General features: G+C 71.2%; 47 protein-coding genes and 1 pseudogene (2 of these 48 cut by a window edge). 29 read left to right on the top strand and 19 right to left on the bottom strand.

Annotated elements, in window-relative coordinates:
- Positions 1-229: 229 nt before the first annotated feature.
- Complete coding sequence (gene ku / locus PUR53_RS13650; RefSeq protein WP_443078176.1) at positions 230-1,303, bottom strand: non-homologous end joining protein Ku; 1,074 nt, start codon at positions 1,301-1,303, stop codon at positions 230-232.
- Positions 1,304-1,458: 155 nt separating this feature from the next.
- Between ku and PUR53_RS13645 the strand changes: the two genes are divergently transcribed.
- The 3 genes from PUR53_RS13645 (at position 1,459) to ligD (ending at position 5,642) form a co-directional block, all read left to right on the top strand.
- Positions 1,459-1,866, top strand: a complete 408-nt coding sequence (locus PUR53_RS13645; protein WP_329908437.1) for a VOC family protein — start codon at positions 1,459-1,461, stop codon at positions 1,864-1,866.
- A 122-nt stretch (positions 1,867-1,988) separates the two neighbouring features.
- A complete protein-coding gene (locus PUR53_RS13640; protein WP_329898376.1) occupies positions 1,989-4,394 on the top strand; it encodes an excinuclease ABC subunit UvrA in 2,406 nt (801 codons plus the stop codon).
- 366 nt (positions 4,395-4,760) lie between these two features.
- The gene (gene ligD, locus PUR53_RS13635; protein WP_329898375.1) at positions 4,761-5,642 is read left to right on the top strand and encodes a non-homologous end-joining DNA ligase; all 882 of its coding nucleotides are present in this window, start codon (positions 4,761-4,763) and stop codon (positions 5,640-5,642) included.
- Positions 5,643-5,686: 44 nt separating this feature from the next.
- Here the strand turns inward: ligD and PUR53_RS13630 are convergent, their stop codons facing one another.
- On the bottom strand, positions 5,687-6,490 hold the full coding sequence (locus tag PUR53_RS13630; RefSeq protein ID WP_329908436.1) for a nuclease-related domain-containing protein: 804 nt from the start codon (positions 6,488-6,490) through the stop codon (positions 5,687-5,689).
- Between the two features lie 140 nt (positions 6,491-6,630).
- Here PUR53_RS13630 and PUR53_RS13625 point away from each other — a divergent pair, with 140 nt between their 5' ends.
- The 7 genes and pseudogenes from PUR53_RS13625 (at position 6,631) to PUR53_RS13595 (ending at position 13,400) form a co-directional block, all read left to right on the top strand.
- The gene (locus PUR53_RS13625; protein WP_329898373.1) at positions 6,631-7,149 is read left to right on the top strand and encodes a protein-tyrosine phosphatase family protein; all 519 of its coding nucleotides are present in this window, start codon (positions 6,631-6,633) and stop codon (positions 7,147-7,149) included.
- Between the two features lie 95 nt (positions 7,150-7,244).
- The gene (locus PUR53_RS13620) at positions 7,245-8,081 is read left to right on the top strand and encodes a hypothetical protein (RefSeq protein ID WP_329908435.1); all 837 of its coding nucleotides are present in this window, start codon (positions 7,245-7,247) and stop codon (positions 8,079-8,081) included.
- Between the two features lie 122 nt (positions 8,082-8,203).
- Positions 8,204-9,383, top strand: a pseudogene (locus tag PUR53_RS13615) (ATP-binding protein).
- A 156-nt stretch (positions 9,384-9,539) separates the two neighbouring features.
- Positions 9,540-9,899: an SH3 domain-containing protein gene (locus PUR53_RS13610; RefSeq protein ID WP_329898371.1), complete on the top strand. Its 360-nt coding sequence runs from the start codon at positions 9,540-9,542 to the stop codon at positions 9,897-9,899.
- A 54-nt stretch (positions 9,900-9,953) separates the two neighbouring features.
- Entirely contained in the window at positions 9,954-11,381 is a 1,428-nt protein-coding gene (locus PUR53_RS13605; RefSeq protein WP_329898370.1) for an FtsW/RodA/SpoVE family cell cycle protein, read from the top strand.
- Complete coding sequence (locus PUR53_RS13600; protein ID WP_329908434.1) at positions 11,378-12,841, top strand: penicillin-binding protein 2; 1,464 nt, start codon at positions 11,378-11,380, stop codon at positions 12,839-12,841. Before PUR53_RS13605 ends, PUR53_RS13600 begins: the two co-directional genes overlap by 4 nt.
- Before the next feature lie 61 nt (positions 12,842-12,902).
- Positions 12,903-13,400 carry a DUF3291 domain-containing protein gene (locus PUR53_RS13595; protein ID WP_329898368.1) on the top strand — a complete coding sequence of 166 codons (498 nt, stop codon included), beginning with the start codon at positions 12,903-12,905 and terminating at the stop codon, positions 13,398-13,400.
- On the opposite strand, the gene PUR53_RS13590 is transcribed toward PUR53_RS13595, so the two are convergent.
- Positions 13,393-14,022, bottom strand: a complete 630-nt coding sequence (locus PUR53_RS13590; protein ID WP_329898367.1) for a hypothetical protein — start codon at positions 14,020-14,022, stop codon at positions 13,393-13,395. The two genes, PUR53_RS13595 and PUR53_RS13590, sit on opposite strands and share 8 nt — an antisense overlap.
- Before the next feature lie 39 nt (positions 14,023-14,061).
- On the opposite strand from PUR53_RS13590, the gene PUR53_RS13585 reads away from it, so the two are divergent.
- The 5 genes from PUR53_RS13585 to PUR53_RS13565 all read left to right on the top strand — a co-directional run bounded on the left by PUR53_RS13585 (position 14,062) and on the right by PUR53_RS13565 (position 17,603).
- Positions 14,062-14,304, top strand: a complete 243-nt coding sequence (locus PUR53_RS13585; protein WP_329908433.1) for a hypothetical protein — start codon at positions 14,062-14,064, stop codon at positions 14,302-14,304.
- A 92-nt stretch (positions 14,305-14,396) separates the two neighbouring features.
- Positions 14,397-15,353, top strand: a complete 957-nt coding sequence (locus tag PUR53_RS13580; RefSeq protein WP_329898365.1) for an AurF N-oxygenase family protein — start codon at positions 14,397-14,399, stop codon at positions 15,351-15,353.
- A gap of 270 nt (positions 15,354-15,623) precedes the next feature.
- Complete coding sequence (locus PUR53_RS13575; protein WP_329908432.1) at positions 15,624-16,349, top strand: TetR/AcrR family transcriptional regulator; 726 nt, start codon at positions 15,624-15,626, stop codon at positions 16,347-16,349.
- A 24-nt stretch (positions 16,350-16,373) separates the two neighbouring features.
- Positions 16,374-16,715 (top strand): hypothetical protein, encoded by a 342-nt coding sequence (locus PUR53_RS13570; protein WP_329908431.1) that lies wholly within the window; start codon positions 16,374-16,376, stop codon positions 16,713-16,715.
- 102 nt (positions 16,716-16,817) lie between these two features.
- A complete protein-coding gene (locus tag PUR53_RS13565; protein WP_329908430.1) occupies positions 16,818-17,603 on the top strand; it encodes a coiled-coil domain-containing protein in 786 nt (261 codons plus the stop codon).
- A gap of 10 nt (positions 17,604-17,613) precedes the next feature.
- Here the strand turns inward: PUR53_RS13565 and PUR53_RS13560 are convergent, their stop codons facing one another.
- From PUR53_RS13560 to PUR53_RS13540, 5 genes are read right to left on the bottom strand one after another with little or no spacing between them, the layout of a single operon-like run.
- On the bottom strand, positions 17,614-18,849 hold the full coding sequence (locus tag PUR53_RS13560) for a styrene monooxygenase/indole monooxygenase family protein (protein WP_329908429.1): 1,236 nt from the start codon (positions 18,847-18,849) through the stop codon (positions 17,614-17,616).
- Between the two features lie 51 nt (positions 18,850-18,900).
- Positions 18,901-19,662 carry a GTP-binding protein gene (locus tag PUR53_RS13555; protein ID WP_443080300.1) on the bottom strand — a complete coding sequence of 254 codons (762 nt, stop codon included), beginning with the start codon at positions 19,660-19,662 and terminating at the stop codon, positions 18,901-18,903.
- Positions 19,643-20,167: a DUF742 domain-containing protein gene (locus tag PUR53_RS13550; RefSeq protein ID WP_329898360.1), complete on the bottom strand. Its 525-nt coding sequence runs from the start codon at positions 20,165-20,167 to the stop codon at positions 19,643-19,645. Before PUR53_RS13550 ends, PUR53_RS13555 begins: the two co-directional genes overlap by 20 nt.
- A complete protein-coding gene (locus tag PUR53_RS13545; RefSeq protein ID WP_329898359.1) occupies positions 20,164-20,685 on the bottom strand; it encodes a roadblock/LC7 domain-containing protein in 522 nt (173 codons plus the stop codon). The genes PUR53_RS13550 and PUR53_RS13545 overlap by 4 nt, the downstream gene beginning before the upstream one ends.
- Entirely contained in the window at positions 20,682-23,612 is a 2,931-nt protein-coding gene (locus tag PUR53_RS13540; protein WP_443080299.1) for a sensor histidine kinase, read from the bottom strand. Before PUR53_RS13540 ends, PUR53_RS13545 begins: the two co-directional genes overlap by 4 nt.
- A gap of 365 nt (positions 23,613-23,977) precedes the next feature.
- On the opposite strand from PUR53_RS13540, the gene PUR53_RS13535 reads away from it, so the two are divergent.
- On the top strand, positions 23,978-24,763 hold the full coding sequence (locus PUR53_RS13535) for a protein phosphatase 2C domain-containing protein (protein ID WP_329908427.1): 786 nt from the start codon (positions 23,978-23,980) through the stop codon (positions 24,761-24,763).
- 16 nt (positions 24,764-24,779) lie between these two features.
- Here PUR53_RS13535 and PUR53_RS13530 read toward each other — a convergent pair whose 3' ends face one another.
- Positions 24,780-25,259, bottom strand: coding sequence for a MarR family winged helix-turn-helix transcriptional regulator (locus PUR53_RS13530; RefSeq protein ID WP_329898356.1), 480 nt, complete (start codon positions 25,257-25,259; stop codon positions 24,780-24,782).
- A gap of 335 nt (positions 25,260-25,594) precedes the next feature.
- Positions 25,595-27,997, bottom strand: a complete 2,403-nt coding sequence (lon, locus tag PUR53_RS13525) for an endopeptidase La (RefSeq protein ID WP_329908426.1) — start codon at positions 27,995-27,997, stop codon at positions 25,595-25,597.
- 202 nt (positions 27,998-28,199) lie between these two features.
- Here lon and PUR53_RS13520 point away from each other — a divergent pair, with 202 nt between their 5' ends.
- Positions 28,200-28,877, top strand: a complete 678-nt coding sequence (locus PUR53_RS13520; protein WP_329908425.1) for a GNAT family N-acetyltransferase — start codon at positions 28,200-28,202, stop codon at positions 28,875-28,877.
- Here the strand turns inward: PUR53_RS13520 and PUR53_RS13515 are convergent.
- Entirely contained in the window at positions 28,818-29,849 is a 1,032-nt protein-coding gene (locus PUR53_RS13515) for a rhomboid-like protein (protein ID WP_329908424.1), read from the bottom strand. The genes PUR53_RS13520 and PUR53_RS13515 overlap by 60 nt on opposite strands.
- Before the next feature lie 129 nt (positions 29,850-29,978).
- Positions 29,979-30,647, bottom strand: coding sequence for a TetR/AcrR family transcriptional regulator (locus PUR53_RS13510; protein ID WP_329898352.1), 669 nt, complete (start codon positions 30,645-30,647; stop codon positions 29,979-29,981).
- Between the two features lie 225 nt (positions 30,648-30,872).
- Here PUR53_RS13510 and PUR53_RS13505 point away from each other — a divergent pair, with 225 nt between their 5' ends.
- The 6 genes from PUR53_RS13505 (at position 30,873) to PUR53_RS13480 (ending at position 39,864) form a co-directional block, all read left to right on the top strand.
- A complete protein-coding gene (locus tag PUR53_RS13505; protein ID WP_329908423.1) occupies positions 30,873-32,447 on the top strand; it encodes a glycoside hydrolase family 3 protein in 1,575 nt (524 codons plus the stop codon).
- A gap of 81 nt (positions 32,448-32,528) precedes the next feature.
- Positions 32,529-33,224 carry a spermidine synthase gene (locus PUR53_RS13500; RefSeq protein ID WP_329898350.1) on the top strand — a complete coding sequence of 232 codons (696 nt, stop codon included), beginning with the start codon at positions 32,529-32,531 and terminating at the stop codon, positions 33,222-33,224.
- A 131-nt stretch (positions 33,225-33,355) separates the two neighbouring features.
- A complete protein-coding gene (locus PUR53_RS13495; protein WP_239757232.1) occupies positions 33,356-34,093 on the top strand; it encodes a response regulator transcription factor in 738 nt (245 codons plus the stop codon).
- An 84-nt stretch (positions 34,094-34,177) separates the two neighbouring features.
- A complete protein-coding gene (locus PUR53_RS13490; RefSeq protein ID WP_329908422.1) occupies positions 34,178-35,332 on the top strand; it encodes a HAMP domain-containing sensor histidine kinase in 1,155 nt (384 codons plus the stop codon).
- A gap of 469 nt (positions 35,333-35,801) precedes the next feature.
- The gene (locus PUR53_RS13485; RefSeq protein ID WP_329898348.1) at positions 35,802-39,596 is read left to right on the top strand and encodes a multifunctional oxoglutarate decarboxylase/oxoglutarate dehydrogenase thiamine pyrophosphate-binding subunit/dihydrolipoyllysine-residue succinyltransferase subunit; all 3,795 of its coding nucleotides are present in this window, start codon (positions 35,802-35,804) and stop codon (positions 39,594-39,596) included.
- Positions 39,597-39,681: 85 nt separating this feature from the next.
- Positions 39,682-39,864, top strand: coding sequence for a DUF6104 family protein (locus PUR53_RS13480; protein WP_329878323.1), 183 nt, complete (start codon positions 39,682-39,684; stop codon positions 39,862-39,864).
- A 44-nt stretch (positions 39,865-39,908) separates the two neighbouring features.
- Here PUR53_RS13480 and PUR53_RS13475 read toward each other — a convergent pair whose 3' ends face one another.
- Positions 39,909-40,760, bottom strand: a complete 852-nt coding sequence (locus PUR53_RS13475) for a hypothetical protein (RefSeq protein ID WP_329898347.1) — start codon at positions 40,758-40,760, stop codon at positions 39,909-39,911.
- A gap of 170 nt (positions 40,761-40,930) precedes the next feature.
- Here PUR53_RS13475 and PUR53_RS13470 point away from each other — a divergent pair, with 170 nt between their 5' ends.
- Both PUR53_RS13470 and PUR53_RS13465 read left to right on the top strand, forming a co-directional pair.
- The gene (locus PUR53_RS13470; RefSeq protein ID WP_329908421.1) at positions 40,931-41,902 is read left to right on the top strand and encodes a DUF4097 family beta strand repeat-containing protein; all 972 of its coding nucleotides are present in this window, start codon (positions 40,931-40,933) and stop codon (positions 41,900-41,902) included.
- The gene (locus PUR53_RS13465) at positions 41,902-43,014 is read left to right on the top strand and encodes a helix-turn-helix transcriptional regulator (RefSeq protein ID WP_329908420.1); all 1,113 of its coding nucleotides are present in this window, start codon (positions 41,902-41,904) and stop codon (positions 43,012-43,014) included. The genes PUR53_RS13470 and PUR53_RS13465 overlap by 1 nt, the downstream gene beginning before the upstream one ends.
- 30 nt (positions 43,015-43,044) lie before the next feature.
- On the opposite strand, the gene PUR53_RS13460 is transcribed toward PUR53_RS13465, so the two are convergent.
- The 4 genes from PUR53_RS13460 to PUR53_RS13445 all read right to left on the bottom strand — a co-directional run bounded on the left by PUR53_RS13460 (position 43,045) and on the right by PUR53_RS13445 (position 46,433).
- Positions 43,045-43,617, bottom strand: a complete 573-nt coding sequence (locus PUR53_RS13460; protein ID WP_329908419.1) for a Clp protease N-terminal domain-containing protein — start codon at positions 43,615-43,617, stop codon at positions 43,045-43,047.
- Entirely contained in the window at positions 43,617-43,826 is a 210-nt protein-coding gene (locus PUR53_RS13455; protein ID WP_239757221.1) for a helix-turn-helix domain-containing protein, read from the bottom strand. The genes PUR53_RS13460 and PUR53_RS13455 overlap by 1 nt, the downstream gene beginning before the upstream one ends.
- 108 nt (positions 43,827-43,934) lie before the next feature.
- Entirely contained in the window at positions 43,935-44,900 is a 966-nt protein-coding gene (locus tag PUR53_RS13450) for a zinc-binding dehydrogenase (RefSeq protein WP_329898343.1), read from the bottom strand.
- Between the two features lie 291 nt (positions 44,901-45,191).
- Positions 45,192-46,433, bottom strand: a complete 1,242-nt coding sequence (locus PUR53_RS13445) for an NAD(P)-dependent malic enzyme (protein WP_184899317.1) — start codon at positions 46,431-46,433, stop codon at positions 45,192-45,194.
- A 610-nt stretch (positions 46,434-47,043) separates the two neighbouring features.
- On the opposite strand from PUR53_RS13445, the gene PUR53_RS13440 reads away from it, so the two are divergent.
- Genes PUR53_RS13440 through PUR53_RS13430 form a run of 3 tightly spaced genes read left to right on the top strand, consistent with a single transcriptional unit; the run spans position 47,044 to position 49,752 of the window.
- The gene (locus PUR53_RS13440; RefSeq protein WP_329908418.1) at positions 47,044-48,006 is read left to right on the top strand and encodes an ABC transporter substrate-binding protein; all 963 of its coding nucleotides are present in this window, start codon (positions 47,044-47,046) and stop codon (positions 48,004-48,006) included.
- 46 nt (positions 48,007-48,052) lie between these two features.
- Positions 48,053-48,994 carry an amino acid ABC transporter permease gene (locus PUR53_RS13435; RefSeq protein WP_033525405.1) on the top strand — a complete coding sequence of 314 codons (942 nt, stop codon included), beginning with the start codon at positions 48,053-48,055 and terminating at the stop codon, positions 48,992-48,994.
- Positions 48,991-49,752: an amino acid ABC transporter ATP-binding protein gene (locus PUR53_RS13430; RefSeq protein WP_329908417.1), complete on the top strand. Its 762-nt coding sequence runs from the start codon at positions 48,991-48,993 to the stop codon at positions 49,750-49,752. Before PUR53_RS13435 ends, PUR53_RS13430 begins: the two co-directional genes overlap by 4 nt.
- Positions 49,753-49,861: 109 nt before the next feature.
- Here PUR53_RS13430 and PUR53_RS13425 read toward each other — a convergent pair whose 3' ends face one another.
- Entirely contained in the window at positions 49,862-50,620 is a 759-nt protein-coding gene (locus PUR53_RS13425; RefSeq protein ID WP_329908416.1) for a class I SAM-dependent methyltransferase, read from the bottom strand.
- A 125-nt stretch (positions 50,621-50,745) separates the two neighbouring features.
- On the opposite strand from PUR53_RS13425, the gene PUR53_RS13420 reads away from it, so the two are divergent.
- On the top strand, positions 50,746-51,374 hold the 5' portion of the coding sequence (locus PUR53_RS13420) for a CGNR zinc finger domain-containing protein (protein WP_329898339.1). The gene runs 1 nt beyond the window's last position; 629 of the gene's 630 nt are visible here — the first part of the coding sequence; its start codon is at positions 50,746-50,748; its stop codon straddles the right edge of the window (only 2 of its three bases are visible, at positions 51,373-51,374).
- Positions 51,279-51,374, bottom strand: the end of a protein-coding gene (gene sodX / locus PUR53_RS13415; protein WP_329898338.1) for a nickel-type superoxide dismutase maturation protease. The gene runs 339 nt beyond the window's last position; only the last 96 of its 435 coding nucleotides appear in the window; its start codon lies beyond the right edge, outside the window — the gene reads right to left on this strand; it ends in the stop codon at positions 51,279-51,281. The two genes, PUR53_RS13420 and sodX, sit on opposite strands and share 97 nt — an antisense overlap.

The raw sequence follows: 51,374 nt of genomic DNA, 5'->3' as shown, positions 1-51,374 counted from the left end.
GAGGGCCGGAGCCAAGGGCCGGAGTCAAGGGCGGAGCCGAGGGCCGGAGCCAAGGGCCGGAGTCAAGGGCGGAGCCGAGGGCCGGAGCCAAGGGCCGGAGTCAAGGGCGGAGCCGAGGGCCGGAGCCAAGGGCCGGAGTCAGGGGCGGGGCCGAGGGCCGGAGCCAAGGGCCGGAGTCAGGGGCGGGGCAGTTGGTGGTGGCCCGGTTCGGTTCTGGGCGGCGTGGTGGTTACGCCGAGCGTTTGCGGGTGGTCGTTTTCTTTGCCGGGGTTTTCTTCGCCGGGGTTTTCGCCGTCGACGACTTCGCCGACGCCGTGGATTTCGTGGTCGTCGATTTCGTCGTCGCCGTCTTTCTGGGCGTCTGCTTCTTCGTGGCCGCCTTCTTCGTCGGCTGTGCCGAGGTGGTGGACGTCGACTTCTTGGGCGCGGCAGCCGTCTTCCTCGTGGAGGCGGTGGACTTCTTGCCGGGCTCCCCCTTGGGCGTGGGCCGGGACGCGAGGTGGGTGACGTCCGCGTCGGCTTCCTCGCCCCGCGACTCCTTGGCCTCGCGCACGCTCTTCTCCAGCGCGGCCATGAGGTCGAGCACCTTGCCCTCCGCGGCCGGCACCGGAGCGCTCGGCGGCTCCTCGCCGGAGGCCTTCGCCGCGATCATTTCCTCGACGGCCTCGCGGTAGTCGTCGTGGAGGGACTCCAGGTCGACCTCCCCGAGCGTGTCCATGAGGGCGTCCGCCAGGTCGAGTTCCTTGTCTCGGACGGTGACACTCGCGTCGGGGGCGACCCCCTCGGTCGTACGGATCTCGTCGGGCCAGAGCAGACCGTGCATGGCCAGCACGTCGTCCACCACCCGGAGCATCCCCAGCCGCTCGCGCCCCCGGAGCGCGAACTTGCAGATGGCGACCTTTCCGCTGCGCTTGAGCGCCTCGCGGAGGAGGGTGTACGGCTTGGCCGCGGGGACCCCGTTCGCCGCGAGGTAGTACGCGGCGTCCACCTGGAGCGGGTCGACGTTCTCGGCCGGTACGAACCCCTCGATCTCGATCGTCTTGGCCGTGGGGATGGGCAGCGACGCGAGGTCCTCGTCCGTGATCGGGATCATCGTGCCGTCCGCGTCCTCGTACGCCTTGCCGATCTCCCCCTGCGTCACCTCACGGTCCTCCAGCTCGCAGACCTTGCGGTAGCGGATGCGGCCCCCGTCCTCCAGGTGGACCTGGCGGAAGGAGACGGAGTGGCTCTCGGTCGCGTTCACCAGCTTGATCGGGATGCTGACCAGGCCGAAGGAGATGGCGCCGTTCCAGATGGATCGCACGGGCAGCACGCACCTTTCGGGTCCCTGCTTCCGGTTTGTCCACACCGTAACGCCGACCCGCCGCCCTTGCCCGTCGACCGCCGGGCGCCCCCTCCGGCCGGACCGGTCAGGATTCGAGAAGCGCGGGCGGGTGGGGCGCGCCTAGCGTGAAGGCCATGGACCTCACCATCAACGCGAGCTTCCTCCCGCACGACGACCCGGACGCCTCCCTCGCCTTCTACCGCGACGTCCTCGGCTTCGAGGTTCGAAACGACGGCGGGTACGACGGCATGCGCTGGATCACGGTGGGACCGGTCGGTCAGCCCGACACGTCCATCGTCCTGGAGCCCCCGGCGGTCGACCCGTCCGTCGACGAGGACGAGCGGCGCATGATCGTCGAGATGATGGCCAAGGGGACGTACGCGCGGGTCCTCCTCGCCACCGCCGACCTCGACGGCACCTTCGAGCGGTTGGAGGCGGGCGGCGCCGAGATCGTCCAGGAGCCGATGAAGCAGCCGTACGGTGTCCGCGACTTCGCCGTCCGCGATCCGGCGGGCAACCTGATCCGCCTCCACGAGGTCTGAGATCCGAGGACGGCAGCGGTCGTACGAAGAGGCAGCCGTTCCCGGCGGAGCGGAACCGGGCGGGCGACTCCGGCGGGGACCATGACCTTGGGACGCGGCCCCGCCCTACAGATGGAGGAACGATGACGAAGGCCACGAGGGCGCGGACGCAGGCGCAGGCGCAGGCTCCCGGGCCGCACGCCGCCGACAGCCATGACCTGATCCGTGTGCACGGCGCGCGGGAGAACAATCTCAAGGACGTCAGCATCGAGATCCCGAAGCGCCGGCTGACGGTGTTCACGGGGGTCTCCGGCTCGGGGAAGAGCTCGCTGGTGTTCGACACGATCGCCGCCGAGTCGCAGCGGCTGATCAACGAGACGTACAGCGCCTTCCTCCAGGGCTTCATGCCGAACCTGGCCCGGCCCGAGGTGGACGTGCTGGACGGGCTGACCACCGCGATCACCGTGGACCAGCAGCGGATGGGGTCCGATCCGCGCTCCACCGTCGGCACCGCCACCGACGCCAACGCGATGCTGCGCATCCTCTTCAGCCGGCTCGGCAGACCGCACATCGGCCCGCCCGGCGCGTTCTCCTTCAATGTCGCCTCGGTCTCGGCGAGCGGCGGTCTCACGGTCGACCGGGGCGCCGACAAGACCAAGACCGAGAAGGTGACGTTCAGCCGCACCGGCGGGATGTGCACGCACTGCGAGGGCCGGGGCACGGTCTCCGACATCGACCTCACCCAGCTGTTCGACGACACGAAGTCGCTGTCCGAGGACCCGTTCACCATCCCCACCTACACGGGGGACGGCTGGGTCGTGCGGGTCATCGCCGAGTCGGGCTTCTTCGACAAGGAGAAGCCGATCCGGGAGTACACCAAGAAGGAACGGCACGACTTCCTGTACCGCGAGCCGACCAAGGTGAAGGTCAACGGCGTCAACCTCACCTACGAGGGCCTGATCCCGAAGATCCAGAAGTCGTTCCTCTCCAAGGACCGCGAGTCGATGCAGCCGCACATCCGCGCCTTCGTGGACCGGGCGGTCACCTTCGCCGTGTGTCCCGACTGCGGCGGAACGCGGCTGAGCGAGCTGGCCCGCTCCTCACGGATCGGGAAGCTCAACATCGCGGAGGCCTGCGCGATGGAGATCCGCGACCTGGCCGAATGGGCGCGCGGGATCGAGGACGCGTCGGTGGCGCCGCTGCTCGCCAAGCTCCACTACACGCTCGACTCGTTCGTCGAGATCGGCCTCGGCTACCTCTCCCTGGACCGGGCCTCCGGCACGCTCTCCGGCGGTGAGGCACAGCGCACGAAGATGATCCGCCATCTCGGCTCCTCGCTCACCGACGTGACGTACGTCTTCGACGAGCCGACCATCGGTCTGCACCCGCACGACATCGAGCGCATGAACAACCTGCTGCTGCGACTGCGCGACAAGGGAAACACGGTACTCGTCGTGGAGCACAAGCCGGAGACGATCGCCATCGCCGACCATGTCGTGGACCTCGGCCCCGGCGCCGGTACGGCGGGCGGCACGGTCTGTTTCGAGGGCACTCTGGAGGGGCTGCGGGCGAGCGACACCGTCACCGGACGTCACCTCGGCGACCGGGCCGCGCTGAAGGAGTCGGTGCGCAAGCCCACGGGCGCGCTGGAGATCCGCGGTGCCTCGGCGAACAACCTCCGACACGTGGACGTCGACATCCCGCTCGGTGTGCTCACCGTCGTCACCGGGGTCGCCGGCTCCGGGAAGAGCTCGCTGGTGCACGGCTCGATCCCCGCCGAGGAGGGCGTGGTGTCGGTCGACCAGACCCCGATCCGCGGCTCCCGGCGCAGCAACCCGGCGACGTACACCGGACTCGCCGACCCGATCCGCAAGGCCTTCGCCAAGGCCAACGGGGTCAAGCCGGCCCTGTTCAGCGCCAACTCCGAAGGTGCCTGTCCGACCTGCAACGGCGCCGGTGTCATCTACACCGATCTGGCGATCATGCAGAGCGTCGCCACGACGTGCGAGGAGTGCGAGGGGAAGCGGTTCGAGGCGTCGGTGCTGGAGTACCGCTTCGGCGGCCGGGACATCAGCGAGGTGCTCGCGATGTCGGTGACCGAGGCGGAGGCGTTCTTCGGCGAGGGTGAGGCGCGCACCCCGGCCGCCCACCGGATCGTCGAGCGGATGGCGGACGTCGGGCTCGGCTACCTCACCCTCGGCCAGCCGCTCACCACGCTCTCCGGCGGTGAGCGCCAGCGGCTGAAGCTGGCCACCCACATGGGTGACAAGGGCGGGGTCTACGTCCTCGACGAGCCGACCACGGGTCTCCACCTCGCCGATGTGGAGCAACTGCTCGGGCTGCTCGACCGCCTGGTCGACGCCGGCAAGTCGGTGATCGTCATCGAGCACCACCAGGCGGTCATGGCGCACGCCGACTGGATCATCGACCTCGGCCCGGGCGCCGGTCACGACGGCGGCCGGATCGTCTTCGAGGGCACCCCGGCCGACCTGGTCACGGCCCGCTCCACCCTCACGGGCGAGCACCTGGCCGCGTACGTGGGGGCCTGAGAGCGGACGGGGGGCATGCGCACGGCCGTGGGGGTGAGCGCGGCCGGGTGCGGGGCGCGGGGCCGGCTCAAGGGCTTCGGGGGCCGCCTCGGGGGCTTCCGGGGACGCCGCCCTCCCCTCCCCCGTCGACGGGTGCGGGTGCGTGGGGGCTGGTCGCGCAGTTCCCCGCGCCCCTGAAAGCAGGGGCTGCGCCCCGTGCTTTTCGCGAGAGGCCCCATCCACCCGCCCCCGGCGGCGCACTCCGCCCCGACCGTTCGCCCCCCTTCACCCCCTTCACCCCCTTCACCCCCTTCACCCCCTTCACCCCCTTCACCACCTTCACCACCTTCACCACCTTCGCCACCGAATCATGGGATTCTGGCTCCCATGACACCCATCACCGAGGTGGAGGGCCACAGGGTCGCCCTCTCCAATTTGGAGAAGGTCCTCCACCCGGCGACGGGGTTCACCAAGGGTGAGCTGCTGCACTACTACGCCACGACGGCGGACGCCCTGCTGCCGCACCTGCGCGACCGCCCGGTCTCCTTCCTCCGCTACCCGGACGGGCCGGGTGGCCAGGTCTTCTTCACCAAGAACGTGCCGCCGGGCACCCCGGACTGGGTCACCACGGCCGAGGTGCGGCGGATGGAGGGGCCGGCCCGGATGGTGCTGGTGCAGGACCTGGCGAGCCTGATGTGGGCCTCGAACCTGGTCGTGGAGTACCACACACCGCAGTGGACCGTCCGCACCTCCGACGAGGCCGACCGGCTGGTGTTCGACCTGGACCCGGGGTCGCCCGCGACGGTCGTCGAGTGCTGCGAGGTGGCGTGCTGGCTGCGGGAGCGGCTCGCGGCGGACGGGATCGAGGTGTACGCGAAGACGTCCGGGTCGAAGGGGCTGCATCTGCTGGCGGCGGTGCGCGGGGCGTCCTCGGAGCGGGTGTCGGAGTACGCCAAGGACATCGCGGTCGAGGCGGAGCGGGCGATGCCCCGCCGGGTCGTCCACCGGATGACCCGCAGTCTGCGTCCCGGCAAGGTCTTCGTCGACTGGAGCCAGAACGCCGCCCGCAAGACGACGGCCGCCCCGTACACCCTGCGGGCCCGCCCCGAGCCGACGGTCTCCGCGCCGGTGACCTGGACCGAGGTCGAGGAGTGCGGCGCCCCCGAGCTGCTGTCCTTCCGCGCCCCGGACATCGCTCCCCGGCTGCAGGACTACGGCGACCTGCTGGCACCCCTCCTGGACCCGAAGGCCGCGCACGCCCTGCCATGACGAGGCCCGCGCCCGCCCCCGTGGGCGGTCTACCCCTCGGCCGTCTACACCCGTGTCCACGTCCGCCGGTCGCGGGCCATCGCGTGCAGTCCCTCCACGTCCGCCGGTTTCAGCACCCCACCGGCGCGGGCGAGTTCCGGCAGGTCCGTGTCGCGCAGGACGCGTACCTCCCGCAGGGGGGTGGTGACCGCGACGGCGGAGGGTTCGGCGAGGGCGAGGACCGGGCGGACCTCGGCAGTGAGGGCGTAGGAGGCGCGGTCGGCGTCGGCGCGCAGTCCGCGCAGCAGCGCGCGGGGCTCGCGCCGGCCCACGGCGACCATGGGGTCGGTGACGACGACGCGCTGCCTGCGGGCGTGGACGGAGCGGACGCAGAACACGCCCCCGGGACCGACGACCAGATGGTGGATGCGGTCGCCGCCGGGCAGCGGCACGGAGTGCAGGGTGTGCCAGCCGGCGCCCTCCAGTCGGTCCAGCGCGTCGCCGACCGTCCGCTCGGCGGCCAGGGCTCGGCGGCGGGGGTCGGGCCGCAGCCGGTGCGGCGGGCCGGGAGCGCGGTCGAGGGAGATCAGCAGGGCCTCGCCGGGCCGGTTGGGGGCGAGGTCGTCGTCCGGGGGGAGGCTCAGCCGGGCCAGTTCGGCGGGGGTCGGCACGGGCGGCGGTCCCACGGTGAGCGGGCCGGTGACGAAGGGGCCGAGGACGGCCAGCACGTCCTCTCTCAGCTCCTCGCTGAGGAGGTTCACCCGGCCCGTCTCACGGTCGTACCAGGCGACGTTCCTCCCGTCGGTCCGGCACACGTACAGGCGACGCTGTCCGTGACGCCAGGTCGGTATGACGCGCAGTCCGCTCATGCACCATCACCCCACGTCCATGGGAACAGGCGGGGTGCTCCATCGGCAAGAACCCGGCTACCTTTGAGGTGACGACCCGTCGTCGAGGGCCTGGCCGCGGAGATCCATCGGAAGGGCCCTGAGGCCCGGGGGAGGCGCTGTTGCGGACGCGCAAGCAACCCGATGTCCCGGCTCCGCGGGAACCGTGGAGCGAGATCGTGCCCGGCCTGTGGATGGGCGGGCACGAGTTCGCGGGGCCGGCCGGTACCGGGGGCGTCGAATTCGCGGTCGTACGCGACGAGTTCGATCTGGTGCTGACCCTGCTGCGGCTGCCGGGGCACGGACCGGACGACGGCGTCGAGCACCATGTGTGGCCGATCCCGGACGGGCCGCTGGACGGTACGCAGTTGGCCGGTGTGATGCGGCTGGCGCAGGCCGCGTGCGACGCGCTGGAGGACGGCAAACGGGTCCTCGTCCGCTGCTACAGCGGGTACAACCGCTCCGGTCTGGTCGTGGCGCACGCGCTGATCCGCGACGGGCACTCCGCCGAGGAGGCGATCCGGCTGATCCGCACCCGCCGTTCGCCCTGGGCGCTGCACAACGAGCTGTTCGTGGAGTACCTGCACACGGGGTTGGCGACGGTCCGGCTGCTGGAGGAACTGGAGGAGCCGGCCGAGTAGCACGACGTCCGCGACCGAGCCGTCACGAAAAAGTACTTCCGCACGAATTAGGGTGTACGCGATCACAGCCCCCTCACCCGTGCCCCAGGAGTCCCGTGTCCCCCAGCCGCCCCGCGCGCGCTACCGCCGGTGCCGTCGCCGCCGTGGCCGCCGCCCTGCTGCTGGGCGGCTGCGGCGACTCCGGGGGCCTGGTCAGCGCGGGCACGACACCCACCGCGAGCGGCCCGACCCGGCTGTGGCCCGGGGAGCCGCCCGCCTCCTCCCCCGCCTACGACTACGGCGAGGCCGAGACGGAGGTGGTCAGGGGCGTCAAGGCCCCCGGCGAGGACATCCACGAGGTGGACCCGCTGGCCGTCGTCCGCGCCGAGATCGCCGCGCACCCCGAGATGTACTCCGGATCCGGGGCCGTCTACGGGGGAACGACCGCGCGCATGGCCGACTGCGGACAGGGCGACAAGGGCGAGGAGGGCGACAAGGGCCAGAAGGGCGGAACGGACGCCGGCCGAGCCGGGTGTCCCGTCCTCACGGCCTACTACCGGGACCTCACCGGCGACGGGCGCGACGACATGGTGCTCGGCTTCCGGCTGCTGCCCGGCAACCAGACGGCGGTGCGGATGTACACCTTCCAGGCGGACCGGCTGGTGCAGGTGCTGGCCAGCGACGACGCCGTGCTCGCGGTCGAGCTGGCCGGCCGTACCGTGATCATCCGCTCCCCGGCGGCCATCGTCGGCTACGAGTACCGCACCCAGTGGACCTGGGACGAGGACCAGTTGGCGATGCTGCTCACGCGGGACGAGATCCTGCGCGTGGGCGGATCGGCGAAGCCGTCCCGGTCTCCGTCAGCCACCCCTGCCCTCTCCCCCTCGGCCTCACCCTCCCGCTCCCCCTCGTCCGTCCCACCCTCCGCCTCGTCGTCGGTGAGGCCGGGGTGAGCGCCGCGAGTTCCACGAGGCCCGCGAGACCCGCGAGACCCGCGAGGCCCGGGCGGAAACGGTTCGGCCCGCCGCGTTGGACCTCCTCGCTCACCTGGAAGGCGCTGGCCTTCATCACGGTCATGTGCTGTGGGCTGGCCGCGCTGCTCGGTGCCCTCGTGCATGTCTCCGTCACCAACCGGACCGTGAGCGACGCCCGTTCCCCCGGCCCTCGTCCGGCTCGACGAGGCGGCCGAGGCGTACGAGGCCGGGAACCGGCTCCCGCCCGATTCCGGGATCGACCCGCGAGGCCTGCCGAGGGAGCTGCGTGAGCTGGCGGTGAGCGGGCGGCGCGGCACGATGGTCGGGGTCGTCTCCGGGGTCCCCTCGATGTGGGCCGCCGCCCCCGCCGACGGCCGCGCCCTCGCCGTACAGATCGACTACGCGCAGAGCGCGGCCACCATCGAGAACCTGGACCGGGCCATCCTGGGCTCCTCGGCCCTGGCGATCGGCGTGACACTGGCCATCGGCGCGCTGGGCGTCAGCGGGGTCACCCGGCGGCTGCGCACGACCTCCCAGGTGGCCCGGCGGATCAGCGCGGGCGACCTGGACGCGCGGGTCGGCGATCCCCGCACGACGGACCCGGCGCGGTACCGCGACGAGGTGGCCGCGGTGGCCGCCGCGCTCGACACCATGGCGTCCACCCTGCAGCGGAAGCTGGTCGGCGAGCAACGGTTCACGGCGGACGTCGCGCACGAGCTGCGTACGCCGTTGACCGGGCTGCACGCGGCGGCCGAACTGCTGCCGGAGGGGCGGCCGACGGAGCTGGTGCGGGACCGGGTCGCCGCGCTGCGGACGCTGACCGAGGACCTGTTGGAGATCTCGCGGCTGGACGCGGGGAGCGAGCGGCTGGACCTGGACGCGATCCGGCTCGGGCTGCTGGCGGAGCGGGTGGCCGCGCACGCGAGCGGCGACACCGAGGTGCGGATCGTCGAGGACGCGTGCGTGGAGACGGACCGGCGGCGGCTGGAGCGGGTGGTGGGGAACCTGGTGGCCAACGCCCACAAGCACGGGGCACCTCCGGTGGTGGTGACCGTGGAGGGGGCCGTGGTGAGCGTGCGGGATCACGGGAACGGGTTCCCGGGGTACCTGTTGACCGAGGGGCCGCAGCGGTTTCGTACGGAGGGTGCCAGCAAGGGGCACGGGCTGGGGCTGACCATCGCCGTGGGGCAGGCGGAGGTGTTGGGGGCGCGGTTGGAATTTGAAAACGCTCCCGATGGGGGTGCGTTGGCTGTTCTGCGACTGACTGCCGGTGGGGGTTGATCGCGCCCACGCGGCGGAGCCGCACATCAGACGCTGCCCCGCGCCCCTTTGGGGGCGCGCTGCTCTGATGGCCCATTGGGGAAGGCGCCCCGTCCTCCCTCCTCCTAGCGTGGCGAATAGTCAGACTCGCCCCCTTTTCTTCTGGAGGAGCTTCAGATGTCCCTGCGTATTCTGCTCATGCGGTTCGGTATAGCGGCTGCCGGTGGCGCCCTCGTGGCGTTCGCGGCCACGACTCCCGCTCTCGGTGCCGGCGCGGAGGACCCCCGGGAGAGCAAGCAGATCGTCAACGGTGAGGTCGTCGCCCGTACCGGTCTCGTGCTGCGCAGCGCGCCGACCCGTGGAGGTTCGGTCATCCGGGTCGCGCACTACGGCGAGATCGTCAAGATCTACTGCCGGGCCGAGGGCCAGAGCGTCGACGGCAACCGGCAGTGGTACCTGCTCGTCGACGGCACCTGGGCCTGGGGCTCGGCCCGCTACATCGCCCCCTTCAAGGCGCCCCGCTGGTGCGACGCCTGAGCGACAAACCGCGCAAGTCAGCCCTGAAGGGTCCTATTTAGGTAAGTTCCGGGCATGACCACCAAGGCCGGAACGACCCTGGCGGCGGATTCCTCGGATCCCTCCCCGCCGCCCGCCGTACGCCTGCTCCGGCGCCGAGGCGTCGAGTTCACCCTCACCGTCGTGGCCGTCCTGCTCTCCGTGTACGGCTACTGCGCTGTCGGTCTGGCCAAGAACGGCACCGTCCCGCCCGGCGCCGCCGACTACGGCGCCGGGCTCGGCGTGCTCGCGCTGCTGGCCCATCTGGTGGTCAGGCTGCGGGCGCCGTACGCCGATCCGCTGCTGCTGCCGATCGCGGTGCTCCTCAACGGGCTGGGTCTGGTGCTGATCCACCGGCTCGACCTGGAGACCCCGGCCGACCAGGCGGCGCCCGCGCAGCTGAACTGGTCGACGCTCGGGGTGGCGCTGTTCATCACGGTCGTGGCGCTGCTGCGCGACCACCGGGTGCTCCAGCGGTACGCGTACGTCTCGGTGGTGGCCGCCCTCCTGCTGCTGGCGCTGCCGATCCTCTTCCCGCCGGTCAACGGGGCCCGGATCTGGGTACGGATCGCCGGGTTCTCCATCCAGCCGGGCGAGTTCGCGAAGGTGCTGCTCGCGCTGTTCTTCGCCAGCTATCTCGCGGCCAACCGCAACGCGCTGGCGTACGCCGGACGTCAGCTCTGGCGCTTCAAGCGCCTGCAACTGCCCACCGGGCGGGTCCTCGGCCCGATCGTCACCATCTGGCTGCTGAGCGTCGGCGTCCTGGTCCTGGAGAGGGACCTGGGCACCTCCCTGCTGTTCTTCGGCCTGTTCGTGATCATGCTGTACGTCGCCACGGGCCGCACCGGCTGGATCGCGGTGGGGCTCTTGCTGGCGTGTGTGGGCGCGGTCGCCGTCGGCTGGCTCGAACCGCACGTCCACAGCCGGGTCGAGGACTGGCTGCATCCGTTCGCGTCGATCGAGGCGGGGCAGGGCCCGAACCAACTCGCCCAGTCCCTCTTCGCGTTCGCCGCCGGCGGGCTCCTCGGCACCGGGCTCGGCCTCGGGCACTCCATCCTGATCGGCTTCGCCGCCAAGTCCGACTTCATCCTGGCCACGGCGGGCGAGGAGCTGGGCCTCGCCGGACTCTCCGCGATCTTCCTGCTCTACGCCCTGCTGGTGGAGCGCGGCTACCGGGCCGGTCTCGCCCTGCGGGACCCCTTCGGCCGGCTCCTCGCCACCGGCCTCGCCTCGATCGTCGCCCTCCAGGTCTTCGTCATCGCCGGCGGCGTCATGGGCCTCATCCCGCTGACCGGCATGGCGATGCCCTTCCTCGCCCAGGGCGGCTCGTCCGTCGTCACCAACTGGGTCATCGTGGCGCTGCTGATCCGGCTCAGCGACTCCTCCAGGAGACAGTACGCCCCCGGACCGCCGCCCGAGAGCCCGCAGGACCGGGGGGCGCGTGGGGAGGGCCGGGGCGCATGACCACGTACATCCGCCGGGCCGCCGCCCTGTGCGCCCTGCTGCTGCTCGCCCTCCTCGCCAACGCCACGCGCGTCCAGGTCCTGCAGTCCCGGGCCTACGACGACAATCCCGCCAACCGCCGCCCGGAGATCGCCCGTTGGGGCCAGCCGCGCGGGGACATCGTGGTCGGGGGGCGCCCGGTCACCGGCTCGAAGGACACCGGGGAGCAGCTGCGCTACGAACGGACGTACCGGAACGGCCCGTTGTACGCGCCGGTCACGGGCTTCGCCTCGCAGGTGTACGGGACGACGTTCCTGGAGCACGCGGAGGACTCCCTGCTCGACGGCAGCGAACCGCTGCTGTCCTTCCTCCCGCTGTGGAACGACATCACCCGCGACCGGAACGCGGGCGGCGCGGTCGTCACCACGATCCAGGAGGCGGCGCAGCGGGCGGCGTATCTGGGGCTCGGCACCCGCCGGGGCGCGGTCGTCGCGCTCGAACCGTCCACCGGACGCGTCCTCGCGCTGGTCTCGCGGCCGTCGTACGACCCCGGAGCGCTCTCCGGCAACGGCCGTCGGACGGCCGAGGCGTGGGCGCGGCTGAACGGGGACGCGAGCAGGCCGATGCTCAACCGGGCGGTGCGGCAGACCTATCCGCCGGGCTCGACCTTCAAGGTGGTGACGGCGGCCGCCGCGCTGGACACCGGGGTGGTCGAGGACCTCGACGCCCCGACCCGCTCCCCCGACCCGTACACCCTGCCGGGCACCACGACATCCCTCGCCAACGAGGTCGAGGGCTGCGAGAACGCCTCGCTGCGCTATGCCTTCGAGTGGTCCTGCAACACGGTCTTCGCGAAGCTGGGCGTGGACGTCGGGCTCGACGCCATGACGGAGACAGCCCGCGCCTTCGGTTTCAACGACTCCGGTCTGCGGATCCCCTTCTCGGTCGCCCCCAGCACCTTCGACACCGAGATGGACCGGGCCCAGCTCGCCCTCTCCTCCATCGGCCAGTACGACACCCGGGCCACGCCCCTGCAGATGGCGCTCGTCACGGCGGCCGTCGCGGACGGGGGCTCGGTGCGGTCGCCGTACCTGGTCGAACGCACCACCACGGCGAGCGGCCGCACGGTCACCGGCTCGGGCACGCGCACCCTGCGCCAGGCCATGGACCCCACCACCGCGCGCCGGCTGCGCGATCTCATGCGCGGCGTCGTCGAGGACGGCACGGGCGCCAACGCCGCCCTGCGCCACGTCACCGTCGGCGGCAAGACCGGCACCGCCCAGCACGGCATGGGCAACTCCGGCACACCCTTCGCCTGGTTCATCGGCTGGGCCCAGTCCGACGACGCGATCGAACCGCAGGTGGCCGTCGCGGTGGTGGTGGAGGACGCGGAGGCGGTACGGGGCGACATCAGCGGGGGTGGGGACGCGGCGCCGATCGCGCGGGAGGTGATGCGGGCGGTGCTGAGGGACTCCGACTGAGGCGCCCACCATCTGAGATAAGCGATGGGGTCCCGTCCCCGGCCCGACCTATCGTGCGCCCATGACGACCGCCACGCACGAACTCGCCCAGGTCAACATCGCCCGCCTCAAAGCCCCTTTGGACTCTCCCCTGTTGAAGGACTTCGTCGACGCTCTCGACCCGGTGAACGCGGTCGCGGACCGTTCCCCCGGTTTCGTCTGGCGTCTGCAGAGCGACTCCGGCAACGCGACGGACATCCCCGTCCTCGGGGACGAGTGGCTGATCATCAACATGTCGGTGTGGCGGGACACCGACGCCCTGACCGCCTTCATGTACCAGGGGCAGCACCGGGAGTTGCTGTCCCGCAGGCGGGAGTGGTTCGAGCGGCTGAGCGAGGCGATGACGGCCCTGTGGTGGGTCCCGGTAGGGCACCGGCCCACCGTGGCCGAGGCGGAGGAACGGATCCTCCACCTGCGCGCCCACGGCCCGACCCCGTACGCCTTCACGTTGCGCACATCGTTCCCGGCGGAACCGGAGGGTCCGGCGGAGCCCGCCGCGCCGGACGCGGTCCTCAGCTGATCGGTTGCCGGAGTTCGGAGCGGACCTGGAGGGTGCGCTCCGCGAAGGCCTCCACGTCCACCTTCGAGGCGTCCTGTCCGACGCTCTCCACGCTGAGTTCCGCGACGGACGCCCCCGTGTTGCCGTCGGCCCAGGCGCACATGGGGTACGTGATCTTGCTGCCGGCCTGGTTCTGGGTGACGACCTGGCAGCTGATGGTGAGGTCGGAGTCGCCCGGGGTGTAGTCCTCGGGCGGCACGACCACCGTGATGGAGCTGACCCCGGCCGCGCCCTTCAGCATGTTGTCGCGGGCGGCGTCGGTGTTCTTGAACCGGCCGTACATGCCCGACACGATCAGGGCACCCTCGGCCCCGTCGCCCGCGGGCGCGTACTGCGCGACGGCGGCCGTGACGTCGCGGGCGTCGAAGGCGCCCTCCGCCTCGTCCTCCACCTGGCGTCCCTCGGTGTCGGAGAGGTCCTGGGCCAGCTTGTACTCACCGTCGAGGACGGTCTCGGGCAGGGCCAGCTTGTACTCGGCCTCCGGGAAACCGCTGGTGCTCTGCGTTCCGACGACCCACAGGCCCACGGACCCCAGCACCACGAGCCCGACGACCCCGCCGACGATCCCGAGTATCAGCCCCACCCGGCTCTTCGGCGGTGGCGGGGGCTGCCACCCGGCGGGGTGGGGCGCGCCGTACGGCTGCGCCTGCGGCGGGTACTGCTGCGGCGTGTGCGGCTGCTGACCGTACGGCTGCGGCTGCTGACCGTACGGCTGGGGCTGGGGCTGGTGCTGTGGTTGCGGTTGCGGGTACGGCTGCTGGCCGTACGGCCCCTGGTGCGGCGGCTGCTGACCGTAGGGCCCTTGGGGCGATGGAGGCATGGACACGCCAGCACGCTACTCCACAAGTCGTGCGCGAAGGATTGACGGCCTTGCTGACAAGTAGTCTCATAAGCGGTGACCGCTGGTAACTCACACCGGTGACTCCCTGCAATCCCGTACGAGGAGCTGCGACAGCCATGACTACGGTGACCTCGCTGGATTCGACGAACCCCGAGTCGGAGGCGGAGGCGCTGCGCGACGCGCTCGGACTCCTCAAGGACCGGGAACAGGTGGCCGAGCGGCTGCTCGTCTCCTCCGCGAAGCACTCCTTCGACCCGGACAAGGAGCTGGACTGGGACGCCCCGTTCGAGGACGGGAAGTGGTTCTGGCCGCCGGAGCTGGTGTCCCTGTACGGGACGCCGATGTGGCGGAGGATGTCGGAGGAGCAGCGCATCGCGCTGTCCCGGCACGAGGCGGCGGCGCTGGCCTCCCTCGGTATCTGGTTCGAGATCATCCTCATGCAGCTGCTCGTCCGGCACATCTACGACCGGGCCGCGACCAGCGCGCACGTGCGCTACGCGCTCACCGAGATCGAGGACGAGTGCCGGCACTCGAAGATGTTCGCCCGGCTGATCAGCAAGAGCGGCACCCCGCACTATCCGGTGAGCCGGCTGCACCAGAACCTGGGCCGCGTCTTCAAGACGATCTCGACGACGCCGGGCTCCTTCACGGCGACGCTCCTCGGTGAGGAGATCCTCGACTGGATGCAGCGGCTGACCTTCCCCGACGAGCGGGTCCAGCCGCTCGTGCGGGGCGTGACCCGGATCCATGTGGTCGAGGAGGCGCGGCACGTCCGCTACGCCCGAGAGGAACTGCGCCGCCAGATGGTGACCGCTCCGCGGCTGTCCCGGAGCTTCACCCGCGTCACGTCCGGCGAGTTCGCCCGCGTCTTCTCCGTCGCCTTCATCAACCCCGAGGTCTACGCGAACGTCGGCCTCGACCAGCGGGTGGCTGTCGCCCAGGTGCGGGCGAGTGAGCACCGTCGGGACATCATGCAGACCGGGGCGAGGCGGTTGACGGACTTCCTGGACGACATCGGGGTGCTGCGGGGGGTGGGGCGGCGGATGTGGAGGTCTTCGGGGTTGCTGCGGTAGGGGGTTGGGCGCCGCATAGCTCGGGGGTGCGGGTGCGATGGCGGGTGCGGGCCCGGTGGGGCTTCTCGCGCAGTTCCCCACGCCCCTAAAAGACAAAGACCAGGCCCTGCGGGCCTGAAAAGCACGGGGCGCAGCCCCTGCTTTTCAGGGGCGCGGGGAACTGCGCGAGCAACCCCCACGCACCCGCACCCGCACCCGCCGACGCACCCCTACCCCCACCCCCTGACGCGATCTCGGCAGCCCCCACCCACCCCCGACTACTCTGCGGGTATGACGTCCGACGCCCCCACCCGCGCATACCGTCGGCTCAGCGTCGAAGAGCGGCGCAGCCAGTTGCTGGACGCGGCCCTGGAGCTCTTCGCGCACCACGCGCCCGAGGACGTCTCCCTCGACGACGTCGCGGAGGCGGCCGGCGTCTCCCGGCCCCTCGTCTACCGCTACTTCCCCGGCGGCAAGCAACAGCTCTACGAGGCGGCCCTGCGCACGGCCGCCGAGGAGCTGGAGCACTGCTTCGACGAGCCCGCCGAGGGGCCCCTCACCCGCCGCCTCGCCCGCGCCCTCGACCGGTACCTGGACTTCGTGGACACCCACGACACCGGCTTCAGCGCCCTGCTCCAGGGCGGCAGCGTCGTGGAGACCTCCCGGGCGACAGCCATCGTGGACGGGGTCCGGCGGGCCGCCGCCGACCACATCCTGCGGCACCTGGCGGTGGCCGAGCCGGGCCTGAGGCTGCGGATGACCGTGCGGATGTGGATCACCTCCGTGGAGGCCGCCTCCCTCATCTGGCTCGACGAGGGCAAGCGGCCGGATATCGGCGAGCTGCGGGACTGGCTCGTGGAGCAGTTCGTCGCCTGTCTCACCGCCACCGCCGGCCGCGACCCGCAGACCGCCGCCGTCATACGGCAGGCCCTCACCGTGGAGACCTCCGACGGCGCCGTGGGCTCCCTCGCCCGCCGCGTCCTGCCCGTGGTCGGCGACGCCGGGCACCTGCTGTGACACCGGTCCTGTGACACTGGTCCGGTGAAGAGCCAAGACACCCCCTTCGTGGGCGGCCCCCTCGACGGGCGCGTCCTGCCCGTGCTGCTCGGCATCACCGGGCACCCCCCGAAGACGTACCGGGTCCCGGTCCCCGACGCCGCCGGCGGTCCGCCGACGGTGCTGGTCTACCGCCGCGTCGACGCCGGTCGGGGCGGCTTGCTGCACCAGCTGTGGAAGTACGAGTACGCCCCGGACGCGGACCCCCGGCGCCGTCTGAAGTGGCCCTGGTCCAAGCCGGACGCCCCGGCGGGTTCCGGCGCCCCGGGCACCGGGGACGGGCAATCCGCCACGCCGCCCGCGCGGCCGCGCCCCACCGACGAGTGACACCCCGGCACCGAACGGTCCACCCGGCGCGCGCCCGTCTCCCTCTCCCCGGATCCTGCCGGTGCGAGGTGGACGGCCCACCTGCGCACCGGAGGTGATGACGTGTCAGAAAGGCTTCTGCGCCTGGTCGGTACGGCGACGGTCACGGCTCTCACGGCCGGCGCCCTCCTCAGCACCGCCCCCACGCCCGTGATGGCCGCGCCCGAACCCCCCGCCGCCGGCACAGCCGCCGAGTCCGCCTCCCCGGAGGACCGCTCGGTCGCCGATCTCCTCACCGACCTGCGACGGCTCCACCGCGAGGCCGAGAAGGCCACCGAGGCGTACGAGAGGACCGGCGAGGACCTGAGGAAACAGCGCGCCGAGGTGGCGCTGCTCGACCATCGTCTCGCGGTGGCCCGCCTCTCCCTCCACGACAGCCGGGGCGCGGCCGGCCGACTGGCCCGGCAGCAGTACCAGAACAGCAGCACCGCGCTCTCCCCCTACGTCCGGCTGCTGATGAGCCGGGACCCGCACCGGGCGCTGGAGCAGAACCATGTGATCGGACAGGTGGCCCGGGAGCGGGCCGAGACGATCGAGCGCCTGGTGGGAAGCGAACAGGACACCGACGCTTTGGCCCGCAGGGCGCGCGTGGCCCTGGACCGCCAACTCACCCTCGCCGAACAGCACCGGCGGGAACACGACACCGCGTCCGACGGCCTGGACAGGATCGAGGAACTCCTCGCCTCCCTGACCCCGGACCAACTCGCCGCCCTGAGGAAATCGGAGACCACCGACAAGGCCCGCTCCTCGAAGCCGCAGGGCACCCAAGGCTCTCAGGGGCGCGGGGAAGTGCGCGAGAAGCCCCGCACACCCGCACCCGCCGACGAATCCCGCGCACCCACCCAGTAGGCGCCCGGCCCTAACCCCCCGCGACCTCGGCGAGATACGCCCGGGTCTTCTCCGCGTCGTAGAAGTACCCCTCGAAATCCGCCGGATCGTCAAACCCGTTGGCGAATCGATCCGCCACCACCGGTAGCCCCTCCGCCGCCCCGACCAGCTCCAACACATGCCCGGCCGGCGGAGCCAGCATCGTGTTGGTCCACTTGGTGACCGGCCCCACGATCCGCCAGAACCGCTCGAACGTCCGCCGCATCCACGCCTCGTCGAACTCCCCGTCCCCGTGGTCGAGGATCGCCGAGAGGTACACGGCCGCGCATTTGGTCGCCGAGTTCGCCCCCTGCCCGGTGAGCGGGTCGTTGGCCACGACGACGTCCCCGGCGCCCAGCACCAGGCCCCCGCTGGGGAGTTGCCCCACGGGATGCCGTACGACCGGGGTGTAGCGGCCCGTCAGCGCCGCCCCCGGGTCCGTCACCTCGACGCCCGTGGCCCGCGCGTACTCCCAGGGCGTGTACCGCTTCATGAGGTCCAGGGTCAGCGCGAGCTGCTCCTCCGCGTCCCGGACGCCCCCGAAGACGTCGAGCGGCCCGCCGGGCAGGCCCAGCCAGAAGAGGGCGTCGGCGCGGCCCGAGGTGGTGAGGACGGGCTGGACGATGAGTTCGCCGACGCCGGGGACCAGGTTGCAGCGGGCCGCGTCGAACTCCGGGTGCTCGGGGCGCGGGCCCAGTCCGTGCACGTACACCGCGGCGAGCGCGCGCTGCGGTTCGGTGTAGGGCGAGCGGGCCGCGTCACGGCGGAACATCCGCACCAGTTCGCCCTTGCCCGCGGTGACGAGCACCAGGTCGTACACCCGGGAGAAGTAGTCCAGGTCGGAGACCGCGGCGCCGTGGATGACCAACTGGCCGCCCCGCCGGGAGAACGTCTCCATCCAGCCGGCCATCTTCACCCGCTGGTCCACGGCCTGTGCGTACCCGCGCAGTCGGCCGACCCAGTCGACGGCGCGCTCCCCGTCCGGGCCGGCGACGGAGACTCCGACGCCCTCGATCCTCGGCGCCTGGGACTCCCAGAAGTTGAGGTCGAGGTCGCGCTCGTGGCGCAGGGCCGAGTCGAACATGCACTGGGTGGACATGATCCGGCCGGCGCGTATCTCGTCCGGGGTGCGATTGGACATCAGTGTGACCTCGTACCCGTGCGACTGGAGCCCGAGGGCCAGTTGCAGCCCGGACTGGCCGGCTCCGACGACGAGAATCTTCCGCATCCGGACAGGTCTCCTGGTTCGTCCGTGGCGTCCCGTGGCGTCCCGCTGGGACTATTCGGGGCTGAGGGATATCGCGTGGGCGCACAGCGCCAGCAGGGTCTCCATCGCGGAGGCCCGCTTGCGCGCGTCCATGATCATGACAGGTACATGGTCGGGCACGGTCAGCGCGTCCCGTACGTCCTCGGGCTCGTAGCGCACACTGCCGTCGAACGCGTTGACCGCGACGATGTACGGCAGGCCGCAGCTCTCGAAGTAGTCGAGCGCGGGGAAGCAGTCGCCGAGGCGGCGGGTGTCGGCGAGGACGACCGCGCCGATCGCGCCGCGCACCATGTCGTCCCACATGAACCAGAACCGCTCCTGTCCGGGCGTGCCGAACAGGTAGAGGACGAGGTCGTCGTCGAGGGTGATGCGGCCGTAGTCCATGGCCACGGTGGTGGTCAGCTTGTCGGGCGTCGCGGAGAGGTCGTCCGTGCCGGCGCTGGCCTCGGTCATCAGCGCCTCGGTCCTGAGCGGGGTGATCTCGGAGACCGCGCCGACGAAGGTGGTCTTGCCGACGCCGAAGCCGCCCGCCACCACGATCTTCGTGGCGATGGGGGCCCGGCTCAGGTCGGCCTGCCAGGGTTTCAGCTCCTCCTCGGTCTCCGCGCCGGGCGGGGCGGGATCCACGTCGGCGCCGGGCGCGGTGACGTCGAGACGAGGGGCGTGCGCGTCGACATGGACGCGGGGGGCGTCGTCCTTGACGCCCGGGGTGACGCCGGCCGAGGCGTCGGGGTTGACGCCGGCCGAGGCGGCGTCAGAGACGGCGGAGTCCACTCAGCACCCTTTCCAGCAGAGCGCGGTCCGGCTGTCCCGGTCCGTGACCTGTTCCGTACACACGGATCTTTCCCTGGTCCGCGAGATCGCTGAGGAGGACGCGGACCACGCCGAGCGGCATCTTCAGCAGCGCGGCGATCTCCGCCACCGTCCGCATACGGCGGCAGAGTTCGACGATGGCCCGCATCTCGGGCATCACCTTGGTGTTGAGTGAACCTCCCCCACGATTGAACATGTGGGCGGTACCCCCAGCCAACTCCGGCCGCTCGGCCGGGGCTTCGAGTACGGCGACGAAGGTCTCCACGTGCAGGACGTGGCCGAAGCGGGTGCGGCCGCCGGTGAGCGAGTAGGGGCGTACGCGGGCGGGTTTGCGGTCGCCGCCGCGCACAGGGAGCTTCTTGGCCCCCTTCGTGCTCCTGGTGCCCGTCGCGCCCTTCGTCGCGGGCGGCCGCTTCGCCCGGCCGGGCTCGTGGGCCCGCACCCTGTTCTGCCTGGGGCCGCTCATCGCCGGCTCCCGGCCGCCTCGGTCTCCCTCGGGGACTCGGCCTCCAGGGACTTGCGCAGTTCGCTGCGGAGTTCCGGGGTGAGGACATGGCCGGCGCGGCCGACGAAGAGCGCCATGTGGTACGCCACCACGCTCATGTCGCAGTCCGGTGAGCCGTGCACCCCGAGCAGCGAGCCGTCGCTGATCGACATCACGAAGAGGCTGCCGTGGTCCATCGCGACCATCGTCTGCTTGACCCCGCCGAACTCCATCAGCTTGGCGGCGCCGATGGTGAGGCTGCCGATGCCGGAGACGATGGTGGCCAGGTCGGCGGCGGAGCCCCGCGGGCCCTGCGGGCGCTCTTCCCGGGCCTCGCGGGCCGCGGCGTTCCTGCCGGGGTCGGAGGAGAGCAGCAGCAGTCCGTCGGAGGAGACCACCGCGACCGACAGCAGCCCCGGCACCTCCTCCACCAGGTTGGTCAGGAGCCAGTGCAGGTTGCGGGCTTCACTGCTCAGTCCGAAGGTCATGGGCGCGGTCAACTGCTTTCCTCCTCGGAAGTGCCCCCCGTGGTGTCAACTGCCTCTGTCCGGTACTCGTGCGGCACGGGCATCCGTGTCTCACCCGACTGCTCGGCGATCTCCGCCTCGACGTCGCGCCGCCCCTCCCTGGCCCCCTGGTGGAACCCGCCGAGCCGACGGCGCAGCTCCTCGGCGTTCACGCCGCCGACCCGCGGCCGGGGCGTGGTGGGCACCGGCGCGGTGATCCTGGGCGTGCGCTTGGGCAGGCCCTTGTCGGTGAGGCGCGGGGTCGCATCACCCCGTGGCCCCTCCGTCCCGGCCCGTGACCCCTCGGTCGCGCGCGCCGAGTTCCCCTCGTCGGCGGCCCGCTCATGGGTGTCGGGGTCGCCCGGGTAGGGGGCGTCCCCGTCGGTGTCCCGGTCGGTGTCGGTGCCGGGGTCGGTGTCGTGAGCGGCGAAGTCCTCGTCGCTCTCCTCGTCGGCGCCCTTCCCCGGGGCCACCGGAGCGAAGAGCTCCATCGTCGTCTCGGACACGGACTCGGCCCGGGACGCGGGTCCGGTTCCGGCCCCGGTGTCGGGGCCGGGTGCGGCCTCGGGTTCGTCGTCTTCCGGTACGACGCTCCCGGCGGCCTCTGCGGCGTCGGCGGCCGTCCCCACGGCCTCCCTCGCCTGAAGTGCCCGCTCGGCCGCCTCGATGAGCGGGTCACCGTCGCCCTCGGGCTCGCGTACGGCGACGGATCGGCCGGGCAGGACGTTGGAGTTGGCCTCGGCGTCGGCACCCGGCAGCGAGAACTGGGGCGTGACGGAGACCGGTGTACCCACGGGCACGGCGGGCGTGGGGGCCAGCAGCGCCTGGGGCAGGACGACCACAGCGGCGGTACCGCCCGATCCGTGCGGCCGGAGCCGGACGGGGGTGCCGAGCCGGTGGGCGAGGCGGGCCACGACGTACAGGCCGAGGCCGAGACCCTCGCCGTCCTCCTGCTCGTACGGCGCCTCGGGGTCGAAGTCGGTGAGGCGGGAGTTGAGCCGGGCGAGCCGCTCGGGGGCGACGCCGATCCCACCGTCCTGGACAGAGAGGGTGATCTCGCCGTTCTCCATCAGCCAGCCGGTGACCTCGACGGACATCTCCGGCGGCGAGAACGACGTACCGTTCTCCATCAGTTCGGCGAGGAGGTGGCTGAGGTCGTCGGCGGCGAACCCGGCGACATGCGCGCCGGGCGGCAGCGCGGCGATGCGGACGCGTTCGTAGCGTTCGATCTCGCTGACCGCGGCGCGGACGACGTCGACGAGCGGCACGGCTCCGGCGTGGTGCTGGACGTGCTCGTGGCCGGCCAGGACGAGGAGGTTCTCGCTGTGGCGGCGCATGACGGTGGCGAAGTGGTCGAGCTTGAAGAGGGTGGCGAGCCGGTCGGGGTCCTGCTCGCGCTCCTCCAGGGACTCGATGACGGCGAGCTGCCGCTCGACGAGGCCGAGGGTGCGCAGCGCGAGGTTGACGAAGGTGGCGTGGACGCTGTGCTGGACCTTCGTCAGATGGGCCGTCGCCTCCGCGAGTTCGGCGCGCAGCCGGTCGCGGTCGTCGGCCATGGTCTGGCGCTGGCCGATGAGGTGCTTGCGGTCGCCCTCCAGGGGCGCGAGCCGCTCGTGCAGCGCGAGGGCGTGCGCGTGGAGCGCGTTGACCGAGCGCACGACCTGGGCGAACTCGTCGTTGCGGCCGGTGAACTTGACCGGTTCCTCGTTCGCCGGGTCGCCGGCGACGCGGGCGGAGCCGATGCGCAGCACCGCGAGCGGGCGGGTGAGGGAGCGGGCCATGCCGGTGGCGACACCGACGGCCAGGAGCATCAGGGCGCCGAGGACGGCGATCCGGATCTCCAGCGCGGTGACGTCCTCGTCGCGCAGCTGGGCGAGGTCCTTGGTGCGCCGGTCGTAGAGGGAGGACTCGGCGCCGCGCATCAGGTCCACGCGGGCGGAGAGCGCCGCGCCGACCTTCTCGGCGCTGGTGCCGGCCTCGCTGTCGGAGAGCGTGGGCTGGTCGGTGAGGTCGGCCAGGTACTTGTCGGCGGTGTCGGCCTCGGGGCCGGTGACCGTGGCGTCGTAGGAGGAGCGTCCGGCGGCGGGCGCGGTCTCGCGGAAGTGGGCGAGGGCGGCGTCGGATCGGACGCGGGCCTGCTGGGCGACGGCGGTGAGGGCGTCGCGCTGCTTCTCGTCGGCGGCCGAGGCGCCGGTCCTGGTGGTGGGCAGCCCGGTGGTGGGGTCGATGACCGTCTGGGTGGTCGTCGGGACGCTGAGCGCGGCGACGAGCAGTCCTCGGGCGGCGGCGGCCTGCTGGACGGCGGTGTCGAGTTCGGCGAGCGCGTAGGCGCCGCCGCCCGCGCGCGGCGGCAGTTCGGCGGCCAGTTCCTCGGCGAGGGCGTGGAGCTCGGTGACGACGGCGGTGTACGCCGTGTGCGCCTCCAGAGCGGTGCTCTTCCCGGAGAGCGCGGATTCCCGTACGCCGGCGATGGACTCGATGTCCTCGCGCAGAGCGGCGGAGATGTCGGAGTCGGCGCTCAGCTCCTCGGCCTGGGTGTCGACGCGGTCACCGCGCTGCTCGCTGGGCGCGGCCGACTTGGGGCGCCCGGCGGCGATGTACGCGGTGACCTCGTCCCGCTCGTCCGCGAGGGCGTGCGCGAGGGTGAGCGCCTCCTGGGTCTGCTCGGCGAGCGTGACCAGGCGCTGGGTGTCGTGCAGTTGCTCCGAGGCGGCGAGGATCGAGGGCGCCCCGGCGCCCGCTATGGCGGCGGCCACGACGGCCACGGCGACGATGAGCCGGTTGCGTACGTGCGCCTTCCGCCCGGTGCCGACGGCGGGGGCCTGCGCCGTCCCCTGCTGGTTCGGGGAGGCCGCGGAGGCCTTCGAAGCTGCCTGCTTGCCTGCGCGCCGAGGCCGCGTCTTCTGCACCGGTGCTCGCATTCCTGACTCGTGTACCCATTAGCCCGGGTGACGATCCGTCAACTCGTCAAATACGGCCGTCCCCCCGGTACGGCTCCCGACCCTCCCAGTGCCGGTGGGCAGTGGTCCCGCATCATCAGTCCCGCCACCCGAAGGAGTGAACATCCCCGGGGAGTTGGCGGGCAAGTTCCTCCGGCTCGTGCCGATGCCCCCTGTGGCGGGCCGGTTGGACGTCGGCGACGCGCTTTGACAGTATTCGCCGCCGCGCTTCACCGCTCACGATCATTCCATGCCATACCCGGCGGCCCTCCTGGAGGGTCCGGGGCGTACGGCGACCGTTGTCGGCCTTTCACGGATCTTGTGGCGGGCTCGTGCAGACTGGCCGAATGCGCACGGAACTCGTCTCGGAACCCGGTGATCCCCTTCGCCCCAACGAGGACTTCGCGTCCGTGGCCCTGCCCGCGGGGGGACAGGGCGGCGCCCTCGTCGTCCTCGACGGCGTGACTCCGCCGCCCGACGGCTACGGCTGTCGACATTCGGTCGCATGGTTCACCTCCCGCCTCGGCGGCACCCTGACCGAACTGTCCGTTTCGGAGCGGGATTCACCCTTGCCCGACGTGCTCTCACAGGCCATTTCCCGTACCGCCCGAGCTCACGTCCAAACCTGTGACCTTTCTCACCCACGAACCCCACAGGCCACAGTGGCCCTCGCCCGCTGGTCGCAAGCGGCCGTGGAGTACCTGGTGTTGTCGGACTCGGCCCTGCTGTTCGAGCGGCCGGACGGCGCGGTGACGGCCGTCCTCGACGACCGTCTCTCCCGGTTGCCCCGGGCCTCGCTCGCGACGGCCGCGATCGTCGACTCGACGGTGCGGAACAAGGAGGGCGGATTCTGGACGGCGGCCGCGGATCCCGCCGTCGCCGCACGGGCGGTCACGGGAAGCGTCGCCCGCGAGGAGGTCCGCTCGCTGGTCGCGTTGACGGACGGGGCGGGCCGCTGGGTGGAGACGTTCCGCGAGGGCGACTGGGCGGACTGCCTCACCCTCGTCCGGAAGACGGGGCCGCGGGGGCTGGTGCAGCGCGTGCGGGAACTGGAAGCCACCGATGTGGAGCGGGAGTTCCTGGGCCGCGCCAAGACGCACGACGACGCGAGCGTGGTGTTCGTGGAGTGGTGAGCGGCCCTTTCGGGTCTCAGCCCTCGACGCCCCGGTTCAGCTGGTGCAGCAGGCGCGCGAGTTGGGCCACCTCGTCCCGGTCCCAGTCGGCGAGCTGCCGTACGTAGGCGACGCGGCGGGCGTCCCGGACCGCACGGAAGCGGGCCCGGCCCTCCTCCGTGAGGTGGACGAGCCAGGCACGCCCGTCGGCGGGGTCGGGTTCGCGGGCGATGAGACCGAGGTGCTCCAGGGCGCGGAGCTGACGGGACATGGTGGCCTTGCCGACGCCGATGTAGGCGGCGAGTTCGGTGGCACGCAGCCGGCCGGCCTCGTCGAGGCGGGCGAGGAGGCCGTAGGCGGCGGACTCCAGGTCGGGGTGAACGGCCCGGGCCATCTCCCCGGACTTGGCACGGGCGCGCCGCAACAGGACCGTCAACTCGCGCTCCAGCGCCAGGAACGCCTGGTCCATGCCGGCCCCGACACCGATGCCGTCGCCGTTTCCGCCCTCGTCGTGCACGTCAGCGCTCCTGCTTTCCGATTCCGGTACCCGCCGGTCAGTATTTCGCAGGCGGGAGCGGTTGGTGACCGCCACGTGGGGAAAAGGGCCGGGTCGGGTGCGTTGCCGGGTGCGGGTGGGTGGGGGGGGGGGGCGGGGGGGGCCCCCCCCCCCCCCCACACCCGGGCGCCCCCCCCCCCGAGCCACCACCGGCCCCCCCCCCCCGGCGGCGGCCCCCCCGTGGGCGGGCCCCCCCCCCGCCCGCCCCCCCCGCGCGGGGGCCCCCCCCCCCCCCCCCCCCCCCCCACCGGACCCGCACCCGCCCACTCACCCGCACGCACCCCCACCCCGCGGCCTCAAGCGGCTACCGGCACCCCCACCTCCGCCGGCGCCAGCGCCAGCTCCAGCACCTGCCGGACATCGGTGACCGCGTGCACGTCGAGCTTCTCCAGCACCTCCGCCGGCACATCGTCGAGGTCCGCCTCGTTCCGCTTCGGGATGACGACGGTGGTCACACCGGCCCGGTGCGCCGCGAGCAGCTTCTGCTTCACCCCGCCGATCGGCAGCACCCGCCCGGTCAGCGAGACCTCACCCGTCATCGCCACGTCCGTACGGACCAGCCGTCCCGACAGCAGCGAGGCGAGGGCCGTCGTCATGGTGACGCCGGCGCTGGGGCCGTCCTTGGGGACCGCGCCCGCCGGGAAGTGGATGTGCACACCCCGGTCCTTCAGGTCGGCGACGGGCAGCTCCAGCTCCGCGCCGTGCGAGCGCAGGAAGGAGAGCGCGATCTGCGCGGACTCCTTCATCACGTCGCCCAGCTGGCCGGTGAGGGTCAGCCCCGCCGCGCCCGTCTCCGGGTCGGCCAGCGACGCCTCGACGTAGAGCACGTCGCCGCCCGCGCCGGTGACCGCGAGCCCGGTCGCGACACCCGGCACCGCCGTACGCCGCTCCGCCGGGTCCTGTGCGGACTCGGGCACATGGTGCGGCCGGCCGATGAGCCCGCGCAGGTCCCCGTCGGTGACGGTGAACGGCAGCTCCCGCTGACCCAGTTCGTGCTGGGCCGCGACCTTCCGCAGCAGTCGCGCCACGGACCGCTCCAGGTTCCGTACGCCCGCCTCGCGCGTGTACTCACCGGCGAGCTTGCGCAGCGCGCTCTCGTCGAGGACGACCTCGTCGGCGTCGAGCCCGGCCCGCTCCAGCTGCCGGGGCAGCAGGTGGTCCCGGGCGATGACGACCTTCTCGTCCTCGGTGTAGCCGTCCAGCCGGACCAGCTCCATGCGGTCGAGCAGGGCCTCGGGGATCGCCTCCAGCACGTTGGCGGTGGCGAGGAAGACGACGTCGCTCAGGTCCAGCTCGACCTCCAGGTAGTGGTCCCGGAAGGTATGGTTCTGCGCGGGGTCGAGGACCTCCAGCAGCGCCGCCGCCGGGTCGCCCCGGAAGTCGGAGCCCACCTTGTCGATCTCGTCGAGCAGGACGACGGGGTTCATGGACCCGGCTTCCTTGATGGCGCGGACGATGCGCCCGGGGAGCGCCCCGACGTATGTACGCCGGTGCCCGCGGATCTCCGCCTCGTCCCGCACACCGCCGAGCGCGACCCGGACGAACTTGCGCCCCATGGCGTGCGCCACGGACTCACCGAGGCTGGTCTTGCCGACGCCGGGCGGCCCGACGAGCGCGAGCACGGCACCGCCGCGCCGCCCGCCGACGACACCGAGGCCCCGATCGGCCCGCCGCTTGCGCACCGCGAGGTACTCGGTGATGCGCTCCTTCACGTCCTCCAGCCCGGCGTGCTCGGCGTCGAGGACACCCTTCGCGCCCTGGATGTCGTACGCGTCCTCGGTCCGCTCGTTCCACGGCAGTTCGAGCACGGTGTCGAGCCAGGTGCGGATCCAGCCGCCCTCGGGCGACTGGTCGCTGGACCGCTCCAGCTTGTCGACCTCCTTGAGCGCGGCCTCCCGTACGGCCTCCGGCAGGTCGGCGGCCTCGACGCGCGCCCGGTAGTCGTCGGACTCCTCGCCGTCCTTCTCGCCGTTCAGCTCGCGCAGCTCCTTGCGGACGGCTTCGAGCTGACGCCGCAGCAGGAACTCGCGCTGCTGCTTGTCGACGCCCTCCTGGACGTCCTTGGCGATGGTCTCGGCGACGTCCTGCTCGGCGAGGTGGTCGCGCAGCAGCTGGGTGGCGAGCTTCAGCCGGGCGACGGGGTCGGCGGTCTCCAGGAGCTGGATCTTCTGCTCGACGGTGAGGAAGGGCGAGTAGCCGGAGTTGTCGGCGAGTGCGGAGACGTCGTCGATGGCCTGCACCCGGTCCACGACCTGCCAGGCGCCGCGCTTGCGCAGCCAGCTGGTGGCAAGGGCCTTGTACTCCTTGACAAGTTCGACGACCTGCCCGGGCAGCGGCTCCGGCACACTGTCGTCGATGCGGGTGCCCTCGACCCACAGGGCGGCACCGGGCCCGGTGGTCCCGGCCCCGATCCGCACGCGCCCTATGGCGCGGATCAGCGCTCCCGGATCCCCGTCCGCCAGCCGTCCGACCTGCTCGACGGTCCCGAGCACGCCGGTGCTCGCGTAGGTCCCGTCGATCCGCGGCACCAGCAGCACCTTCGGCTTCCCGGGTTCGGCGCGCGCGGCCGCCTGCGCGGCCTCCACCGCGGCGCGTACGTCGGTGTCATTGAGGTCCAGCGGCACCACCATCCCCGGCAGCACGACCTCCTCGTCGAGCGGCAGCACGGGCAGGGTGAGCGGTGCGGACGTCGATGCCATGATCTCTCCCTCGGCAGTCAAGTTGAGCTATGCCGACTCAATGCAGGTGAGCCGTGGAATGTTCCCCGAGACGACATCCGTTCGCTGTGGGCGATCACGACTACCTCTGCCGGTGGCCAAACGTGAGGCCCACGCCACACGCCCACCCTTACGTAATACCCTTATCGCCATCTCGGCCATTACAAGGATCGCGGGGGTCAGCGTGGACGGAATCGTGCGGGCGTGGGTCGACGGATGGGTCGCCTCGCGGGGAGCGGCGCCTCCGGTGGTCGAACCGTGGGGCTTCACCATCGACATGGGCCTGGCCCATCACGTCACCCGCCACGTCTTCTCGGCGACGCACGACGAGGTGGAGGAGGGGACGGTGCGGAAAGTGGCGGACTCCGTCACCGGGGCCGGCACCTGGCTCAAGGTCTTCACGGACGCGCCGACGGTGACCTCGTGGCTCGGCGAGGGCTGGTGGATCGACCCCGACCCCGGCTATCTCATGTCCCTGCGCCTGGAGCCCGACGAGCCCCAGCAGTCCCAGGAGCCCCAGGAGCCCCAGGCCGCCGTGCCCGACGGCTACCGGCTGCGTACCTGGTCGCGCGGTGGCGTGACCCGGGTGATGGTCGCGGCGCCGGACGGTTCCCTGGCGGCCCGCGGCCAGATCGCCCCGACCGGCGCGACAGCGGTCGTCGACCAGATAGAGACGTCCCCGGACCACCGCCGCCGCGGCCTCGGCACCCTCGTCATGCGCACCCTCGCCCGGGCCGCCCTCGAACAGGGCGCGGAGACGGGCGTCCTGGCCGGCACACCGGACGGCCGGGCCCTGTACGAGTCACTGGGCTGGACGGTGCGGGCCCCACTGACCAGCGCGAAGTTCACCGGCCGACCCTGAGCCACGGCACTCGAGCCGCCACCGCCGCACCACCGGCCACATCGCCACCCCGATCGCCAGCGACAGCAGATGCCCCCAGTTGGTCATCGGGTCCGAGAAGGTGAGCAGGTCGTCCACCAGCATCCCGCCGAAGCCCAGCAGCAGGGGCCACCGCAGCCACGGCGGCAAGAGGCCCGCCAACGCGCCCGCGCTCGCGGCCACTCCGAAGCTGATGCCGTAGTCGAGGCGGTGGAGGGAGCTGTCGGGGAGGTGGCCTGCCAGGACGGCGAAGCCCACCGGGACCTCCGTGGCGAGGGTGGCGAGGACATGGCCCAGCAGGAACACACCGGCCGTGCGCCACCCGCCGATCCGGCGTTCCAGCGCGGTCAGCACCAGCAGGAAGGCGAGGGCGTACAGCGAGCCGACCCCGCCCGCGACCCACACCGCGCTCGCGAGCAGCACCAGCGCCGGGGTCCGGACCAGATGCGCCACATCCGTACTGGAGCCCTGATGCAGGGCGTGCACCAGGGCCGGGTCTGCGTACTCGGCGACGAGGGAGGTCATCACGAGGACGGTGGCGTAGAAGAAGGTGAAGGGCGTACCGACGGGGGTGGGGAGCAGCCGCGAGGGGCGCGGGAACGGCGTGCGCCGACGCCAGGAGGACGCGCCCCCGGAGGACTCACGCCAGGAGGACTCACGCCAGGAGGAGACACGCCGGGAGGAGATTCGCCGGGAGGAGACACGCCGGGAGGAGATTCGCCAGGAGGAAAGCGGCCTGGCGTACACCCCGGGCGCCTCGGATTCCCCTACACGCGCCCCGGGTTCGACCACGCACACCCCGGGTTCCGCCGCCCCAGGTCCCACCACGTCCACCCCGACGTCCGGGGCCTCCGCCGGTGCCCGCTCCGGCGCCCCACCGAGTGCCGCGCCAGGCTGCCGCGGGATGCCGTCGAGGACGGGCCCCGCGGTCTCCACACTCTCGGCGGCATCCAAGGTGAGGTGCTCCTTCCGTTTCCCCTCACCCTCGACGCCCCGGTACGCCCTTGTCTGTGACCCCCGCCACCCGAAACGCGATTCACAGCAAGCCGACAGCTCCGCCTCCCCGGGCCTTCCGTCGGCCCGCTACGAGCCCTCCGCCCCGATCTCCCTCCGCACCCGCTCCACATACGCCCGGAACCGGCCCACCATGTCGAACCCCTCAGGATCCAGCACCCACTGGATCTGCAGCCCGTCCATCACCGCGGCCAGCTCCTGCGCCACGGCCACGACGTCCGTACCGGCCCGCAGTTCACCGCTGTCCACCCCGCGCCGCAGCACTCCGGACAGGGTGCCCACCACCTCGGCGTACCGCTCGACGAAGTACGCGTGGGCGGGATGACCGGGGTCACCGGCCTCGGCGGCCAGGACGTTGAACATCCGAGTGCGGCCCAGCCGCGCGCTGTTGTACTCGGCGAGCCGCACGAGCGCCGTGAACATCTGGGCCGCCGACTCGAACTCCCGTGAGAAGAACCGCTCCCGGTCGCTTTCGTCCATGCGTTCCAGGACCTGGACGAGCAGGTCCTCCTTACTGCGGAAGTGATGCAGCAGCCCGCCCTGGGTGATGCCGACGTCGCCGGCGATCCGGGCCAACGAGGAGGCGTGGAAGCCCCGCTGGGCGAAGTGCTCGACAGCCGCGTCGAGAATGCGCAGCCGCCGCTCGTCCCCGACGGCGTACGTACCCCGCGCGCCGGAGCCCTCCGGCTCACGCCCTGCGGAGCCGTCGGCCCCCTCCGACCTCCGGTTCCGCACCATGCCCGCCACCCTAGCCCGCACCACGCGGCCTCAAGAGCCCTTAACGAACCGACGGTTACACGAGTCAACGACCTCTTCTTTCAAGCCATGTGCCGCGTGAGAGTGGCCACTTGTCCAAAACCTAGTACCCACTCGGCTTTGCTGCTTCCCTGAACGGGCCGCTCCCTGAACGGGCCTGCGCGGCAACGCCGCCGCCCTCGTCCCCCCTCCCCCAGGAACTGCCGGATGCCCACAGCCCCGTACCGCGACCCGAGCCGCCCCGTCGACGAACGAGTGGAGGACCTCCTGGCCCGGATGACCCTCGCGGAGAAGGCGGGTCAGCTCTTCCACACGAGGGTGACGATGAACGGCGACGGGACGCTCGCCGAGACGACCGACGGGCCGTTCCTCCGGCAGGGCACCACGGAACTGGTCGTGGACGGCCGCCTGACCCACTTCAACCTCGTGGGCCGCCACGGGATTCGGGAGACGGCGGAATGGGTCAACCGGCTCCAGGCCCTCGCGGCCGACACGCGACTGGGCATCCCGGTCACCCTCTCCACCGACCCGCGCCACTCGTTCACCGACAACCCGGGCGCCTCCTTCACCTCCGGCGCCTCCTTCGGCTCCGGCACCTTCTCGGCCTGGCCCGCGCCCCTGGGCCTGGCCGCGATCGGCGACCCGGACCTGGTGGAGAAGTTCGGCGACACCGTCCGCCGCGAGTACCTCGCCGTCGGCTTCCGCGTCGCGCTGCACCCGCAGATCGACCTCAGCACCGAGCCCGGACCATCTCGCCGGGCCGGCTCCTTCGGCTCGTCCGCCGAGGTCGCGAGCGCACTGGTCCGGGCGTTCGTACGCGGCCTCCAGGGCCCCCGGCTCGGCCCGCGTTCGGTCGCCGCCATGGTCAAGCACTTCCCCGGCTGCGGCACAACGCACGACCACCACCTCGCGCCCTTCCGGGCCGCCGTCGAGGCCGGATGCGCGCAGCTGATGCCGCCCACCGGCGTGTCGCGCGAACGCCTCGGCTTCGACGGCGTCGTCCGCGCCGACTGGGGCCTGCTCACCCACGCGCCCACCGGCGGCGAACCGCATGTAACCCACGCCACCGTCAGCGAACGCGCCGCGAAGGCCCTGGACGCGGGCGCCGACCAGTTCGGCGGCGAACAGTGCCCGGAGGTGATCGTCGAACTGGTCCGCTCCGGCCGGATCACTCAGGAGCGCGTCGACGCCTCCGTCCGCCGCCTCCTGCGCGAGAAGTTCGTCCTCGGCCTCTTCGAGCGGCGGTACGTCGACCCGAACCGCGCCGAGGAGACCGTCGGCGCCGGTGAGTTCACCGCCCTCGGCGAGGCCGCCCAGCGCCGCTCGCTCACCGTCCTGACCAACCACTCCCTCCTCCCGCTGACCGACCGCCCGAACCTGTACGTCGAGGGAGTGGCCGCGCAGACGGCGTCCCTGTACGGCAATGTCGTGGCCGACCCGGCCCACGCGGACGTGGCCGTACTGCGGCTGCGCACGCCCTACGAGGCGCGGCTGACGGAGATCCTGGCGCTGCCGACGGCCGTGCCCACCCTGGTCTGCGTCAACCTGGAACGGTCCGCCGTACTCCCGGAGATCGCCGCGAAGGCCGCCGCGCTCGTCGTCGACTACGGAGCCTCGGACACGGCCCTGCTCGACGTGGCCTTCGGCCGGGCCCGCGCGGAGGGCCGACTGCCCTTCGCACTCCCGCGTTCCATTCCCGTGGGCGAGGCGACGTCCTGCCCAAACGCCCCGAACGACACCGAGGACTCGGTCTTCCCGTACGGCCACGGCCTGTCGCTCTGACGTCCCGCAGGGCGACTGAAGTCCCGCCCGGCGCGCCGAAATTCGGCCGCCCACTCCCCGCTGACACGTAAGGATGGGCGGATGCTACCCATCACCGACGAACCCGAAGTCATCGACCGGCGCGAAGGCCCCTACGGCGAAGTGGTGCTGCGGCGGCACGGAAAGCTGTTGCAGATCATCGCCAACGGGTGCTTCCTGATGGACACCTCGGACGGCCGCTCGGAACGGCTGCTGGTCGACGCCGCCCTCAACACCCTGGACACCCTGGAGACCGTGGACGGCCGTTCTCGGCCAAGTGTGCTCATCGGGGGCCTGGGCGTCGGCTTCTCCCTCGCCCACGCCGCCGCCAACCCGCGCTGGGAAACGATCACAGTTGTCGAACGCGAACCCTCCGTCATCGCCTGGCACCGCGCCGGACCGCTGGCCGAGGTGTCCGCCGGGGCCCTCGCCGACCCCCGTACGGAGATCGTGGAAGCCGATCTCGTCGAGTACGTCAATGAGACTTCCGCCACGTTCGACGCGCTCTGCCTGGACATCGACAACGGACCTGACTGGACCGTCTCCGAGAGCAACGACAGCCTCTACTCGCCGACCGGACTGGCAAGCTGCGCAAGGGTGTTGAGGCCAGGTGGGGTGCTTGCCGTGTGGTCGGCCCAGCCATCTGCGGAATTCGAGGAAACCTTGGGGAATGCCGGGTTCCAACAGGTGCGTACCGAAGAGATCCCGGTTGCCCGAGGAGTTCCGGACGTGGTGCACCTCGCGGTCCGACCTGGATAGCCCTGGTGCGGTGACTGCCCGTACCCTGCTTGCCTGACGCCGATCATTCAAGCGTCAATCGCAGTCATGCGCAGCCATGCGTAGTCAAGGGATCACCCCACGGATTCCGGAAAGCAACACAGGGGCGGGCGATGGAGCAGACACACACCACCCACAACAGCGCCACGGCGACGCCGGGCGCACAGCGCCGCGTGCTCGTGGTCGAGGACGACCCGACGATCGTCGACGCCATCGCGGCCCGCCTGCGCGCCGAGGGTTTCGTCGTGCAGACCGCGTCCGACGGACCGGCCGCGGTGGACACGGCGGAGGCCTGGCAGCCCGACCTGCTGATCCTCGACATCATGCTGCCCGGCTTCGACGGCCTGGAGGTGTGCAGGCGCGTCCAGGCCCAGCGGCCCGTCCCCGTGCTGATGCTCACCGCCCGGGACGACGAGACGGACATGCTGGTCGGGCTCGGCGTCGGCGCCGACGACTACATGACCAAGCCGTTCTCCATGCGTGAGCTGGCCGCGCGCGTGCACGTCCTGCTGCGCCGGGTGGAGCGGGCCGCGCTGGCCGCGACCACGCCTCGCTCGGGCATCCTGCGCCTCGGCGAGCTGGAGATCGACCACGCGCAGCGCCGTGTCCGGGTGCGCAGCGAGGACGTGCACCTCACGCCCACCGAGTTCGACCTGCTCGTATGTCTCGCGAACACCCCGCGTGCCGTACTCTCGCGCGAGCAGCTGCTCGCCGAGGTGTGGGACTGGGCGGACGCGTCCGGGACGCGGACCGTGGACAGCCACATCAAGGCGCTGCGGCGGAAGATCGGCGCGGAGCGGATCCGCACGGTGCACGGTGTGGGGTACGCCCTGGAGACCCCGAATCCCTGACCCCGTGCCCGCACCGCGTGCGCGGCAGGATCCACACAGGCGCGCAGGTACGTCGGTACGTAGGCACAGGGGGCTGGTGGCGTGATGAGCGGAGTCGGTGACCCGAGGTCCCGGAACCGGGGTCCCGGTGGTGCGCAGTCGCGGAAGGGCGCGAGCCCGCTCGGCGGCGTGCGCCCCTTCTCGATCAAGACGAAGCTGGGCGCGCTCGTCGTCATCTCGGTCCTGATCACCACCGGTCTGTCGATGATCGCGGTGCACACCAAGACGGAGCTGCGCTTCATCACGGTGTTCTCGATGATCGCCACACTCCTGATAACGCAGTTCGTGGCGCATTCGCTCACCGCGCCCCTGGACGAGATGAACGCGGTCGCCCGGTCCATCTCGCGCGGCGACTACACCCGCCGGGTCAGTGAGAACCGGCGGGACGAGCTGGGCGACCTCGCCCACACGATCAATCTCATGGCGGACGAGCTGGAGGCCCAGGACCGCCAGCGCAAGGAACTCGTGGCGAACGTCTCCCACGAGCTCCGTACGCCCATCGCGGGCCTGCGCGCGGTCCTGGAGAACATCGTCGACGGCGTCACCCAGGCCGATCCCGAGACGATGCGTACGGCCCTGAAGCAGACGGAGCGCCTGGGCCGGCTGGTGGAGACCCTCCTCGACCTCTCCCGCCTGGACAACGGCGTCGTCCCGCTGCGCCGCCGCCGCTTCGAGGTCTGGCCATACCTCTCGGGCGTCCTCAAGGAGGCCCAGATGGTCTCCTCGGCCCGCGGCGGCATCGCCTCGGACTCCGGCAAGCACACACGGACGGACGTGCACCTGCACCTGGACGTGCACCCGCCGGAGCTGACGGCGAACGCGGACCCGGAGCGCATCCACCAGGTCGTCGCCAACCTCATCGACAACGCGGTCAAGCACAGCCCGGCGCACGGCCGCGTCACGGTGAAGGCCCGGCGGGGGCCCGCCCCGGAGTCGCTGGAGCTGGAGGTCCTGGACGAGGGCCCCGGCATCCCCGAATCCGAGTGGCACCGCGTCTTCGAACGCTTCAACCGAGGCGCGGTGAGCTCCCCCCACGGCCCCGGCAGCGACGGCGGCACCGGCCTGGGCCTCGCCATCGCCCGCTGGGCGGTCGACCTCCACGGCGGCCGCATCGGAGTAGCCGAATCCCCCAAGGGCTGCCGAATCCAGGTAGCCCTCCCAGGCCTCCCCCCAAAACCCCAGGGCCCAGCAACCACCTAGGGGGTCTGGGGGCGCAGCCCCCAGGGACAGGATGGGACGGGTAGGGGCGGCGGGGGCGGAAAAATCCCGCGATACCCACATCCCGCCTGGCTGAATCCCCCCACCATTGCCAGATATCGCTCATCCTCCCGGGGCTTACATCTTCCCCAAGTTGACGTAAAGTTCGAACCGGAGCCACAAGATCCATGACAGATCCGCCCAGCCGGACACGTGTGATCAGGTGCGTTCGAGCAGAGGGCCGCGTACACATCCCCGCAGGCCCCACCCGACGCATGCCCGGCCCCCACCCCCCACCCCCCTTTCAGACCGGAACCACGCTTGTTTCCCGCCATTTCCACCCCCGAAACACGCATTCCGATGTGACTTACGCGACGAAGAGCGGACTCGGCCTGACCTTCCCGGCCACGGGGGCGTAGCCTTAATTCCCGCTGTCCATCACCTTGTGAAGCGGAAGAGGGCGGTTGCCGCCGTGTCGCCACAGTCCCCCAGTAACTCGAGCATCTCGACCGACGCAGACCAAGCGGGTAAGAACCCCGCCGCGGCCTTCGGTCCGAACGAGTGGCTCGTCGACGAGATCTATCAGCAGTACCTCCAGGACCCGAATTCGGTAGACCGAGCCTGGTGGGACTTCTTCGCCGACTACAAGCCAGGCGCAGCTGCCGCCTCGGCTCCGGCAAGCTCTGCGGCCACGGGGCCCGCAGCGACCACCACACCCGCGGCCCCCGCCGCCCCGGCCCAGGCCGCACCCGCCGCCCCGGCCGCACCCGCCCCGGCTGCCCCGAAGCCCGCCGCCGCTGCCCCGGCCCCCGCGAAGCCCGCGGCCGCCGCGCCCGCGCCGGCCAAGCCAAAGGCCGCCGCCCCGGCGAAGCAGCCGGCTCCCGCCGCTGCCGCCGCCGAGGGCCCGGAGCTGATCACGCTGCGCGGCCCGGCCGCCGCGGTCGCGAAGAACATGAACGCCTCCCTGGAGCTGCCCACGGCCACGTCCGTGCGCGCGGTCCCGGTGAAGCTGCTGTTCGACAACCGCATCGTCATCAACAACCACCTGAAGCGCGCCCGGGGCGGGAAGATCTCCTTCACGCACCTGATCGGCTACGCGATGGTGCAGGCCATCAAGACGATGCCGTCGATGAACTGGCACTACGCGGAGAAGGACGGGAAGCCCACCCTCGTCAAGCCGCCGCACGTCAACTTCGGCCTCGCCATCGACCTGGTGAAGCCCAACGGCGACCGCCAGCTGGTCGTCGCGGGCATCAAGAAGGCCGAGACGCTGAACTTCTTCGAGTTCTGGCAGGCCTACGAGGACATCGTCCGCCGCGCCCGTGACGGCAAGCTGACGATGGACGACTTCACCGGTGTCACGGTCTCCCTGACCAACCCCGGCGGCCTCGGCACCGTCCACTCCGTGCCCCGCCTGATGCCCGGTCAGTCGGTCATCATGGGCGTCGGCTCCATGGACTACCCGGCCGAGTTCCAGGGCACGTCCCAGGACACCCTGAACAAGCTGGGCATCTCGAAGGTCATGACCCTGACCTCGACGTACGACCACCGGGTCATCCAGGGCGCCGCCTCCGGCGAGTTCCTGCGGATCGTCGCGAACTTCCTCCTCGGCGAGGGCGGTTTCTACGACGACATCTTCGAGGCCCTGCGCATCCCCTACGAGCCGGTCCGCTGGCTCAAGGACATCGACGCCTCCCACGACGACGACGTCACGAAGGCCGCCCGGGTCTTCGAGCTGATCCACTCCTACCGGGTCCGCGGCCACGTCATGGCCGACACCGACCCGCTGGAGTACCGCCAGCGCAAGCACCCCGACCTGGACATCACCGAGCACGGGCTCACCCTGTGGGACCTGGAGCGCGAGTTCGCGGTCGGCGGCTTCTCGGGCAAGTCCCTGATGAAGCTCCGCGACATCCTCGGCGTCCTGCGCGACTCGTACTGCCGTACGACCGGCGTCGAGTTCATGCACATCCAGGACCCGAAGCAGCGCCGCTGGATCCAGGACCGCATCGAGCGTCCGCACAGCAAGCCGGAGCGCGAGGAGCAGCTGCGCATCCTGCGCCGGCTGAACGCGGCGGAGGCCTTCGAGACCTTCCTGCAGACCAAGTACGTCGGCCAGAAGCGCTTCAGCCTCGAAGGCGGCGAGTCGGTCATCCCGCTGCTCGACGCGGTCATCGACAGCGCGGCGGAGTCCCGTCTCGACGAGGTCGTCATCGGCATGGCCCACCGCGGCCGGCTGAACGTCCTCGCGAACATCGTCGGCAAGTCGTACGCGCAGATCTTCCGCGAGTTCGAGGGCAACCTCGACCCGAAGTCGATGCACGGCTCCGGCGACGTGAAGTACCACCTGGGCGCCGAGGGCACCTTCACGGGCCTCGACGGCGAGCAGATCAAGGTCAGCCTGGTCGCGAACCCCTCGCACCTGGAGGCCGTGGACCCGGTCCTGGAGGGCGTCGCGCGCGCCAAGCAGGACATCATCAACAAGGGCGGCACCGACTTCACGGTCCTGCCGGTGGCCCTCCACGGCGACGCGGCCTTCGCGGGCCAGGGCGTGGTGGCCGAGACCCTGAACATGTCGCAGCTGCGCGGCTACCGCACCGGCGGCACGGTCCACATCGTCATCAACAACCAGGTCGGCTTCACCGCGGCCCCCGAGTCCTCGCGTTCCTCGATGTACGCGACGGACGTGGCCCGCATGATCGAGGCCCCGATCTTCCACGTGAACGGCGACGACCCGGAGGCGGTCGTGCGCGTCGCACGCCTGGCCTTCGAGTTCCGCCAGGCGTTCAACAAGGACGTGGTGATCGACCTCATCTGCTACCGCCGCCGCGGTCACAACGAGTCGGACAACCCGGCCTTCACCCAGCCGCTGATGTACGACCTGATCGACAAGAAGCGCTCGGTGCGCAAGCTCTACACCGAGTCCCTCATCGGTCGCGGCGACATCACCCTGGAAGAGGCCGAGCAGGCGCTGCAGGACTACCAGGGTCAGCTGGAGAAGGTCTTCACCGAGGTTCGCGAGGCCACCTCGCAGCCGGTGTCCGGCGAGATCCACGACCCGCAGGACGGCTTCCCGGTCGCGGTGAACACCGCGATCACGGCGGAGACCGTCAAGCGCATCGCCGAGTCCCAGGTCAACGTCCCGGACCACATCACCGCCCACCCGCGTCTGCTGCCGCAGCTGCAGCGCCGGGCGGCCATGGTCGAGGACGGCACGATCGACTGGGGCATGGGCGAGACCCTCGCGGTCGGCTCCCTCCTCCTGGAGGGCACCCCGGTCCGGCTGGCCGGCCAGGACTCGCAGCGCGGCACCTTCGGCCAGCGTCACGCGGTGATCATCGACCGTGAGACGGGCGAGGAGTTCACGCCGCTGATGTACCTCTCCGAGGACCAGGCGCGGCTGAACGTCTACAACTCCCTGCTCTCCGAGTACGCGGCGATGGGCTTCGAGTACGGCTACTCGCTCGCCCGTCCCGAGTCCCTGGTGATGTGGGAGGCCCAGTTCGGCGACTTCGTCAACGGCGCCCAGACGGTCGTGGACGAGTTCATCTCGTCGGCGGAGCAGAAGTGGGGCCAGACGTCCGGCGTCACCCTGCTCCTCCCGCACGGCTACGAGGGCCAGGGCCCGGACCACTCGTCCGCCCGCCCGGAGCGCTTCCTCCAGATGTGCGCGCAGAACAACATGACGGTCGCCATGCCGACCTCGCCGTCGAACTACTTCCACCTCCTGCGGTGGCAGGTGCACAACCCGCACCACAAGCCGCTGGTCGTCTTCACCCCTAAGTCGATGCTGCGCCTGAAGGCCGCCGCGTCGAAGGCGGAGGAGTTCACGAGCGGCGAGTTCCGCCCGGTCATCGGCGACAGCTCGGTCGACGCGAACGCGGTCAAGAAGGTCGTCTTCTGCGCCGGCAAGGTCTACTACGACCTGGAGGCCGAGCGGCAGAAGCGCGGCGCCACGGACACGGCGATCATCCGCATCGAGCGCCTCTACCCCCTCCCCGGGGCCGAGGTCCAGGCGGAGGTCAACAAGTACCCGAACGCCGAGAAGTACCTGTGGGCCCAGGAGGAGCCTGCGAACCAGGGTGCCTGGCCGTTCATCGCCCTCAACCTGATCGACCACCTCGACCTCGCGGTCGGCGCGGACGTCCCCCACGGCGAGCGTCTGCGGCGCATCTCCCGCCCGCACGGGTCCTCCCCGGCGGTCGGCTCGGCGAAGCGCCACCAGGCCGAGCAGGAGCAGTTGGTGCGTGAGGTGTTCGAGGCGTAACAGCGCCCGAAGACCGCACACCACCGGGCCGTACCCCCTCGTCGGGGGTGCGGCCCGGCCGTTTTCCCGCACTTATCCTTGACCCATGTACTTCACGGACCGTGGCATCGAGGAACTGGAGAAGCGGCGTGGCGAGGAGGAGGTCACGTTCGAGTGGCTCGCCGAGCAGCTGCGGACCTTCGTGGACCTGAATCCGGACTTCGAGGTGCCGGTGGAGCGCCTGGCCACGTGGCTGGCGCGGCTGGACGACGACGACGAGGACGAGTAGCGGTTCCTCCGACGGACACGACGGAATTTGTCGCGTGGCCTCGCTCAGTCGCGCGGGTGGGCCAGGTCGTAGAGCAGGCCGAGGGTGCCGTGAGCGATCAGGAGGCCGCCAGCGACGAGCCAGCCGGGGCTGCGGCGGTGCAGGCCCCAGCCGGTGAGCGGGAGGCCCGCGAGAAGTTGGGCGGTGGCCAGGGCGCGTGCCCTGGGGGTACCGGCCCAGGGAAGCCACGGGCCCAGGCGGCCCCGTTCGAGGGCGTCGAGTTCCGTGCGAACCGCCCCGCGCCAGCCGGTCCACTCGATGCGCTGGACGCCGGGCTGGACACGGGCGACCTCACGGAGCCGGTCGGCGGGTTCGCCCGGGGTGAGGCCGGCGGGGAGTGAGACTCCCGTGCGGGCGAGGACGGCGAGCAGGCCCAGCAGGCGGGCGCGGACATCGGCGGCCGGGTCGGGCTTGGTGAGGTCGTCCAGGGACTCCACGTCCAGGACCGGGTCCAGCCCCAGGCGGGCGGCGAAGGTGCGCATCGCCTCGTCCTCACCGGCCGGGGTGCCGTTCGCGAGCCACACGTAACCGACGGTGCGGCGGAATCCGGCGGCGAGGGTGTATCCGCCGCGGTCGGCGTCCCACCACAGGGCGAGGACGGGCCACGGGACGCCCACGGCCAGGGCGGTCGCCCAGCCGGTGAGGACCCGGTCGACCAGTTCCCCGCCGTGCGACCAGGGCTTTCCCTCCGGTACGAGCGCCGTCCACTCCGGACCGGCGGGGACGAGCAGCATGCGTTCGCGCAGCAGCTGGGCGACGGGGGCGACGGAGTCGGGATCCGCCCGGCAGAGCAGGAGCGCGCCGGGTGCGGGGGCGGGCCGGGGGCCACGGGATCCCTGGGAACGTTCCGTCGACATGCCTCCACGCTAGGCCGATTTGCCCAGGAACATCCCTGCGGGATCACCAATACGGGTGTCTTGACTTTCCGACACCGCGATATATCGTGAATTACGTGAGACGCGATAGTGCGTGTCTGGCGTGTTCTGGTGTGTTCTGTTGTGTCGGGTCTGTCGAGGAGGTCAGCACCATGTCCGAGTGGTCCGTCGCCGAGCCGCGAAAGCTCACGTTCGACGAGCCGGTGACGGCACTGCACGTGCGCGTCGTCAACGGAACGGTGAACGTCGTGGGCACCGACGAGGGTTCCGCCCGTCTGGAGGTGGCCGACGTCGAGGGCCCACCGCTGACGGTGACGCAGAAGGACGGCACCCTGACCGTGGCCTACGACGACCTGCCCTGGAAGGGCTTCCTGAAGTGGCTCGACCGCAAGGGCTGGCGGCGCAACGTCCTGGTGTCGCTCGCCGTCCCGACGGGCACCCGGGTCGAGGTGGGCGTGGTGGGTGCCACGGCCGTCGTGTCCGGGCTGGGCGGGCGTACGGAGGTGAAGGGCGTCTCGGGCGACACCACGCTGGTCGGTCTGTCGGGCCCCGTGCGCGCCACGACGGTCTCGGGCAGCGTGGAGGCGCAGGCCCTCACGGGCGATCTACGGCTCAGCTCCGTCTCCGGGGACCTGACCGTCATAGAGGGCTCCTGCCCCACCGTGAAGGCCGACTCGGTGAGCGGCGCCATCATCCTCGACCTCGACCCCATGGGCGGCCCCACCGACATCGGCCTCAGCAGTGTCTCCGGCGAGATCGCCATCCGCCTCCCCCACCCCGCCGACGCCGAGGTGGAGGCCAACACGGCCAGCGGCACCATCTCCAACGCCTTCGACGACCTCCGTGTCAGCGGTCCCTGGGGCGCCCACAAAGTCACCGGGCGCCTCGGCCCGGGCAACGGCCGCCTCAAGGCCACGACGATCTCCGGCTCCATCGCCCTCCTGCGCAGGCCACCGTCGGAGGACGAGCCGTGGGACGATCTCGACTCCCCCGCTGCGGCCGGAACGACCGCTGACAGGACCGCTGACACGATCGCCGACGCGACCGACGGCACGACCGCCGACAGGACCGCTGACGCGACCGACGGCACGACCTCTCGCACGACCGACAAGAAGGTGCTCTAATGCCTCCCGTCTTCGCCCACGGACGCCTGCGGCTGTATCTGCTGAAGCTGCTGGACGAGGCGCCGCGCCACGGCTACGAGGTGATCCGACTGCTGGAGGAGCGCTTCCAGGGCCTGTACGCGCCCTCGGCCGGCACCGTCTACCCCCGCCTGGCCAAGCTGGAGGCCGAGGGCCTGGTCACCCACACCACCGAGGGCGGCCGCAAGGTCTACGCGATCACCGACGCGGGCCGCGCCGAACTGGCCGATCGCAGCGGGGAGTTGGCCGACCTGGAGCTGGAGATCCGGGAGTCGGTCGCGGAGCTGGCCGCCGAGATCCGGGCCGATGTCCGGGGCGCGGCGGGCGACCTGCGCCGTGAGATGCGGGCGGCGGCCTCCGAGGCCCGCAGGGGCGGCGGGGAGGGGTCCCCGCCCGGGGCGGCCGGGGAGTACGCCGACAACGAGTCCTGGCGGGCCGCGAAGGAGGAGATGCGCCGCGTCAAGCAGGAGTGGAAGGAGCAGGCCCGCCGCGCGAAGGACGAGAGTCGACGGGCCCGGGAGGAGGCCCAGCGTGCCCGCCGCCAGGCCAAGGAGGCCCAGGAGCACGCCCGCACTCAGGCGCAGGAGGAGTTGCAGCGCATCGCCAAGCGGGTCCAGGACCACGTCCAGGACCACTTCACACGGGGTGACTGGCCGACGGGGGTCCGCGAGGGCCTGACCGAGCTGGCCAAGGAGTTCGGCGAGTTCGGGAAGGACTTCGGAAAGGAGTTCGGCAAGGACTTCGGCTTCGGACGGACGGGGGCGGAGCCCGGCTCGGGAGCGGCCGACGCGGACGACGGTACGGGGGCCGGGGACACCTCGGCCAAGGCCCGGACGGCCACCGTCGGCGGGGAGCCCGAGTACTCGACCACCCCCGAGGGCTTCCCGGCCGACTACGAGCCCGCCTGGGTGCACGAGACGCCCACCGGCGATCCGTCCCGCGACCTCGACCGTCTCCTGGACCGCTTCCGCGACGACATCCGCGACGCGGCCCGCGACCACGGCGTGACGGAGGACCAACTCCGTGACGCCCGCCGCCACCTGTCGACGGCGGCGGCGCACATCGGGGTGATACTGCGAGCGCCCAGGGGGTGAACCGGTGAGCCGAGAGGGTGCACGGCCCTCTCAGCCCGCCTCGGCCTCCCCCGCCCCATAGAGAACGCGCTCCAGCGCCTCGTACGTCACCCCATGGTCCGCGAGGACCTCGGCCGGGACCCCGGGGCGGGTGGTGAGGGCGAGGAGGAGATGCTCGTCGCCGATGCGGCGGTCGCGGTGGGCGTGGGCGGTGCGGAGGGAGCGGGTGAGGACGTCCTTGGCATCGCGGGTGAAGGGACGATGCCCCGACGACCGACGCCGCCGACCTGCCCCGCCCGACTCCAACGCCCCCACCCCGTGGGCCTCTTCGACGCGGGAGACGATCTGCGAGAGGTCGATGCCGAGGTCGGAGAGGGCGTCCGTGTCCGCACGGGAGAGGCCGCCCCGGCGGCGGGCTTCGGCGAGGGCCCGCGCGACGGAGTCACAGCGTTCGCCCTCGGCGAGCCCGAGCGCGCCCAGGGCGAACGAGGCACGACTGGCCTTCCTGTCCAGCAGGGAGAGAAGCAGATGCTCCTCTGTCACCTCCCCCGCACGGGCACGTTCGGCCTGCTCGACCGCGCCCAGCACCACGGCCCGCGCATCCTTGGTGAACCGCTCGAACATCAATGCCTCCCGTGCTTCTTGTGGACGGCCTGCCTGCTGACACCGAGTTCCGCGGCGATCTCCTGCCACGACCAGCCCTGATTGCGCGCGCTGCGCACCTGTACCGACTCCAACTGCTCCAGCAGCCTCCGCAGCGCGGCGACGGCCCGCAGTCCGATCCGGGGGTCACGGTCGCCCGCGCGCTCGGCGAGATCCGTTGCTTCGGTCATATTGTCAACTTACGTTGACGCGCCCGGTCGCGTCAACCCCGGTTGACATGGCGACGGCCGGCCCGGGGGTCCGGGCCGGCCGTCGCCATACCGAGAGAACGGAAGCCGTCAGGGGCTGGTGAGCACGATCTTGCCGAACTGGTCGCCCGCCGCCAGGCGTTCGAAGCCCTCGCGGGCGCGGTCCAGGGGCAGCACCTCGTCGATGACGGGGCGGACACCGGTCGTGGCACAGAAGGAGAGGAGGTCCTCCAGCTCGTCCTTGGTCCCCATCGTGGAGCCGACGACCTTGAGTTCGAGGAAGAAGATGCGGGTCAGTTCGGCGTGGGAGGGTCGGTCGCCGCTGGTGGCGCCCGAGATGACGAGACTGCCGCCGGGGCGCAGGGACTTCACCGAGTGGGACCAGGTGGCGGCTCCGACGGTCTCGATGACCGCGTCCACGCGCTGCGGCAGCCGCGCCCCCGACTCCAGCGCCTCCACCGCGCCCAGCTCAAGGGCCCGCTTGCGCTTGGCCTCGTCCCGGCTGGTGGCGAAGACCCGCAGTCCGGCCGCCTTGCCGAGCACGATCGCGGCGGTGGCGACACCACCGCCGGCGCCCTGGACGAGAACGGAGTCGCCGGGTCGTACCCCGGCGTTGGTGAAGAGCATGCGGTACGCCGTCAGCCAGGCGGTGGGCAGGCAGGCGGCCTCTTCGAAGGAGAGCTCGGCGGGCTTGGGGAGGACGTTCCAGGTGGGGACGGAGACGAGTTCGGCGAAGGTGCCCTGGTAGCGCTCGGTGAGGATCGAGCGGGGCTCGTCCGGGCCGACGCCGTGGCCGGACTGTCCGATCACCGAGTGCAGGACGACCTCGTTGCCGTCCTCGTCGACACCGGCGGCGTCACAGCCGAGGATCATGGGCAGCTTGTCCTCCGCGAGGCCGACCCCGCGCAGGGACCACAGGTCGTGGTGGTTCAGCGAGGCGGCCTTCACCCTGACGGTCGTCCAGCCGGGCCTCGATTCCGGCACGGGCCGGTCGCCCAACTCCAGTCCGTTCAGCGGTTGGTCACGGTCGATGCGGGCGGCATAGGCAGCGAACATGCGCCTGACCATAGGGGGATGCCGGACCCGATGGAACCGCGAAGCCCTGTGACACGCGTCCCGTCCCTCCACGGGGGCGGGGACTTCTCGCGCAGTTCCCCGCGCCCCTAAAAGAAACAGGCCCTGCGGGCCTGAAAAAGCAGGGGCGCAGCCCCGCTTTTTCAGGGGCGCGGGGAACTGCGCGACCAGCCCCCACCGGGCGGACGCCTGGGGGTCAAAGGGGCGCAGCCCCTTGAGGAGGGACGGGTAGGGGCGGCGGGGGCGAAGAACACACCCCACCACCCCCACGGCTCAACGCCGAGCCACACCCTCCGCCCGAGCCGCCGCAGCAACCGCCGCAGTCACGGCAGGAGCAACCCGCTCGTCGAACGGCGACGGAATCACATAGTCCGCCGCAAGATCGTCACCCACGACCGACGCCAACGCCTCCGCCGCCGCGATCTTCATCCCCTCGGTGATCCGGGAGGCCCGCACCTGAAGGGCCCCCGCGAAGATCCCCGGGAACGCGAGGACGTTGTTGATCTGGTTCGGGTAGTCGGAGCGCCCGGTCGCGACGACCGCCGCGTACTTGTGGGCGACGTCCGGGTGCACCTCGGGGTTGGGGTTGGCCATGGCGAACACGAACGCGTTCTCCGCCATGGAGGCCACCGCCTCCTCCGGGACCGTACCGCCGGAGACGCCGATGAAGACGTCCGCGCCGGCGAGGGCGTCCTCCAGGGAGCCCGACAGGCCTGCCCTGTTGGTCAGTTCGGCGAGCTCCCGCTTGACCGGGGTGAGGTCCTCGCGGTCCACGGAGACGATGCCCTTGCGGTCGGCGACCGCGACGTCGCCGAGACCGGCCTCCAGCAGCATCTTGGCGATGGCCACACCCGCCGCACCCGCACCCGAGATCACCGCGCGCAGGTCGCCGAGCCCACGGCCGGTCAGCCGGGCGGCGTTCCGCAGCGCCGCCAGCGTCACGACCGCCGTGCCGTGCTGGTCGTCGTGGAAGACCGGGATGTCCAGGCGCTCCTGGAGCCGCTTCTCGATCTCGAAGCAGCGGGGCGCGGAGATGTCCTCCAGGTTCACGCCGCCGAAGGAGGGCGCGAGGCGGACCACGGTCTCGATGATCTCGTCGACGTCCGTGCAGGCGAGCGCGATCGGCACCGCGTCGACGCCGCCGAACTGCTTGAACAGGATCGCCTTGCCCTCCATCACGGGGAGGGAGGCCTCGGGGCCGATGTCGCCGAGGCCGAGGACCGCCGTACCGTCCGTCACGACGGCGACGACCGAGGACTTCCAGGTGTAGTCGTTGACCAGGTCCGGCTGCTCGGCGATGGCGGTGCACACCCGCGCGACGCCGGGCGTGTAGGCGAGGGACAGGTCGTCCTTGTCCCGGATCGGCACGGTGGCCTGCACGGCCATCTTGCCGCCGCGGTGCAGGGCGAAGGCGGGGTCGAAGGAGTCGAGGGAATTGAGGGGCTCCCCGCCGCCTTCCTGGCCCGTACTGCCGTCGCCGTTGTCGGTGCGAGGATTGACAATCTCCGCTGCCACTTTGTTGTACCCCTTAGGTCTGCATGGTTTGAGGGTGACCGCTCCCGGTTCGGAGGCGGGCGGGCACCGCGTGAGGCCCAGGTCACCGGTACGTACGGCGACGCCTGCGGGCTCAGACGCGACGGGCGCGCCGCACACGCGCCCTGGGCCCCGGATGAGGGGTGTAAGGAACCTTCTTACCGGACGGACGGCGCCGAGGACGAGTCCATACGTCTTCATACCTCGAAGGTCACAACTCGAAGGTCATTTGAAGACGATCATGGTTCGTTCGACTCATCGACGGATGACGGGACAAGTCGGGTCATATCACGACAAGTCCTGTACGGCCACGTGTGCGGAGTTAGCAGCCGACCGCATCCTGAGATGCACCGAAGATCTTCCGGTCGGAAGAGGGGAATCCCGCACATGGTCCGGTGTGATCACCTGGTCCGCAGCGGTTCGTAGGTCATTCGGGGGTCACCCGTTATCCGATTTTGACATGGCTGGTCATCTGATTGCACATGCCCGAATGGCAAGATGCCGTAATCACACGAGGTCGCCACACTCGAAGACGCGTGTTAATCGTCGACCTGTCGGCAACTCCACACCACCCCCGCCGGAGGAACCCACCATGACCGCAAGCACCACCCGTCGTACGACCGGCCTGCGTTCCCGTACAGCCGCGGTCGGAGCGATCGCGGTCGCGGGCACCCTGCTGCTCACCGCCTGCGGTGACCAGACCAAGAAGGAAGGCGGCTCGGAGAGCGCCTCCACCAGCGCGGCGCCGCTGGCGGACAAGCTCCCCGCCTCCGTACGGGACAAGGGCGTCATCAACGTCGGTTCCGACATCGCGTACGCCCCGGTCGAGTACAAGGACGAGTCCGGCAAGGTCGTCGGCATCGACCTCGACATCGCCGCGGCGATGGGCAAGCAGCTCGGTGTGGACTTCAAGTTCCAGAACGCCACCTTCGACACCCTCATCGGTGGTCTGGCCGCCAAGCGGTACGACATCGCGATGTCGGCCATGACCGACACCAAGGACCGCCAGGAGGGCATCGACGCCGACACCGGCAAGAAGGTCGGCGCCGGCGTCGACTTCGTCGACTACTTCACCGCGGGTGTCTCGCTCTACACCAACAAGGGCGACGACCAGTCCATCAAGACCTGGGACGACCTGTGCGGCAAGACGATCGCCGTGCAGCGCAACACGTTCTCGCACGACCTCGCCAAGGACCAGGCGAAGAAGTGCAAGGACGACAAGAAGAAGGCGCTCAAGATCGAGGACTTCGCCACCAACCCCGAGGCCGAGACCCGGATGCGCTCCAAGGGCGCGGACGTCGTCTCCGCCGACTACCCGGTGGCCGCGTACTCGGTGAAGACCTCGGGCGGCGGCGACTACTTCCAGATCGTCGGCGACCAGGTCGAGGCCGGCCCCTACGGCATCGCCGTGGCGAAGGACAACACCGAGCTGCGTGACGCGCTCCAGGCCGCCGTCCAGGCGATCATCGACAGCGGCGAGTACGAGAAGATCATCAAGAAGTGGGGCGTCGAGGACGGCGCCGTCACCGAGGCCAAGGTCAACGGCGGCTCCTGATCACAGCGGCTCCTGATTCTCGGCTCGGTTCTGAAAGGCTCCACCCGTGACTGTTGACGTCAGCAAGACGGACGGTCCCTCGGACACGCCCCCCGCCGGCCCGGAGGCCCTCAAGGCCGTTCCGGTCCGGCACCCGGGGCGCTATGTGTCCGCGGCCATCGCACTCGCCCTCCTCGGTTCGATCGTCTACGCGTTCGCGCAGGCCAAGAAGATCAACTGGGGTGCGGTCCCCGACTACTTCTTCGACGACCGCATCATCGAAGGCGTCCTGAACACCCTGCTGCTCACCGTGCTGTCCATGGTGATCGGCATCGTCGGCGGCATCCTGCTCGCCGTGATGCGGCTGTCCAAGAACCCGGTGACCTCGTCGGTGGCGTGGTTCTACATCTGGTTCTTCCGCGGCACGCCGGTCCTGGTCCAGCTCTTCGTCTGGTTCAACCTGGGCCTGGTCTTCGAGTACATCAACCTCGGGCCGATCTACAAGGACTACTGGTCGTCCTTCATGACGCCGCTGCTGACGGCGTTGCTCGGCCTCGGCCTCAACGAGGCCGCGTACATGGCGGAGATCTGCCGCGCCGGTCTGCTCTCGGTGGACGAGGGCCAGACCGAGGCGTCGCACGCGCTCGGCATGAGCCACGCCAAGACGCTGCGGCGGATCGTGATCCCGCAGGCGATGCGCGTGATCGTGCCGCCCACGGGCAACGAGGTCATCAACATGCTGAAGACCACGTCGCTCGTCTCGACGGTGCAGTACGTGGATCTGCTCAAGGCGGCCCAGGACATCGGCCAGGGCTCCGGTTCCACGGTGGAGATGCTGTTCCTCGCCGCCGCCTGGTACCTGATCCTGACCAGCATCTTCAGCGTCGGCCAGTACTACCTGGAGAGGCACTACGCGAAGGGGTCCTCCCGGTCCCTGCCGCCTACACCGATGCAGCGTTTCAAGACGGCCCTGCTGCCGCTGCGCCGTCCGAAGGGAGTCTCGGCATGACCGCCATGGTGAAGGCCGAGGGCATCCACAAGTCGTTCGGCCCCGTCGAGGTCCTCAAGGGCATCGATCTGGAGGTGCAGACGGGCGAGGTGTTCTGCCTCATCGGTCCGTCCGGCTCCGGCAAGTCGACCTTCCTCAGGTGCATCAACCACCTTGAGAAGATCAACGCCGGACGGCTGTACGTCGACGGCGAGCTGGTCGGCTACCGCCAGAAGGGCGACAAGCTGTACGAGCTCAAGGACAGCGAGGTCGCGCTCAAGCGGCGGGACATCGGCATGGTCTTCCAGCGCTTCAACCTGTTCCCGCACATGACGGCCGCGGAGAACGTCATGGAGGCGCCGATCCAGGTCAAGGGCGTCAGCAGGGCCCAGGCCCGTGAGCGCGCCCATGAGCTGCTGGAGCGCGTCGGCCTCGGCGACAAGTCGGGCAACTACCCCTCGCAGCTCTCCGGCGGTCAGCAGCAGCGGGTGGCCATCGCCCGCGCCCTGGCCATGGAGCCGAAGCTGATGCTCTTCGACGAGCCGACCTCGGCGCTCGACCCGGAGCTGGTCGGCGACGTCCTCGACGTCATGCGCGACCTGGCCGAGTCCGGGATGACGATGGTCGTCGTCACCCACGAGATGGGCTTCGCCCGTGAGGTCGGCGACAGCCTGGTCTTCATGGACGGCGGTGTGGTGGTCGAGTCCGGCAACCCCCGTGACGTGCTGACGAACCCGCAGGAAGAGCGGACGCAGTCGTTCCTGTCCAAGGTCCTCTGACCGACCGGACACACGAGCGGACGAGGGGCGGTACGGACATCCCGTACCGCCCCTCACTCGTGTCACGGGCCTGCCCTCGCTCATGTCACGGGCCGGCCGGCTCGGTCGGTCACTTCACCGCCAGCACCATCGAGTCCGAGGGCGAGCACCACACCGCGCGGGCCTCGGCGAAGCCCCGCTCGCGCAGGACGCGGGCGTGCCAGTCGACGCTCTGGAAGTCGCCGTCGGCGTGCTCGCCGTAGATCTCGAAACGGCGGGCCGTCGGCGCGGCGAGCACGGGGTCCTGGGCGGCGAGCTGCCACCATGCGGCCCAGTCGACGACACCGTCCGCCTTGGCTTGTTCCATACCCGCGTGCCGGTGCGCGCGCTCCGCCGCGTTGATCCGGGGCGTCGAGTCGTCGATCATGTGGTCCGCGTTCATGAAGACACCGCCGTCGCGGAGGAGTTCCGCGACCTGACCGTAGAGGGCGGCGAGGGGTTCGCTGTGCAGCCAGTGCAGGGCCGTGGCCGTCAGGACGGCGTCGTACGAGTCGTACGGCAGCCGGGTCGGCCAGTCGGGGTCGGTGAGGTCGGCGGTGACGAAGGTGACCCGCCGGTCGCACTCGAACGTGCCTTCGGCGATGGCGAGGAGGGCCGGGTCGAGGTCGACGCCGGTGCTGACGGCCTTCGGGAACCGCGCGAACAGCCTGGACGTGATGGAACCCGTACCGCAGGCGAGGTCGAGGACGCGGGGCTCGGGGCCGGTGAAGGCCTCGACCATGTCGAGCATCACCCGGAACCGCTCCTCACGGTCCGGCAGATACAGCTCCTGCTGCCGGTCCCAGCTCTCCTGCCAGGCCTGCCAGTCGGTTCCGGCCGTGGTGGTCATGGGGTCCCCTTCCTCGGTGTACCGCTTGTACCGCTTCTTCCGACTACTACGTAATACCCTGTAAGTACGAGCAGCCATTACTTGACCCGCACGACGACATTAGAGCGCCCCCGTAAGGACTACAAGTGGAACTGGCCCATTACTCGGATTACGCCGTACGCCTCGTCAACACCGAGGAGCCGGCCCGGGGTAAGGACACGCTCACCTCGGTCGAGGCCGTCCGCGATCTCTTCGGGCCCAGCCGGCAGGCGGCGCGGCGGGCGACGGACGCCGACGTCACCCGGTTCCGGTCGGTGCGGGCCCGGCTGCGCTCGGTCTTCGAGGCGGCGAACGACGGCGACGAGACCCTCGCGGTGGACCTGCTGAACTCGTTGCTGCTCGAATTCCCGGTGAACCCGCAGATCTCGGGGCACGACTTCCGGGACGACGACGGGAGCCCGCTGTGGCACATGCACCTGGCGGACCACCCCTCCAACGCGACGGCGGGCTATGCCGCCATCGCCGCGATGGGCCTGGCCTTCCACCTCACCGAGTACGGCGTGGACCGGCTCGGCCTGTGCGAGGCCGCACCCTGCCGCAACGCCTACCTCGACACCTCCACCAACCGCTCCCGGCGCTACTGCTCGGACCGCTGCGCGACCCGCGCCAACGTGGCGGCCTACCGGGCCCGCAAGCGCCTGGAGGCGGACCGGTCGCCGAACACGGGCCGGGCCGCCGAGAACGCCCAGCGGGCGAGCGCGAACGGCGAACGCTG

It is taken from the genome of Streptomyces sp. SP18BB07, from assembly GCF_036322545.1.
Taxonomy (GTDB): Bacteria; Actinomycetota; Actinomycetes; order Streptomycetales; family Streptomycetaceae; genus Streptomyces; species Streptomyces deccanensis.
The sequence above is the reverse complement of the archived record's forward strand: the minus strand, read 5'-3'. Positions and strand labels throughout refer to the sequence as shown.

Bases quoted from the DNA above. Each gene is read 5' to 3' on its own strand.
- PUR53_RS13645 (WP_329908437.1), top strand. From the start codon at position 1,459: ATGGACCTCACCATCAACGCGAGCTTCCTCCCGCACGACGACCCGGAC.
- PUR53_RS13640 (WP_329898376.1), top strand. From the start codon at position 1,989: ATGACGAAGGCCACGAGGGCGCGGACGCAGGCGCAGGCGCAGGCTCCC.
- ligD (WP_329898375.1), top strand. From the start codon at position 4,761: ATGACACCCATCACCGAGGTGGAGGGCCACAGGGTCGCCCTCTCCAAT.
- PUR53_RS13630 (WP_329908436.1), bottom strand. From the start codon at position 6,490: ATGAGCGGACTGCGCGTCATACCGACCTGGCGTCACGGACAGCGTCGC.
- PUR53_RS13610 (WP_329898371.1), top strand. From the start codon at position 9,540: ATGTCCCTGCGTATTCTGCTCATGCGGTTCGGTATAGCGGCTGCCGGT.
- PUR53_RS13605 (WP_329898370.1), top strand. From the start codon at position 9,954: ATGACCACCAAGGCCGGAACGACCCTGGCGGCGGATTCCTCGGATCCC.
- PUR53_RS13600 (WP_329908434.1), top strand. From the start codon at position 11,378: ATGACCACGTACATCCGCCGGGCCGCCGCCCTGTGCGCCCTGCTGCTG.
- PUR53_RS13595 (WP_329898368.1), top strand. From the start codon at position 12,903: ATGACGACCGCCACGCACGAACTCGCCCAGGTCAACATCGCCCGCCTC.
- PUR53_RS13580 (WP_329898365.1), top strand. From the start codon at position 14,397: ATGACTACGGTGACCTCGCTGGATTCGACGAACCCCGAGTCGGAGGCG.
- PUR53_RS13575 (WP_329908432.1), top strand. From the start codon at position 15,624: ATGACGTCCGACGCCCCCACCCGCGCATACCGTCGGCTCAGCGTCGAA.
- PUR53_RS13560 (WP_329908429.1), bottom strand. From the start codon at position 18,849: ATGCGGAAGATTCTCGTCGTCGGAGCCGGCCAGTCCGGGCTGCAACTG.
- PUR53_RS13550 (WP_329898360.1), bottom strand. From the start codon at position 20,167: ATGAGCGGCCCCAGGCAGAACAGGGTGCGGGCCCACGAGCCCGGCCGG.
- PUR53_RS13540 (WP_443080299.1), bottom strand. From the start codon at position 23,612: ATGCGAGCACCGGTGCAGAAGACGCGGCCTCGGCGCGCAGGCAAGCAG.
- PUR53_RS13535 (WP_329908427.1), top strand. From the start codon at position 23,978: ATGCGCACGGAACTCGTCTCGGAACCCGGTGATCCCCTTCGCCCCAAC.
- lon (WP_329908426.1), bottom strand. From the start codon at position 27,997: ATGGCATCGACGTCCGCACCGCTCACCCTGCCCGTGCTGCCGCTCGAC.
- PUR53_RS13510 (WP_329898352.1), bottom strand. From the start codon at position 30,647: ATGGTGCGGAACCGGAGGTCGGAGGGGGCCGACGGCTCCGCAGGGCGT.
- PUR53_RS13505 (WP_329908423.1), top strand. From the start codon at position 30,873: ATGCCCACAGCCCCGTACCGCGACCCGAGCCGCCCCGTCGACGAACGA.
- PUR53_RS13500 (WP_329898350.1), top strand. From the start codon at position 32,529: ATGCTACCCATCACCGACGAACCCGAAGTCATCGACCGGCGCGAAGGC.
- PUR53_RS13495 (WP_239757232.1), top strand. From the start codon at position 33,356: ATGGAGCAGACACACACCACCCACAACAGCGCCACGGCGACGCCGGGC.
- PUR53_RS13490 (WP_329908422.1), top strand. From the start codon at position 34,178: ATGAGCGGAGTCGGTGACCCGAGGTCCCGGAACCGGGGTCCCGGTGGT.
- PUR53_RS13480 (WP_329878323.1), top strand. From the start codon at position 39,682: ATGTACTTCACGGACCGTGGCATCGAGGAACTGGAGAAGCGGCGTGGC.
- PUR53_RS13475 (WP_329898347.1), bottom strand. From the start codon at position 40,760: ATGTCGACGGAACGTTCCCAGGGATCCCGTGGCCCCCGGCCCGCCCCC.
- PUR53_RS13470 (WP_329908421.1), top strand. From the start codon at position 40,931: ATGTCCGAGTGGTCCGTCGCCGAGCCGCGAAAGCTCACGTTCGACGAG.
- PUR53_RS13465 (WP_329908420.1), top strand. From the start codon at position 41,902: ATGCCTCCCGTCTTCGCCCACGGACGCCTGCGGCTGTATCTGCTGAAG.
- PUR53_RS13460 (WP_329908419.1), bottom strand. From the start codon at position 43,617: ATGTTCGAGCGGTTCACCAAGGATGCGCGGGCCGTGGTGCTGGGCGCG.
- PUR53_RS13455 (WP_239757221.1), bottom strand. From the start codon at position 43,826: ATGACCGAAGCAACGGATCTCGCCGAGCGCGCGGGCGACCGTGACCCC.
- PUR53_RS13450 (WP_329898343.1), bottom strand. From the start codon at position 44,900: ATGTTCGCTGCCTATGCCGCCCGCATCGACCGTGACCAACCGCTGAAC.
- PUR53_RS13440 (WP_329908418.1), top strand. From the start codon at position 47,044: ATGACCGCAAGCACCACCCGTCGTACGACCGGCCTGCGTTCCCGTACA.
- PUR53_RS13430 (WP_329908417.1), top strand. From the start codon at position 48,991: ATGACCGCCATGGTGAAGGCCGAGGGCATCCACAAGTCGTTCGGCCCC.
- PUR53_RS13425 (WP_329908416.1), bottom strand. From the start codon at position 50,620: ATGACCACCACGGCCGGAACCGACTGGCAGGCCTGGCAGGAGAGCTGG.